This window comes from uncultured Thalassospira sp. (assembly GCF_963976115.1).
GTDB lineage: Bacteria > Pseudomonadota > Alphaproteobacteria > Rhodospirillales > Thalassospiraceae > Thalassospira.
Genome location: NZ_CAXBJJ010000004.1, coordinates 288358 through 346028, shown reverse-complemented (window position 1 = coordinate 346028; position 57671 = coordinate 288358). Strand labels below are relative to the sequence as shown.

The 57671-nt window shown below is 54.5% G+C and carries 54 protein-coding genes (2 of these 54 only partly in view); 26 read left to right on the top strand and 28 right to left on the bottom strand.

Going from position 1 to position 57671, the window contains the following annotated elements; genetic code table 11:
• Together AAC086_RS06805 and AAC086_RS06800 are read right to left on the bottom strand one after the other, a co-directional pair.
• Nucleotides 1-11, bottom strand: the start of a protein-coding gene (locus AAC086_RS06805) for a DUF3100 domain-containing protein (protein WP_339776868.1). It extends 820 nt beyond the left edge of the window; only the first 11 of its 831 coding nucleotides appear in the window; the start codon lies at nt 9-11; its stop codon lies beyond the left edge, outside the window.
• Nucleotides 12-248: 237 nt separating this feature from the next.
• Nucleotides 249-1178 (bottom strand): LysR family transcriptional regulator, encoded by a 930-nt coding sequence (locus tag AAC086_RS06800; protein WP_339776866.1) that lies wholly within the window; start codon nt 1176-1178, stop codon nt 249-251.
• 249 nt (nt 1179-1427) lie between these two features.
• Between AAC086_RS06800 and AAC086_RS06795 the strand changes: the two genes are divergently transcribed.
• Nucleotides 1428-2327, top strand: a complete 900-nt coding sequence (locus AAC086_RS06795; protein WP_339776864.1) for an NAD(P)-dependent oxidoreductase — start codon at nt 1428-1430, stop codon at nt 2325-2327.
• Nucleotides 2324-3859, top strand: a complete 1536-nt coding sequence (locus AAC086_RS06790) for an aldehyde dehydrogenase family protein (RefSeq protein WP_339776861.1) — start codon at nt 2324-2326, stop codon at nt 3857-3859. Before AAC086_RS06795 ends, AAC086_RS06790 begins: the two co-directional genes overlap by 4 nt.
• Before the next feature lie 75 nt (nt 3860-3934).
• Here the strand turns inward: AAC086_RS06790 and AAC086_RS06785 are convergent, their stop codons facing one another.
• Nucleotides 3935-5572, bottom strand: a complete 1638-nt coding sequence (locus AAC086_RS06785; protein ID WP_339776858.1) for an electron transfer flavoprotein-ubiquinone oxidoreductase — start codon at nt 5570-5572, stop codon at nt 3935-3937.
• 234 nt (nt 5573-5806) lie between these two features.
• Here AAC086_RS06785 and AAC086_RS06780 point away from each other — a divergent pair, with 234 nt between their 5' ends.
• From AAC086_RS06780 to AAC086_RS06770, 3 genes are all read left to right on the top strand, one after another.
• A complete protein-coding gene (locus AAC086_RS06780) occupies nt 5807-6754 on the top strand; it encodes a uracil-DNA glycosylase (protein WP_339776856.1) in 948 nt (315 codons plus the stop codon).
• Between the two features lie 350 nt (nt 6755-7104).
• Entirely contained in the window at nt 7105-8952 is a 1848-nt protein-coding gene (locus AAC086_RS06775; RefSeq protein ID WP_339776854.1) for a lytic transglycosylase domain-containing protein, read from the top strand.
• A gap of 210 nt (nt 8953-9162) precedes the next feature.
• Entirely contained in the window at nt 9163-9627 is a 465-nt protein-coding gene (locus AAC086_RS06770; RefSeq protein ID WP_339776853.1) for a hypothetical protein, read from the top strand.
• A gap of 44 nt (nt 9628-9671) precedes the next feature.
• On the opposite strand, the gene AAC086_RS06765 is transcribed toward AAC086_RS06770, so the two are convergent.
• The 11 genes from AAC086_RS06765 to AAC086_RS06715 all read right to left on the bottom strand — a co-directional run bounded on the left by AAC086_RS06765 (nt 9672) and on the right by AAC086_RS06715 (nt 18568).
• The gene (locus tag AAC086_RS06765) at nt 9672-10712 is read right to left on the bottom strand and encodes a tetratricopeptide repeat protein (RefSeq protein ID WP_339776852.1); all 1041 of its coding nucleotides are present in this window, start codon (nt 10710-10712) and stop codon (nt 9672-9674) included.
• A gap of 60 nt (nt 10713-10772) precedes the next feature.
• Entirely contained in the window at nt 10773-11276 is a 504-nt protein-coding gene (locus tag AAC086_RS06760) for a cytochrome c-type biogenesis protein (protein ID WP_339776849.1), read from the bottom strand.
• The gene (locus AAC086_RS06755; protein WP_339776846.1) at nt 11273-11872 is read right to left on the bottom strand and encodes a DsbE family thiol:disulfide interchange protein; all 600 of its coding nucleotides are present in this window, start codon (nt 11870-11872) and stop codon (nt 11273-11275) included. Before AAC086_RS06755 ends, AAC086_RS06760 begins: the two co-directional genes overlap by 4 nt.
• On the bottom strand, nt 11869-12408 hold the full coding sequence (locus AAC086_RS06750; protein WP_339776844.1) for a DsbE family thiol:disulfide interchange protein: 540 nt from the start codon (nt 12406-12408) through the stop codon (nt 11869-11871). Before AAC086_RS06750 ends, AAC086_RS06755 begins: the two co-directional genes overlap by 4 nt.
• Entirely contained in the window at nt 12405-14504 is a 2100-nt protein-coding gene (locus tag AAC086_RS06745) for a cytochrome c-type biogenesis CcmF C-terminal domain-containing protein (protein ID WP_339776843.1), read from the bottom strand. The genes AAC086_RS06750 and AAC086_RS06745 overlap by 4 nt, the downstream gene beginning before the upstream one ends.
• Nucleotides 14505-14652: 148 nt before the next feature.
• On the bottom strand, nt 14653-15141 hold the full coding sequence (ccmE, locus tag AAC086_RS06740) for a cytochrome c maturation protein CcmE (RefSeq protein WP_339776841.1): 489 nt from the start codon (nt 15139-15141) through the stop codon (nt 14653-14655).
• Between the two features lie 15 nt (nt 15142-15156).
• A complete protein-coding gene (ccmD, locus tag AAC086_RS06735; RefSeq protein WP_339776839.1) occupies nt 15157-15354 on the bottom strand; it encodes a heme exporter protein CcmD in 198 nt (65 codons plus the stop codon).
• On the bottom strand, nt 15351-16127 hold the full coding sequence (locus tag AAC086_RS06730; protein ID WP_339776836.1) for a heme ABC transporter permease: 777 nt from the start codon (nt 16125-16127) through the stop codon (nt 15351-15353). The genes ccmD and AAC086_RS06730 overlap by 4 nt, the downstream gene beginning before the upstream one ends.
• A 117-nt stretch (nt 16128-16244) precedes the next feature.
• Nucleotides 16245-16910, bottom strand: coding sequence for a heme exporter protein CcmB (ccmB, locus tag AAC086_RS06725; protein WP_339776835.1), 666 nt, complete (start codon nt 16908-16910; stop codon nt 16245-16247).
• Nucleotides 16907-17650, bottom strand: coding sequence for a heme ABC exporter ATP-binding protein CcmA (gene ccmA / locus AAC086_RS06720; RefSeq protein WP_339776832.1), 744 nt, complete (start codon nt 17648-17650; stop codon nt 16907-16909). Before ccmA ends, ccmB begins: the two co-directional genes overlap by 4 nt.
• Nucleotides 17651-17797: 147 nt before the next feature.
• Nucleotides 17798-18568, bottom strand: coding sequence for a DUF1223 domain-containing protein (locus tag AAC086_RS06715; protein ID WP_339776830.1), 771 nt, complete (start codon nt 18566-18568; stop codon nt 17798-17800).
• Between the two features lie 268 nt (nt 18569-18836).
• On the opposite strand from AAC086_RS06715, the gene AAC086_RS06710 reads away from it, so the two are divergent.
• On the top strand, nt 18837-20171 hold the full coding sequence (locus tag AAC086_RS06710) for a sodium-dependent transporter (protein ID WP_339776828.1): 1335 nt from the start codon (nt 18837-18839) through the stop codon (nt 20169-20171).
• 83 nt (nt 20172-20254) lie between these two features.
• Here AAC086_RS06710 and AAC086_RS06705 read toward each other — a convergent pair whose 3' ends face one another.
• The 4 genes from AAC086_RS06705 to AAC086_RS06690 all read right to left on the bottom strand — a co-directional run bounded on the left by AAC086_RS06705 (nt 20255) and on the right by AAC086_RS06690 (nt 27791).
• Complete coding sequence (locus AAC086_RS06705) at nt 20255-22885, bottom strand: EAL domain-containing protein (protein WP_339776826.1); 2631 nt, start codon at nt 22883-22885, stop codon at nt 20255-20257.
• Nucleotides 22886-23081: 196 nt separating this feature from the next.
• Complete coding sequence (gene acnA, locus AAC086_RS06700; protein WP_339776823.1) at nt 23082-25772, bottom strand: aconitate hydratase AcnA; 2691 nt, start codon at nt 25770-25772, stop codon at nt 23082-23084.
• 307 nt (nt 25773-26079) lie between these two features.
• Nucleotides 26080-27132: a macro domain-containing protein gene (locus tag AAC086_RS06695; protein WP_339776820.1), complete on the bottom strand. Its 1053-nt coding sequence runs from the start codon at nt 27130-27132 to the stop codon at nt 26080-26082.
• Between the two features lie 17 nt (nt 27133-27149).
• On the bottom strand, nt 27150-27791 hold the full coding sequence (locus AAC086_RS06690; protein ID WP_339776817.1) for a DUF4433 domain-containing protein: 642 nt from the start codon (nt 27789-27791) through the stop codon (nt 27150-27152).
• 634 nt (nt 27792-28425) lie between these two features.
• Between AAC086_RS06690 and AAC086_RS06685 the strand changes: the two genes are divergently transcribed.
• From AAC086_RS06685 to AAC086_RS06645, 9 genes are all read left to right on the top strand, one after another.
• Nucleotides 28426-29238, top strand: coding sequence for an ABC transporter ATP-binding protein (locus AAC086_RS06685; protein WP_339776814.1), 813 nt, complete (start codon nt 28426-28428; stop codon nt 29236-29238).
• A 2-nt stretch (nt 29239-29240) separates the two neighbouring features.
• The gene (locus tag AAC086_RS06680) at nt 29241-31193 is read left to right on the top strand and encodes a long-chain fatty acid--CoA ligase (protein ID WP_339776811.1); all 1953 of its coding nucleotides are present in this window, start codon (nt 29241-29243) and stop codon (nt 31191-31193) included.
• Between the two features lie 62 nt (nt 31194-31255).
• The gene (locus AAC086_RS06675) at nt 31256-32149 is read left to right on the top strand and encodes a branched-chain amino acid ABC transporter permease (protein ID WP_339776809.1); all 894 of its coding nucleotides are present in this window, start codon (nt 31256-31258) and stop codon (nt 32147-32149) included.
• A gap of 18 nt (nt 32150-32167) precedes the next feature.
• Nucleotides 32168-33241 (top strand): branched-chain amino acid ABC transporter permease, encoded by a 1074-nt coding sequence (locus tag AAC086_RS06670; RefSeq protein WP_339776806.1) that lies wholly within the window; start codon nt 32168-32170, stop codon nt 33239-33241.
• Nucleotides 33242-33348: 107 nt separating this feature from the next.
• Nucleotides 33349-34590: an ABC transporter substrate-binding protein gene (locus AAC086_RS06665; RefSeq protein WP_339776922.1), complete on the top strand. Its 1242-nt coding sequence runs from the start codon at nt 33349-33351 to the stop codon at nt 34588-34590.
• 168 nt (nt 34591-34758) lie between these two features.
• Nucleotides 34759-35580 (top strand): ABC transporter ATP-binding protein, encoded by an 822-nt coding sequence (locus AAC086_RS06660; protein ID WP_339776805.1) that lies wholly within the window; start codon nt 34759-34761, stop codon nt 35578-35580.
• A 90-nt stretch (nt 35581-35670) separates the two neighbouring features.
• On the top strand, nt 35671-36909 hold the full coding sequence (locus tag AAC086_RS06655; protein ID WP_339776802.1) for an AMP-binding protein: 1239 nt from the start codon (nt 35671-35673) through the stop codon (nt 36907-36909).
• Between the two features lie 323 nt (nt 36910-37232).
• Complete coding sequence (locus tag AAC086_RS06650; RefSeq protein WP_339776800.1) at nt 37233-38408, top strand: aminotransferase class I/II-fold pyridoxal phosphate-dependent enzyme; 1176 nt, start codon at nt 37233-37235, stop codon at nt 38406-38408.
• Between the two features lie 108 nt (nt 38409-38516).
• Nucleotides 38517-39722 carry an MFS transporter gene (locus AAC086_RS06645; RefSeq protein ID WP_339776798.1) on the top strand — a complete coding sequence of 402 codons (1206 nt, stop codon included), beginning with the start codon at nt 38517-38519 and terminating at the stop codon, nt 39720-39722.
• On the opposite strand, the gene AAC086_RS06640 is transcribed toward AAC086_RS06645, so the two are convergent.
• Nucleotides 39719-39940, bottom strand: coding sequence for a hypothetical protein (locus AAC086_RS06640; RefSeq protein ID WP_339776797.1), 222 nt, complete (start codon nt 39938-39940; stop codon nt 39719-39721). The two genes, AAC086_RS06645 and AAC086_RS06640, sit on opposite strands and share 4 nt — an antisense overlap.
• On the opposite strand from AAC086_RS06640, the gene AAC086_RS06635 reads away from it, so the two are divergent.
• From AAC086_RS06635 to AAC086_RS06600, 8 genes are all read left to right on the top strand, one after another.
• Nucleotides 39939-42806 (top strand): monovalent cation/H+ antiporter subunit A, encoded by a 2868-nt coding sequence (locus tag AAC086_RS06635; protein ID WP_339776795.1) that lies wholly within the window; start codon nt 39939-39941, stop codon nt 42804-42806. The genes AAC086_RS06640 and AAC086_RS06635 overlap by 2 nt on opposite strands.
• Nucleotides 42807-42810: 4 nt before the next feature.
• Nucleotides 42811-43164, top strand: coding sequence for a Na+/H+ antiporter subunit C (locus AAC086_RS06630; protein WP_339776793.1), 354 nt, complete (start codon nt 42811-42813; stop codon nt 43162-43164).
• On the top strand, nt 43164-44720 hold the full coding sequence (locus tag AAC086_RS06625) for a monovalent cation/H+ antiporter subunit D (protein ID WP_339776792.1): 1557 nt from the start codon (nt 43164-43166) through the stop codon (nt 44718-44720). The genes AAC086_RS06630 and AAC086_RS06625 overlap by 1 nt, the downstream gene beginning before the upstream one ends.
• 18 nt (nt 44721-44738) lie before the next feature.
• A complete protein-coding gene (locus AAC086_RS06620; RefSeq protein ID WP_339776790.1) occupies nt 44739-45233 on the top strand; it encodes a Na+/H+ antiporter subunit E in 495 nt (164 codons plus the stop codon).
• Entirely contained in the window at nt 45230-45499 is a 270-nt protein-coding gene (locus AAC086_RS06615; RefSeq protein ID WP_339776788.1) for a K+/H+ antiporter subunit F, read from the top strand. The genes AAC086_RS06620 and AAC086_RS06615 overlap by 4 nt, the downstream gene beginning before the upstream one ends.
• An 11-nt stretch (nt 45500-45510) precedes the next feature.
• Nucleotides 45511-45930 carry a Na+/H+ antiporter subunit G gene (locus AAC086_RS06610; protein ID WP_339776785.1) on the top strand — a complete coding sequence of 140 codons (420 nt, stop codon included), beginning with the start codon at nt 45511-45513 and terminating at the stop codon, nt 45928-45930.
• 185 nt (nt 45931-46115) lie between these two features.
• Complete coding sequence (locus tag AAC086_RS06605; RefSeq protein ID WP_339776783.1) at nt 46116-46508, top strand: VOC family protein; 393 nt, start codon at nt 46116-46118, stop codon at nt 46506-46508.
• 157 nt (nt 46509-46665) lie between these two features.
• Nucleotides 46666-47286, top strand: a complete 621-nt coding sequence (locus tag AAC086_RS06600; RefSeq protein WP_339776781.1) for a ribonuclease HII — start codon at nt 46666-46668, stop codon at nt 47284-47286.
• A gap of 16 nt (nt 47287-47302) precedes the next feature.
• On the opposite strand, the gene AAC086_RS06595 is transcribed toward AAC086_RS06600, so the two are convergent.
• Complete coding sequence (locus tag AAC086_RS06595) at nt 47303-48244, bottom strand: LysR family transcriptional regulator (RefSeq protein ID WP_339776779.1); 942 nt, start codon at nt 48242-48244, stop codon at nt 47303-47305.
• A 127-nt stretch (nt 48245-48371) separates the two neighbouring features.
• Here AAC086_RS06595 and AAC086_RS06590 point away from each other — a divergent pair, with 127 nt between their 5' ends.
• Nucleotides 48372-49790, top strand: coding sequence for an aldehyde dehydrogenase family protein (locus AAC086_RS06590; RefSeq protein WP_339776776.1), 1419 nt, complete (start codon nt 48372-48374; stop codon nt 49788-49790).
• Nucleotides 49791-49884: 94 nt separating this feature from the next.
• Here AAC086_RS06590 and AAC086_RS06585 read toward each other — a convergent pair whose 3' ends face one another.
• Complete coding sequence (locus AAC086_RS06585; RefSeq protein ID WP_339776773.1) at nt 49885-50673, bottom strand: acyl-ACP thioesterase domain-containing protein; 789 nt, start codon at nt 50671-50673, stop codon at nt 49885-49887.
• A gap of 244 nt (nt 50674-50917) precedes the next feature.
• On the bottom strand, nt 50918-51601 hold the full coding sequence (locus AAC086_RS06580) for a hydrolase (protein ID WP_339776771.1): 684 nt from the start codon (nt 51599-51601) through the stop codon (nt 50918-50920).
• 85 nt (nt 51602-51686) lie between these two features.
• On the opposite strand from AAC086_RS06580, the gene AAC086_RS06575 reads away from it, so the two are divergent.
• Nucleotides 51687-52352: a TetR/AcrR family transcriptional regulator C-terminal domain-containing protein gene (locus AAC086_RS06575; protein WP_339776768.1), complete on the top strand. Its 666-nt coding sequence runs from the start codon at nt 51687-51689 to the stop codon at nt 52350-52352.
• Between the two features lie 129 nt (nt 52353-52481).
• Here the strand turns inward: AAC086_RS06575 and arfB are convergent, their stop codons facing one another.
• The gene (arfB, locus tag AAC086_RS06570) at nt 52482-52898 is read right to left on the bottom strand and encodes an alternative ribosome rescue aminoacyl-tRNA hydrolase ArfB (protein ID WP_339776766.1); all 417 of its coding nucleotides are present in this window, start codon (nt 52896-52898) and stop codon (nt 52482-52484) included.
• A 144-nt stretch (nt 52899-53042) separates the two neighbouring features.
• Between arfB and AAC086_RS06565 the strand changes: the two genes are divergently transcribed.
• Nucleotides 53043-53435, top strand: a complete 393-nt coding sequence (locus tag AAC086_RS06565) for a YbaN family protein (RefSeq protein WP_339776763.1) — start codon at nt 53043-53045, stop codon at nt 53433-53435.
• 64 nt (nt 53436-53499) lie between these two features.
• On the opposite strand, the gene AAC086_RS06560 is transcribed toward AAC086_RS06565, so the two are convergent.
• The 5 genes from AAC086_RS06560 to AAC086_RS06540 form a co-directional block, all read right to left on the bottom strand.
• Nucleotides 53500-53880, bottom strand: coding sequence for a MerR family DNA-binding transcriptional regulator (locus tag AAC086_RS06560; RefSeq protein WP_339776760.1), 381 nt, complete (start codon nt 53878-53880; stop codon nt 53500-53502).
• A 56-nt stretch (nt 53881-53936) separates the two neighbouring features.
• Nucleotides 53937-55619, bottom strand: coding sequence for an ATP-binding protein (locus AAC086_RS06555; protein ID WP_339776758.1), 1683 nt, complete (start codon nt 55617-55619; stop codon nt 53937-53939).
• Nucleotides 55620-55669: 50 nt separating this feature from the next.
• Nucleotides 55670-56302 carry a chemotaxis protein CheC gene (locus AAC086_RS06550; protein WP_339776756.1) on the bottom strand — a complete coding sequence of 211 codons (633 nt, stop codon included), beginning with the start codon at nt 56300-56302 and terminating at the stop codon, nt 55670-55672.
• Nucleotides 56295-56672, bottom strand: coding sequence for a response regulator (locus AAC086_RS06545; protein WP_339776754.1), 378 nt, complete (start codon nt 56670-56672; stop codon nt 56295-56297). The genes AAC086_RS06550 and AAC086_RS06545 overlap by 8 nt, the downstream gene beginning before the upstream one ends.
• A gap of 95 nt (nt 56673-56767) precedes the next feature.
• On the bottom strand, nt 56768-57671 hold the final stretch of the coding sequence (locus AAC086_RS06540) for an EAL domain-containing protein (RefSeq protein WP_339776751.1). 1397 nt of this gene lie beyond the right edge of the window; the window shows 904 of its 2301 coding nt (coding positions 1398-2301); the start codon falls outside the window, past its right edge; its stop codon occupies nt 56768-56770.

Sequence of the window (57671 nt, the reverse complement as noted above, 5' to 3'; positions counted from 1 at the left end):
AGCGCGTTCATTTCCCGGTCTCCTTGACGTGGTATGTTTGATGCAAAATCAATCGGCGTTTTAAGGGGCCGTATATTTTGCATTATCCCTTGTTAGGGCCCTGATCGCAGATCCCCGGGCAGCGGCAGATTTCATATTTTTGCCATTTTCTGCACCGGAGATTTTGACCGAGAATGAAAACTCGACCGGGGCGGGGCAAGTGCCATTTTGGGATGGCTTTGTTGCCAAAACGGCAACACCTTTCGGGATTATGACTGTTCGTCGGGATAGCTCGCTGCACCAAATGCCTCCATCCGGTCGCAGATCATATGGGTAACCGCCCGCACTGCTGCGGTTTTTGGCCGTCCCTTGCGCACCAGAAGGTGCGATGGCACCCGCGCCAGACAGGGGTTGGTCAGGGGCACGGCCACCACTTCGCCCCTGCGTAATTGTCGCGATACGGCAAAGGCGGGAAGAAAGGTTATGCCACCCCCCGACAGCACAAAATGAATGGCAACATTGATCGAATCGACTGTCATAAAGGCATCGCGCGCCAGGCGGTTGCCCTGATCGACATTGGCCAGCAGTTTGGCAACCCCGAAATGCGGGTTGAGCAGGGCAAGCGGCTGGTTCAGGGTATCGGCCAGCACACAGCTTTGTTTTTGGGCCAGTTCAAAGCCCGGCGGCACAAGCGCGCATAACGGGGCGTGGTCTTCGGCCAAAAGTTCCAGGTCGGGGTTGCGCGGCGGGTTGAACACAAGCCCCATGTCATAATCATCGCGCAGGATGCCGTGGGTCATTTTTTCGGTCCCGGCGACATCGATTTCCAGGCGAATATCGGGAAATTCGTCGCGCAGGGGGCGCACAACGTGATTGACCAGATCAACGACAAACCCTTCGCCGGTGGCAATGCGCACGGTGCCGGTAATTGCGCCGCGCGCGGCGGCCAGATCCACGGCAAAGGCCTCGTCCATTTCAAAGCGCCGCCGGGCATGGGCGGCAACCATATGGCCCGATTCCGTAAAAATGATGCCGCGTTTGGTGCGTTCCATCAGCAGCGTTTCAAGATGGGTCTCAAGGGATGCCACCTGGCGGCTGATGGCCGATGGGGCAATGCGCAGGTTTTCGGCTGCGGAACGGATCGATCCGGCTTCGAATACGGCCAGAAAATAGCGTAGCGGTTTATCGTCGATCTTCATGGCGGGGGCCTGACTGAACGGGTTGCGGTGGCGAGGAACGAGGGGCCGGGCTGATCCCGTAATCAGACCATATCTGTTGCTGTTTCGGCAACAATATGTTCCGGCAATTGATCTTGAGTTCGCATGACAACCACCGGAAAGTTTGCGGGCAAAATCAAAAAATCACATCGGACCCGGTCGGGCCGTGACGGCAAGGCGTGTGCCTTTACCGAACGAACCCTGCCATCCAGGAGCAAAGAGGCAAATATCGTGAGCAATTCAGAAACAGGCCCCATCGGGGTTGTTGGTCTTGGCAATATGGGGCTGGGCATGGCCCGCACCCTGTTGCGGGACGGTTTTTCCGTGGTCGGGTTTGATGTGGCGGCGGAGAGCCAGGCCAGGGCAGCCGCCGCGGGGGTGACGATTGTGGCTGGTCTGAACGACCTGTTTGCCGCCTGCCAGACCATTATTCTGTCCTTGCCCACCGCAAATCATGTGCGCACGGTATTGACCGGTGATGGCGGCCTTGGTGCGTGCGACCTTGACCCGCGCCTGGTGATCGACACCACGACATCCGAGCCCGATGTGACCCGCGAAATTGACGCGGTATTGCGCCTGCAGGGGCATATCCTGATCGATGCGCCGGTCAGTGGTGGCCCGGCGGGGGCCAATAGCGGCACCCTGACCATGATGGTGGGCGGGGGCGAGGCCGATGTGGCACGCGCCATGCCGGTTTTGAATTCGCTGGGGGGCAGGATTACCCATGTCGGCCCGGTCGGGGCGGGCCATGCGGTCAAGATCGTTAATAACCTGTTGGTGGCAAGCCATCTTTTGACCATGCGCGAGGCGATGCGCCTTGGCAATGCCGCCGGGGTCAGCACCGAAAACCTGATTGCGGCGCTGAATGCCGGGTCGGGACGCAGCGCAATCAGCGAGGTGAATTATCCAAAATGGGTGATGAATGGCGCCTTTGACAGCGGCTTTACAATGGGGCTGATGCGCAAGGATGTGCGCCTGGCCATGACCCTGGCACAGCAAAAGGACGTGACGCTGCCGGTATCGGAACTGGCCGGAAAAATTTGGGCAGCCAGCGCCGGGCTTCTTGCCGATGATGCCGATTTTAACCGGATTACCGAATGTGACCCCACCCGGGAAGGAGAAAAAGCATGAGCCAGGAAACCAAATTGATGCCGCGTGACTATGCCAGGGCAATGCGCGCGTTTTTCGCGGCCGATGAGATTGGCAGCTGGGTGAATGGGGCGATGATGCCCGGTCATGGCGATGCGTTCGAGCTGATTGACCCTGCTACCGGCAAGGCGTTTTTAAGCATTCGCGATGCCGGGGCCGAGGTGGTGGATGCGGCGATGACGGCGGCTGTTGCCGGGCAGAAGGTCTGGTGGGGGATGACGGCGGCGGAACGTGGCCGCATCCTGTGGCGGATCGGCCAGCAGGTGCGCGACCATCTTGATGATTTGGCATTGCTCGAAACCATGACGGCGGGCAAGCCGATCCGCGATACCAGGGTCGAGGTGCTTAAAGTTGCCGAGATGTTTGAATATTACGCTGGTTGGGCCGATAAGCTGCATGGCGATGTGATCCCGGTGCCCACCAGCCATTTGAACTATACCCGCCATGAACCCTATGGTGTGGTGACCCAGATTACGCCCTGGAACGCCCCAATCTTTACGGCGGGCTGGCAACTGGCCCCGGCCCTTTGTACCGGTAATGCGGCGGTTTTAAAGCCGTCTGAAATGACGCCGCTAACGTCGCTGGCATTGGGGGTTTTGTCCAAAAAGGCCGGGCTGCCCGATGGCGTGATAACGGTTCTGACCGGCCTTGGCACCACAACCGGGGTTGCGGCCACCACGCATGTGGCAACGCGCAAGGTGGTGTTTGTCGGCTCCCCGCGCACCGGGGCGATTATCGCCGGTCAGGCCGCACAGAACATTGTGCCCTGTGTGCTGGAACTGGGCGGAAAATCGGCCAATATCGTGTTTGGCGATGCCGATTTGAAACGGGCCGTGCTGGGCGCGCAGGCGGCAATTTTTAGCGGGGCAGGGCAAAGCTGTGTCGCGGGATCGCGTCTTTTGGTGCAGCGACATGTGATGGAGCAATTCCTGGATATGCTGGTGGATGGCGCCAACCGCATTCCGGTCGGTGATCCGATGGATAGCGCCACCCAGATCGGCCCGATCAATAATGAGGCCCAATATCAGACCGTGTGCCGCCTGGTGGCGGATGGCAAAAATGAAGGGGCGCAATTGCTGGCCGGGGGCGCGCGCCCGGAAGGGGCCGCTTGCGAAACCGGGTATTTTCTGCGGCCGACCATTTTGAGCAATGTGCGCAATGATATGAAAATTGCCCGTGAGGAAATTTTTGGCCCGGTGGTTGCCGTGATCCCGTTTGAGGATGAGGCCGAGGCGGTGGCAATCGCCAATGACAGCAAGTTTGGCCTGGCCGGGGCGGTATGGACACAGTCGGTTGATCGTGCCCACCGGGTTGCCGCCAATGTACGGGCGGGCACATTCTGGATTAACAGTTACAAGACGATCAATGTCATGTCCCCCTTTGGCGGATTTGGCGCAAGCGGCTATGGCCGTTCCAGCGGCAAGGAAGGTTTGATGGAATATATGCAACCCAAAAGCATCTGGACTGAAACGGCGGCCAATCCGCCTGCCGCATTTGGATATGCGCCCGAATAGGAAGGCTGCTGATCCAGCGACCTTGCCCGAAAAAGAAGGGCCGCGTGGCATGACGCGGCCCTTTTTGACAGGTGCTTACATATTGGGGTAATTCGGCCCGCCGCCGCCCTGTGGCACCACCCAGACAATGTTTTGTGTCGGGTCTTTGATGTCGCAGGTTTTACAATGCACACAGTTTTGCGCGTTGATTTGCAGGCGCTGGCCGCCATTTTCCGCATCGGCCACAAATTCATACACACCTGCCGGGCAATAGCGGGCTTCCGGCCCGGCATATTTGGCCAGGTTTACATCCACCGGCACACTGGCATCTTTCAGGGTCAGATGCACCGGCTGGTCTTCTTCGTGGTTGGTGTTGGATAAAAACACCGAAGAAAGCCTGTCAAAGCTGATTTTGCCATCGGGTTTGGGATAGGTGATTTCGGGCATGTCGGCTGCCGGTTTCAGGCAGGAATGATCGGCATGGTTTTTAAAGGTCCAGGGCGCTTTGCCCCCGAAAATATAGGTGTCCACCGCGCTATAGGCCATGCCGCCCCAAAAGCCCCATTTGGCAAAGCTGGGTCGAATGTTGCGCACCTTGTAAAGTTCCGGGTAGATCCAGCTGTTTTCAACGGCCTTCGGATAGGCATCAAGCACCGGGGCGGGCGTTTCGCTGATCAGTTGGTCAAAGGCGGCTTTTGCGGCCAGCATGCCGGTTTTCATTGCCGTATGCGACCCTTTGATTTTCGGCACATTCATAAAGCCGGCCGAACAGCCAATGATGCAGCCTCCGGGAAACACCAGATCGGGCAGGGATTGAAACCCGCCTTCGTTAAGCGCACGTGCACCATACGAAATGCGGCGGCCGTTTTCAAAAATCTTGCGAATTTGCGGGTGCGTCTTGAACCGCTGAAATTCTTCAAACGGGCTCAGATGGGGGTTTTCGTAATCCAGACCGATCACGAACCCGACAGAGACCTGATTGTTATCAAGATGATACAGGAATGACCCGCCATAGGTTTTTGAATCCAGCGGCCAGCCCACCGTATGCTGGATTTTGCCTTCTTCATGGACCGCCGGGTCAACTTCCCACAATTCCTTGATGCCAATACCATAGGTTTGCGGGTCGGATTTTTCGCGTAAATTGAACTTTTTGATCAGCTGTTCAGAAAGGGACCCCCGGCAACCTTCGGCGAAGAAGGTGTATTTGGCGTGCAGTTCCATGCCCGGTTCGTAATTGGGGCCCTGGCTGCCATCGCGTAAAATGCCCATATCGCCTGTGGCAATGCCGCGCACAGAACCGGCATCGTCAAACAGCACTTCGGCGGCGGCAAAGCCGGGGTAAACTTCAATCCCCAGGGCTTCGGCCTGTTCACCCAGCCAGCGGCACACATTGCCGAGGCTGACAATATAGTTGCCCTTATTGTGCATTTGCGGCGGGGTTGGCAGCTGTTTGGCGCCGGTTTCGCTCAGGATCATGAACTGGTCTTTGGTGGCGGGCACATTTAACGGCGCGCCGCGTTCCTGCCAGTCGGGGAAAAGTTCGTTAAGGGCGCGGGGTTCAATCACCGCACCAGACAGGGTATGCGCCCCAACCTCAGAGCCTTTTTCCACCACGCAAACCGTGATTTCCTTTTCCTGCTCCCGGGCGAGTTGCATCAGGCGGATGGCAGCGGCAAGGCCAGATACGCCTGCACCAACGACCACCACGTCAAATTCCATGGATTCCCGTTCCATCTCGTCTCTCTCCTTTGTCGCAACGCTGGCTTTAATGCCTTTTTTGCTGCGGCCTTTTCGTCATGATCGGGGTCTCGCCCAAGCCCCGTGCTTCGTCCTGCGGTTAATCGGTAATGCTATACCGATTTAATGCCGGTTTGTATATGGCACAAGTAGCCTAAAATCGTTAAAGTCGTTCCGAGTGAAGCGGTTTGTTGTGCAAACCGCACTGCAACATACGCCTTATTTGTGTAGATGAGCAAACCCATAACAAATTTTGATGTAAATAGCCTGGATGCCCTGCAAGCCCTGATCTGGCAATATGAAATGGGCGCGGACGAGGCTATTGCCGACGAGCCACTGGACCGTTTTCGGGCCTCCGAGAGCCTGTCACGGCAGGGAACAATGCCAGGGGCAATGCCCCCAGGGGCGCCGCGAGGGACGATGTCGGCAACGGGGCCGCTAACAGCGCCGGGCGGGCGCGGGACCTATGGCGGGGCGGCTGCGGGGCGTTCATCGGGGCCTGCGGGTGTCGGTGCGGGGGCTGGCGCGGCGATGCCGCCTGCCGCGATCGGCGGATTTGTTCTATCTGATACGCCTTCGGAAGCCCGTATTTCTGCGCAAAAGGCGGCATCGGATGCCGGAACGCTGGAAGAATTGCACGCAGCATTGCGGGCATTTGAGGGATGTGCGCTTAAAAAATCGGCCAGCAATACCGTTTTTGGCAGTGGCAACCCGGCGGCAGATATTGTGCTGGTGGGCGAGGCCCCCGACGCCGACGAGGATCGGCAGGGCGCCCCTTTTACCGGGGCGGCGGGAAAGCTGCTTGATGCGATGTTGCGCTCTATCGGTCTGTCGCGCGAAACGGTTTATCTGACCAATATTTTGCCCTGGCGGCCGCCGGGAAACCGCCAACCCACCGCCGATGAATTGATGGTCTGCGAACCTTTTGTGCGCCGTCACATTGAAATGATTGGCCCCCGGATTGTGGTGTGCCTGGGCGGCAGTGCGGCCAAGACGTTGATGGAACAGGATAAAGGTATTACCCGGTTGCGCGGCACCTGGCACGAAATTGCGTTTTCCGACTCGGTCCAGTCAGACGTAACAGCCATGTTTCATCCGTCTTATTTGCTTAAAACGCCCGAACAAAAAAGGGTCGCCTGGCAGGATTTGCGCGGCATTGTCAAAAAATTGCGCAGCTAGGCGCATCGGGGGATGTGGCGGTTTGGGCATGTCGTTTGTGTGCTCCAACAGGTGCCCAAACGATTCTTTTATCGTGCTGCTATGCAGTTTTGCGGCCTTTCCAGGAACTGTTTTTGTAAAATAACCAGAATTTCTGCCGCTTTTTTTTGGGGCAGGTCTGATATGCGTTTGGCGATGATGGGCGGGCAAGGTGCTGAATACAGGATAAAAATGCTTCGTTGGAGGGCATTTTACTGGTATATATCTCCGCTTAAAGACGGGGAAACCGCTTACACAGGTTGCGACGACAAACTGCTTCGGGTTAGAAAAACCGCGTTTACACCGGGGTCTGTTTGGGGAAAAGACAGGTTTTGATCGAAGCACGTACAATGTTTATCTCGCGTTTAACCACGCGAATCAGGCGCACTATTACTGTTTTTGCCCTTGCCACCGTGTGTGTGACAGGGCCAAAAGTGGTTCATGCGGCACAGGAACAGGCAGCACTCAGCACCCCTGGCCTTGATGACGCAACTGATTCCGATGCGGTTAAAATTCCCAGTGTCCTTTCACACCGGGATGCAGAGCTTTATCGCCAGATTTTCAAGGTGCAAAAGGATGGTCGCTGGAAAGATGCGGACAACCTGATTTCACGCCTGTCTGATGATGTGCTGATGGGCCATGTGATGGCCCAGCGTTATCTGCATCCGACAGCATATCGTTCGCGGTTTTCCGAACTGCGTGACTGGCTGGCGAAATATGCCGATCTTCCCGAAGCAGACCGTATTTATGATTTGGCGATGTCGCGTCGCGGCGCGGCCGCAAAGCCCAAGCGCCCGGTCGGGTCATACCTGAAGGGGGCCGGATATGATTACGAAGACATCCGCCCTTATTATCACAAATCAACCAAAAATCTGTCGGCTGCCCAGCGCAGCCGGGTGTCGGTTTTAAAGCGCCGCATTCATTCGCGTATCCGCTCTGGCTGGCCCACCGGGGCGCTGGAAGTTCTTGATAGCGCCGAAGCACAGCACCTGTTTGATGCCTATGAGCAGGACCAGGCGCGCGCCTCGATTGCGGCGGGATATTATTATTTCGGCAAGCCTGATCTGGCGTTGAAACATGCCGCCAGGGCCGCAAAACGCTCGGGTAAATATTTGCCCGAAGCCCTGTGGGTGGCGGGTTTGACCGCGTGGCGCCTAAACAGGTTTGACGAAGCCCACCAGCAGTTTGACGATGTTTCGACCAACCAGTATGCCTCAAGCTGGACCCGGTCTGCCGGGGCGTTTTGGGCCGCCCGGATTGATCTGGCCGAAGGCAAGTTTGACCGTGCCGATAAACTGTTGAACCGTGCCGCCGAATATCCGCGCTCGTTTTATGGTTTGCTGGCATTGCGCGCCCTTGGCCGCGATGATGTTTTTGACTGGGACAGCCTGAGCCTGACCCAGGACCGTGCCAACAAGTTGCGGCTTGACCCGCATGGGCGCCGGTCGCTGGCATTGCTGCAAATTGGTCGGCGTCATGATGCCGAACGTGAAATGCGCAAAGCTGCCATTTCCAGCGACCCCAGCCTGCGCCGTGCGGTGTTGTCTCTGGCCGATACCGAATCCTTTGCCGCCCTGACCATGCGTCTGGGCAATTATATTGCCCAGAAAACGGGTGAAGTGATTGTAAATGCGCTGTATCCGGTACCCTCATGGGTGCCCGAGGGTGGTTATAACGTGGATCGCGCCCTGATTTATGCGTTGATGCGTCAGGAATCGGGTTTTAATGCCGAGGCGCGCAGCCATGTTGGCGCGCGCGGTTTGATGCAATTGATGCCCGCCACCGCCAGCTATATTGGCAATACCCGCTATCGCGGGACAAAGCGCGAAGAACTGTACGAACCGGAAGTCAATATCGGGCTGGGCCAGAAATATGTTGGTCATTTGCTTGATCAGAACGGCGTGGATAACGGATTTTTGCAGCTGATGGCAGCTTATAATGGCGGCATTGGTAATTTGGGCCGGTGGCAAAAGGCGCTGAAAGACAACGAAGATCCGTTGTATTTTATTGAAAGTATTCCGTCGCGCGAAACCCGCCTGTTTATCGAACGGGTGATGGCAAATTTGTGGATGTACCGGTCCCGTCTGGGGCAGGATCGCCCGTCGCTGGACCGTTTGGCTGCGGGCAAGTGGCCTGTTTATCAGTCCCAGGATGCCGATGGCCTTGCTGCGTCGCGCTAAAGCGTTTTGAGCCGTCGTTTTCAGGGGCAGATTTGAAGCACAGCTGATGTTACAGCGACGCTTTTTTCGCCAAAAAGGGATGTCCCTTGAAACCGTCATTGGCAACAAGATTGCCGATGACGGTTTTGGTGTATCAGGGCCAAAGACCGATACAGGGCCAAAAGCCAGGTTGAACCGGGCAAAATTTAACGGGTATCAGGGTTCGATAACGTGAAAGAACCAAAACCGCATCAAGTGCCGCAAAAGCCACAAGCAAAACCAGAGTCAGAACCCGCCGCACAGTCTTCGTCAGGTGGCACGTTTCTGGATCGCATTGTCATGCCCGCCATGAGCGGGGAAGAAGCCCTGCGGCGGTTTGGCAGTACCTTGCGCCAGGATCAAATCCGTTCGGCACAACCGACGACCGCATCTGGCAAGGGCAACAGCGCTTCTGACGCTCAGGATGCAGGTGCTGTGCAAAACACCCCCAATACACCCCCCGGTGACGATGAACCATCCGCACGGGCACAACCGTTGCCCCCATATGAAGGGGGGTGGGATGACCGCGATGATCTGCTTGCATTGGCGGAATTGCCGGTTCTGTGGCGGATCGTGGCTGTTGTGGTGACGGGGGCCTTGGTGGTCGGCATTGTTTTGACGTCGTTGTTTATTGTGGGCTGGCTTAACGGCCTTTAAAGCATGCTCTCGCCGGTGCGCCCTTTGATCGCCCGATCAGCCGATCAATTGTCGGGCTTGGTGGCACTGTTTTTGCTGTTTTCACTGGCTTCAATCCTGGCTTCCAGCGATGAAATTTCAGCGGCTGTAGACGCACTGAGTGGTGCATCGGCGGGCAGGTCATTGATCAGGTCGCGCAGCACATGCAGCGATTGCGTGAGGTGGCCCTGCTGTTCAAGCATCACCCCGTAATAATAGCGGCTAAGCCGGTGATTGGGCATTTGACCAAGGGCATGAAGCACCAGATTGCGCGATATTTCGTCGATCTGGCCGCCTTTGGCCGTGATGCGGGTATCGGCATATTCAATCGCCAGTAACGGGTTTTGCCCCGACAGGGCATAGGCCCGGCGATAGGCGGCAACCGCACGGTCAATATCGCCCAGCCGCAAGGAGCCGCGCGCCAGCACCAGCCAGCCTTGCAGATTACGCGGATTGGCTTCCAGCGATATGACGATCTGCCCCAGCAACCGGCGGATCTGCTTGTCGGTTTGGGCGTCGGGGTCGTCGGGGTCGGCCGCGGCCGCTGCGGCAGCGGCGATATTGCGTTCGCTGGCCCGCTCGGCATAGGGGCGGGCAGGCATTTCGGGGTTGCCCTGCCACATATAAATGCCAATGGCCACCATGACCGGAACGGCAGCAAACATAATCGCCAAAATCATGTTTTTGGTTTTTTGGGTGTTTATGCCGTTTTGTGGCAGGCCGGAATTGGCACTATCGGCATTATTGGCGCTGATGACAGGTTGTTGCGCGGCGCTGGCAACCGGCGGGTTTAACACCGCATCGTTTCGCGCCTGTGCGGTGCGATATGCGATATAGTCATCATCATCGAGATCGTCGTCATCATCGTCATCATCAACGACATCGCCGATCTGGTATTTGGGTTTGGCGGTGGCCGTTGTTTGTGCCATGTGGGCCGCCGCAGATGCCGGTGCGCCGCTGTTGGCGGGGACAGACCCGGCATCGCCGGTTTTGCCACGCCAAAAGGCCGTGAAAAACACGGTTGCGAATGACAGTAAGGAAAGTCCTGCAATGCCCCACCAGATCATGGTGCATTCCGCAAGGGGGCGGCGGGAGCACGGCTGTCTTTCATGCCGGTCATGGGTGGCCTAATCTCCCGAATGACTTAGAATTTCGTCAAGGCGTTTGCGTTCCTGATCGCTCAGGTTTGCTGGTGCGGTGCGGCCATCGCGCTTTTTGCGGCGATAAAACCCAACCACGGCAAGGGCTGCCAGAATAAGCAAAATAAACGGGCTGGCCCACAGGATGTAGGTGTCGGGTTTAAAGGGCGGGTTTAGCAACACATAATCGCCATAGCGCGCGACAATGTACTCAATTACTTGCTGGTTGTTGTCACCAGCCAGTAGGCGTTCGCGTACCAGAACCCGCAAATCATGGGCCAGGTCGGCATCCGAATCATCAATCGACTGGTTCTGGCAAACAAGGCAGCGCAATTCTTCGCTGATCGTGCGCGCCCGTTGTTCCAATACCGGGTCGGACAGCATTTCGTCGGGATTCACCGCAAAAGCCGGACGGGCGTAAAAGGACAGGGTCACCACAACAGCCAGCATTGCCAGCCAGATTGACCTGTTTGGGCGAAAGGGGTGCGTCATCCTTTTTTCAACTCCCTGATTTTAGGCAGAATTACGTTTTCCAGTGTTTTGGCATCGATAGGGCCCACCTGTTTATAGGCAATTTTGCCTTCGCCATCGATGATGAAGGTTACGGGAACACCGTAAATTCCAAAGGATTTACCTACCATTCCGTCAGTATCCATACCGACCGAAGTATAGGGATCGCCAAGTTCGCTAAGCCAGTTTAATGCTTCTTGAGGTGTTCTTTCCTTATAGGCAATTCCGTAGATGGGAACTCCTCCATCGGCAGAGAGGCGCTTAAATGTCTCAATGTCAAAGCGACAGGGGGGACTCCAAGATGCATAAATGCTTACGACCGAAATATCTCCAGCTGTTAGGTCCGTATTAGAAAGCCCTTTGTCTCGGCCAGGAAGAGGCGATAACGCAAAAGCGGGTACGGGTTTTCCAATAGGATTTTTCTCGATAGTATCGTTGGGGTCTGGTTTTGCTTCTTCCCCGTTGAGCAGGTCATTGAAACTAAATGCGTAGGTCGGACGGGCGTAAAAGGACAGGGTCACCACAACAGCCAGCATTGCCAGCCAGATTGACCTGTTTGGGCGAAAGGGGGGCGTCATCCTTTTTTCAACTCCCTGATTTTCGGCAGAAGCACGTTTTCCAGTGTTTTGGCATCGATAGGACCTACCTGTTTATAGGCAATTTTGCCTTCGCCATCGATGATGAAGGTTTCGGGAACACCATAAACCCCGAAATCAATCCCGGTTCGGCCAGAAATATCCATGCCGACGGCTTTATAGGGATCGCCAAGTTCGTCAAGCCAGTTTACGCCATCCTGCGGGTCTTTTTCCTTGTAGTTCAGGCCATAAACCGGAACGTCTGCTTCGGCAGCCAGGCGCTTGATCAGGGGGTGTTCAGCCCGGCAGGGTACGCACCAGGACGCAAAAACATTAACCACAGAAACATGTCCCCGGGTCAGGTCGGCGCGTGAAATACCCTTCTCGCGGCCCGGAAGGGGCGGCAGGGAAAATTCGGGTGCCGGTTTGCCAATCAGGGCGGAGGGAATCACGGATTGATCCTTGCCGATATTGGTTAGAAATATTCCGGCCAGGGCCGCAAAAAGCACCAGCGGGATGACAGCGATCCAGAACCTCATGGGGCGGATACTCCGTTCTTCTTAAAAAGCAGGATCATGCGGGTAAGCATGTTTATGACCCCGCCAAGCAGGATAAGCAGCATGCCCGCCCACACCCATGGCATCATGGGTAAAAAGCGAACATCAACAATGCGACCGCTATCTTCGGCACGGTCGCCAATCGACACGTGCAAATCGCCATCGCGGCCATGCCATATTGCCGATTCCGTGGTTTCAACCCCGCGGATCGGGTAATAGCGGACCTCGGGGTAAAGTTCGCTGACCGGCTGTGAATTGCGATAGATAATGAATTTAGCCTTGCGGGTCGCAAAATTTTCGCCCGGCAACAAGGAAACGCCTTCATATTGCAAATTATAGGGACCGATTTCGATGCTTTGCCCGGTGCGCGCCGACAGCACGGTTTGTTCTTCCCACAGGCTGCTGGCCGACCCCCCGGCGATAAGCAACGCCATGCCAATATGGGCCAGAGACATGCCAATATAACGCGGGCCCAGCATTTTGACATTGCGGTGTTTGCTTTCACCGTGATCGCGGTGCCGCCACAGTTTTTCCCACAAATCACCCAAGGCGGCAGTTACCACCCACGCGGCCAGACCAATGCCCAGCAAGGGCAGAGCCGGCGCGTCAATATGGCGCATCCAGACAAACAGGGTCACGATGATCGACAAGATCAGGGCCAGTTTCATGCGCCGCCCCACCGCTGCCGCCCCGTCCACGCGCCAGCGCAGGGTGGGCGATAACCCCATCAATAACAGCAGGGCCAGGGTGACGGGCATCAGGGCCTGAACGAAAAACGGCGGACCGACGGTAATGATGGTGCCGCCCAGCCAGCGTAAAAACAGCGGATAAACCGTGCCCACCATGACAATGGCGGCTGCCACCGCCAAAAGTACGCTATTGATGAACATGCCGCTTTCGCGCGACACCAGGGTGAAATCGGCGTTTTCGCGCAAATGCCCGGCGGCGCGCGAAAACATATAATAGGCCCCGGCAAATAACAGGCAAAAACCAATCAGAAGAACTGCATTATCGCCACTGGCCCGCAAGGATGCCGGAAGCGGCCCCAGCAGGTCGGATCGGGCCAGATATGTGCCAAACCAGCCCGCGCCAAACGCCGACAGGGCCAAAAGCGCGGTCCAGGGTTTTAAGGCTTCGGTTTTTTCCAGCACCGCCAGGCAATGCAAAAACGCCGTTGCCAGCAACCACGGCAGCAGTACGGCATTTTCCGATGCATCCCAATACCACCAGTTGCCCCAGCTTTGTTCGGCATAGGCGCGATAGGCGCTGATCATCATGGCGGCACCCAGCAGGGTCCATGACAATAACGCCCATGGGCGCTGCATTTCGGCCCACGACCGGTTCAGGCGCGCGCGCGGCAGGGCCGCAACAGTGGCGGCAAAAATGACGGAAAGCCCCGCCAACCCGGCATGCAGGATTGGCGAATAGAAAATATCCAGAATATCTTGCGATTGCGGATCAAACCCTTGCCCGTCCAGCGGCGGGTCGGTCATGCGGGTAAACGGGTCGCCATCGAACAGGACACTGGCCGCTAAAAACGCAATAATCACCCCCATGACCGCTATGACGGTGTGGGGATTTTCGGATTTTTTAAAGACGGCGTTTTGCAGCAAAAACAGAATGGTGGCAAGCGAGGTCAGCGTGATCCACAGCAGGGTCGCGCCGCGATCCGGGCTGATGGCGGCGGCAATGCGGTATAAAACCGGTGTTGATGAATGGCTGTATTGCGTGACCAGCTGCAGGGTGAAATCGCTGATGATAAAACTGTAAATCAGGCTTCCCTGCGCCCCAATCGCCAGCAGGCAAATCATCAAGGGCAACGGCCAGATCGGTGCGGTTGGGGTCGATACAGCATTGTCGGCTGGAAACGGATTTAAAAGTGCAAACGAGAGGCCGCGCCAAAATCCGCTTTTTTCAACCGTAACAGTGCCAGACCCGGCGATGTGCAAAGAAGCAGCGTTTGCAGCCACCCCGGAGGGGCGGCGAAACAGTGCCCCTGGCGGAGAAAACAAAACAGCCTGGCAGCATCCCAGCATCAGGAGAAGAATAAGGGCGAAATGTCCGATTTCTGCGATCATGCCGTGCGGTGCTTTATCCTGTCATGCGAAAAACAGGGTTCCCCCTGCCATCTTGCGATGGTCGGTGATGCTAAACGAAATTGGGTCAAAAACGAAACCGCCCCAACAAGAAATATCCCTGATATTCCTAATGGTTCAAAAATATGGCTTAATTACGCATATTTTTGGCATTTTGCTTTTCGATTTCCTCCCAGTGACCGCTTTTTTTCAGCGCATCCGCCACTTCGCGGGGCATGTAGTTTTCATCGTGTTTGGCAAGAACTTCCTGGGCGACGAACTGGCCTTTCGGGTTCATGTGGCCTTCGGCAACAACGCCTTGCCCTTCGCGAAACAGGTCGGGCAGGATGCCGGTATAGGAAACCTGCACATCATGCTGCATGTCGGTCACGGTAAAGGTGACCGTGCTGCCATTTTCCAGTTTTTGCAGCGATCCTTCCTCGACCAGTCCGCCAATGCGCAGGCGGCGGTCCGGGTCCATCGGCGATTGCTCGGCAAGTTCGGTCGGGCTGAAGAAAAACACAACGGAATCGCGAAAGGCCGTCAGGCCAAGGGCCGTCGCAGCGCTGACAGCCAGCAGGGCCGCGCCAATCAGATACAGGCGTTGACGTTTGCGCGATTTGGCACGGGACAGGGACACTTTGGTGATCTCCGCTTAGGACTGGCGAGCGGGCGCTTTTTTGCGCCGGGGCCGTCGGGATTTCAACAGGGTTTCAAGATGGGCAAGGTCGACACGGCTTTTTTTCAGGCCGCGCAGGCTGACCATCAGCAAAACCAGCAGGGCAATGGCGGTTAAGCCATAGCTGGACCAGACATAACCGGCATAGCCGCCCATTTCAAAAAAATCGGTCATTTCCCTGCTCCTGCCTGTTCGGGATTATAGGCTGGCGGGGCTGTGTTATGGGCGTCTTCGCCAATGCCGCCAAGTTGCAGGGCGCGTATGCGACGTTCGTTAAGTTCAAGACGAATGCGCAAAATCAGCACAATGACATAATAGCCGGTAAACCCGATGGCGATCAGGAGAAGCGGCCATAACATGCTGGGGTCGATGCTCGGCCCGCCCATGCGCGCAACCGATGCCGGTTGATGCAGGGTGTTCCACCAGTCGACCGAAAATTTGACAATCGGCACATTAATCACGCCCACCAGCGCCAGTGCCGACCCGGCTTTGGACCCGCGTTCGGGGTCGTCAAAGGCATTTACCAGCGCCATATAGCCCAGATACAGAAACAGCAAAATCAGCATCGAGGTCAGGCGCGCATCCCATACCCACCACGTCCCCCACATCGGTTCGCCCCAAAGCGACCCCGTAATCAGGCAAAGGGCGGTAAAGGTGGCCCCGATCGGGGCGGTGGCCCGTGCGGCAATATCGGCCAGCGGATGTTTCCAGATCAGGCTCATGGCGCCACAAATGGCCATGCTGACATAACAAAACAGGCCCATCCATGCGGCGGGCACATGAATATACATGATGCGCACGGTATCGCCCTGCTGATAATCGGCAGGGGATGCCACCAGCGCCAGATACAACCCCACAGCAAGGGTCAGCACCGTTATGCCGATGGCCCAGGGCATGACGGCACTGGCCAGTCTTAGAAACACACTTGGTTTGGCGAAACGATGCATTTTTCCTTGTCCATTCGCATCCCGGGAAATGTTATCCGGGCCGGTTTTGTCGGTCTTTCAATGTCCTTGTCCGCCCCTTTGCAGGCATTGCCAACAGGGGCGGGCATCTTTGGGCGTTTATTCCACCGCCAATCGCAGGGCACGGGCCGCAGCCAGCGGGGCGAGGGCGAGTGTCAGAAGCAGGATCGCCCCCATAATTTGTATATGTTCGCCAGCGGGCAAGCCCAAAAGGGCGGCCTCCACGGCCCCGGCGCCAAAAATAAGCACCGGAATATAAAGTGGCAACACCAGCAGCGAGACCAGAACCCCGCCCCGTCGCGCACCCAGAATAAGGGCGGCGCCAATGGCCCCGATCAGGCTAAGGGCCGGTGTGCCGACCAGCATTGCCAGCATCAAGGTGCCAAAACCGGCACTGTTCATATTAAGCATCACCGCCATTAAGGGGGCAGCAATGATCAGCGGCAGGCCTGTTGTCAGCCAGTGCGCCAATACCTTGCCCAGAACAACCAGTTCCAGCGGCACAGGCGACAGCGACAGAAGTTCAAGCGTGCCATCTTCAAAATCGGTCTGGAAAACCCGTTCCAGTGACAACATCGCCGCTAAAAGGGCCGAAACCCAGATCACGCCAGAGGCAATGCGCGCCAGAATATTGGCTTCCGGTCCCACCCCGAAAGGAAACAATGTGGTGGTGACGATGAAGAAAGCTACCACCATGATCGAGTCTGCTCCTTGACGAAGCGCAAGGCGCAGGTCGCGGGTCAATATGGCGATCAGTATTTTCATGCGATCCCCGTAAAATTCGAGCTCGGGGCGTGCTCTGTTGCGGTGCTGCCGGTATCGTCGGCATCATTATCTTCTTCTGCCAGCCAGTCAAACATCGGCATGGCAAATTCATCGAGATCGACACTGCGCGGCTTGGCAATATCAAGATCAATATGGGTCGAATAGACCACAATGCCGCCGTTTGCACGAAAGGCATCAATGATCCGGGCGAGATCGGCACAGGATTCGCGGTCCAGCCCGACGGTCGGTTCATCAAGCAGCCAAAGGTCGCTTTCGCCAATCAGAATGCGGGCAAGGGCGGTGCGGCGTTTTTGCCCGCTAGATAAAAAACGACCGCTGGTTTTTGCCAGATGCAATATACCAAGCGCATTTAAGGCATAATCAATGGCGCCATCGCTGTTATCGACATCACGCAGGCTTGCCCATAGACGCAGATTGTCGCGAACTGTGAGAACGGGTTTGACGGCATCTTGATGGCCAAGATATTGCAAGCGAGCCCGATGGGCAGGTAAATCATGGTGGATATTTTGGTTTTGCCAGCAAATGGCCCCGCTGAGCGGTTCGGATAAACCGGCCATCAGGCGCAGCAGGCTGGACTTTCCCGCACCATTGCGCCCGCGCAGCATCAGGGCATCGCCCGGACGCGCATCAAACGCCAGATCGGCGAAAACCAGTCTTTCGCCGCGACGGCAGGTTAGATCAGAACCGGTAAAAACAATCATCCAGGCCACACAAACCATTCATATGTCATGCACTTCTATACCGTGAAGTATCATGGGAATCATGCTTTATCCGACATTTGACCAGATGACTTTGTTTCAGGTCAATCTGTGACGCGGCAGGTGTCTTTTTGCACATTATTTTAATAAAAACATGCCCCCCGGTATTCAATAAAAACGCGCCATTCCCGCGCTTAGAATGGGGCCGCCTTTTTCTTCCTGTAACAGAACGGCGATGCCGCCATTGCAGTTATATTCCAGCCGCACGGGTATTTCGCGCGGGGTGCCATCCCACGTGCCCAGATCATCAAGTTCGCGCACGATATTGACATGGGCGAGGCTAAGACCGGCATTTTCGCCTGTTTCGACCTCGGTGCTGGCATGACGGTCAAATCCGACCAGCCAGATTTTTAAAGGTTTTGTCGGGGCGTTACCGGGTGTGGCGGCCAGTTGAACAATACCGCCCGGCTTTTGCCCGGCTGTGGCGTCGGTCTTTATGGTCACCCAGGATGCCAGGGGTGATGGTTTTTTCAGGGCGGCCTTCAGGATGGCGTCCTTGTGGGTGGCGCGCACCGACCCGGCGCCGTTGATGATGATTTGCGGGGTATAGACATAGCTTTTATGCTGGAAGGCGGCGTATTTTCGCTGGCGTTCGGTATAAGCCGGTTCGGAAAAACGGTCTTTCCAGCCCAGATAATTCCAGTAATCCACATGGAATGACAGCAAAAGCAGATTGTGTGTTTCCTGGGCAATATCGCGCAGAACCGCATCAGCTGGCGGGCACGAACTACATCCTTCGGATGTAAAAAGTTCGACAACCGCCTGCGGGGTCTGGCTGGTGGTTTGCGGCGCAGCGGCGTGGGCCGGACCGGGAACAGCAAGCGCGAGCGAAACTGCCAGTGCGAAGCCCCACACAAATTTGAGTGAATTTGTTTTCATCCCCCTATCATTGCCGATTGCTTCTTCACCTGCCAATCACAAGCGGTTGAAGCAACCATTGATCATAAAAACACATGGTTTTTGCGTAATTGGCTGCGGTACTTTTACGTATTTTCTGCTAAAGGGTGATATTGGCCTTGCGTTATCCGAGGGGAAAATGGCAGGGACCAGGGCCTCTGCCCATCCTTTAAATTCAAAATAAAAGCTGGTCCATCAATCCGTTATCGGGAAAGAAACGAGATCGGCAACACAAGAGGTTTTACAGGAAATGATAAAACGTGAGCATTGGGGGTCACGCCTCGGCTTTATTCTGGCAGCTGCCGGGTCTGCTGTCGGTCTGGGTAATATCTGGAAATTTCCCTATATGGCGGGGGTCAACGGGGGCGGTGCGTTTCTGCTGATTTATCTGGCACTGGTCTTTACGATTGGTCTGTCGGTGATGCTGGCCGAAATGGTGATTGGCCGCATGGCCGAAAAGAACGCCATCGGGGCGTTTAAAAAGCTGAAAGGCGGCGCATGGCCGCTGGTTGGTTTGTGCGGTGTTGGTGCCGCCTTTATGATCCTGTCCTTTTACAGCGTCGTTGCCGGCTGGACGATCGCCTATATGGTCAAAGCGGTTACCGGCGCCCTTTCCAGCAGCGACCCTGCTGTTTTGGGGGCGGATTTTGCAGGTTTTATTGGCAGTAACATTTCACCGCTGGTGTATCACGCCCTGTTTATGGCGCTGACGGTATTTGTGGTGCTGTCGGGCATTGGCAGTGGCATTGAACGGGCATCCAAAATTTTAATGCCCGCCTTGTTCATTTTGTTGCTGATCCTGATTGCGCGGGCCGTGACGTTGCCTGGTGCCGGGGCCGGTTTGTCCTTTTTGCTGGAGCCGGACTTTTCGAAGGTGACGTGGAATACGGTCTCGGATGCGCTGTCGCAGGCGTTTTTCTCGCTCTCGCTGGGGATGGGGGCCATGATTACCTATGGGTCTTATCTGTCGAAAAAGGAAAACATTGCGGGTGCCGCAGGCTGGGTTACGCTTCTTGATACCGCTGTTGCGGTTCTGGCCGGTTTGCTGGTGCTGCCTGCTGTGTTTGCCTTTGGCTTTGACCCGGCAGCAGGCCCGGGCCTGACATTCATCACCTTGCCGGCTGTTTTTGCCCAAATGCCGTTTGGTGAATTTTTTGCCTTCCTGTTCTTCTTGTTGCTGGCGATTGCCGCATTGACATCTTCGGTGTCGATTCTCGAAGTTGTGGTGGCCTATTTCGTTGATGACCGGGCGGTCAACCGCAAGGTGGCATCCATTGTTGTTGGTGCAATCATCTTCGTTTTGGGGATTCCGTCATCGCTGTCGATGGGGCTGATGGCCGATACCAGGTTTTTCGGTATGACCTTCTTTGACCTGATGGACTTCATTTCATCGAAATTGCTGCTGCCGATTGGCGGGCTGTTTATTTCGCTGTTTGTGGGCTGGGTTGTCTGGGGGGCCGCCAAGGCTGACATTGCGACCCATAACGGTGTTGTTCCGGTATGGATCAATGCCTGGGGTGTTGTTGTAAAGTTCATCGCGCCGTTGGCAATTGCCTTTATCCTGATTCAGGGTTTGATCGGCTAATACCAGCGCGTTCTGTTTGACAGATCGGGGGCGGAAACGATGATTCGTTTCCGCCCTTTTGTGTTTTCAAGATTGCTTTGCGGTTACAGAGCGGAACCGGCAAACAGGGGGGCAAAGGTTTTTTCAATCTCGGCGGCCCGGACCGGGCGGCCCCGCAGAAATCCTTGCAGGAAATTGCAGCCATTTTCGCGCAGGAACTGTTCTTGCTGCAGGGTTTCAACACCTTCGGCAATGCAGGTTTTACCCAGATTATGCGCCATATTAATAATGGTGCGCACCAGTTCGCTGCCGCCAATACCCTTGCCAATATCGTTGACAAAGCTGCGGTCAATTTTCAGCACATCAAACGGCACATGGCGCAGATAGCTCAGGCTGGAAAAGCCGGTGCCAAAATCATCCAGGGCAATTTTAACCCCAAGATCGCTGATCCGCTGCAATTTGCGGCAGGTATCTTCGATATCCTGCATGAACAGGCTTTCGGTGATTTCAATTTCCAGCCGGTCGCCCGCCAGGCCGGTTTCATTTAAGGCGGCCGACACCTGATCGCCAAATTCAATCGGGTTGCTAAATTGCTGCAAGGAGGCGTTCACCGCCATGGTGATGTTATGCAGGCCCTGTTGTCGCCATTTCACCATTTGGGTACAGGCCGTGCGTAACACCCACAGGCCGATTTCATCGATCATGCCGATTTCTTCGGCCAGCGGTATGAATTTATCGGGGGCCAGTTCGCCGTGCTTTGGATGGCGCCAGCGGATCAGGGCTTCAAACCCCGAAAGCGCGCCATTATTGGCAAAGAATTGCGGCTGATAGGCCAGATAAAGTTCGCGCCGTTCCAATGCGTGGCGCAAATCGGTTTCAAGGGCCAGGGTTTCGCTGCTGGCCGTGTTCATCGACCGGTTATAGTGATTGAACCGGTTGCGACCATGGTTTTTGGCGCGCAACATGGCAATTTCGGCATTGCGCAACAGCATGGTGGTGTCGCTGCCATCGCGCGGATACAGGGTGATGCCCATGCTGGCGGTAATAAACAGTTCGCCGCCCGATGCAGAGAAATGGGGGTGATCAAACACCTCCATCAAATCCTGGGCCATGGTCTCCAGGGTGTCGCTATTGTTTTTTTGCGGTAACAGAATGGCGAAATCATCGGCTCCCATCCGTGCCAGCATGGCATCGGCGGGCAAGGCCCTGTTCAGGCGTCCGGCAAAATCGACCAGCACATCATCGCCCGTTGCATGGCCCAGCGTATTATTGATGCGTTGAAAGTTATCGATATCGACCAGCAAAACAGCGACGCTATCGTTGTTTCCGCGACAGTCGTTCAGGGTGCGACCCAGAACATCAAGAAACCGGCGCCGATTGGGAAAACCGGTCAGTTCGTCAAAATGTGACAGGCGACGGATATCGTCTCTGGTCTGCTTGCGATCGGTAATGTCGGAAAAAATACCGGCATATTGCAGAACGTTCCCTTGTTCGTCGCGAATGGCAATGATCGACAGCCATTCGGGATAGATCTCGCCCGATTTGCGCCGGTTCCATATTTCCCCCTGCCAGCGGCCCGCCCGGGTAATGCTTTGCCACATATCTTGATAAAAGGCGCGGTCATGACGGCCCGATTGCAAAAGATTGGGGCTTTTGCCGATGGCTTCGGCGGCACTATAGCCGGTGACACGGGTAAAGGACGGGTTTACGTCTTCGATCTTGCCCTGGTCATCGACAATGATGATGCCGTCGGGCGAGCTTTCAATGATCTTGCGGGTCAGGTGCAATGACTTTTGCGCCCGTGCAAGTGCTGTGTCACGGTCTTCCATCGCATCGTGCATATGTTGCAGGTAATCCTGCTCGATCGAGGCAAGAAGATCGTTGAACGACAAAATCCCCAGGACGTTCTGATGAGAATCGGTGACAACAAGGTGGCGGATCTGATGATCGATCATGATCTGCCGGGCATCTTGCAGGCTGGTATGGTCGCTAACCCGGCGAACCGGGCGGCTGGCAATTTCCCAGGCCGAGCCCGACGCACTGCGATGAACCAAATAGCCAACAATATCGCGTTCGGTGACAATGCCGACTGTTGAGATCACAGAACCAGCATCTTCATGGGCAGGACGCATTTCCGACCGGGCGGCATCGAGCGGCACTAGTGTGCTTTCAGGTGATGTTTTGGCAACAGGTTGAAAAACAATGGCGCTGTCGCATTCACCTTCCTTCATTGCCGCCTGCAACTGGCTGATCGGTGTTTCGCCGGGAACGCTGACCGTGTTGCGGCGAACGATCGATGACACATCGCGTTCGCGCAAGGGGTGGATGGCACTTGGCACACGGATCAGGTCGCTTTGGCTGACAATGCCAACCAGACATTCCTGGTCATCAATAATGATCAGATGGCGTAATTTATCGCGTCGCATCCGAAATGTTGCCGCCTCGACCGAGGCATGGGCCAACATCGTGCGCACAGGCGACGACATCCAGTCAGAAATCGGACGGAGAAAGGCTGTCGGGTCATCGGCGCTGATGGTCAGACAGTCATGTTCTGTCCAGACACCGACGGGTTTGTTGTCCTGTGTAATCACGATTGAACTGCGCAGATGGCGATGCATCAGGGCAATGGCGTCACCAAGGGGCAGGTCAGGGTTGCAGGTCAGAACCTGGCCATGTGTCAAAGTTCCAACACGCACTGATAACAGCGGAGCGGGTATTTTGGCGTAACTCGTCATTATCTATTGCTATAATTGTTTAGAAACAACGGATTTTCTCCTGTGTCGGGGGCCTGCATCGTATTCTTTAGCACCTAAGCAATTATGACGACAGGCGTAAGGAGATAAATCAATTCAAAACTAAAAAAAACACCTCGCCAGCGGAACTGGCGAGGTGAATTCGAACTTTGCCGATTAACCCCGAAGGGTCTTGAAATCAGGCTGCATTCTTGATCATGTTGCGCAGAACGAACTGCAAGATACCACCATTCTGGAAATACAGAACTTCGTTTTCGGTATCGATGCGGCAGACAACAGTTGTTTCCTCGGTCGAACCATCCTTGCGGGTGATGCGAACCGTAACGTCCTGCTGCGGGGTAATGCCATCGGCAACGCCCACAATATCAAAGGTTTCCGTACCGTCCAGTTTCAGGGACTTGCGGCCTTCACCGTTTTTGAACTGCAACGGCAGAACGCCCATGCAGACCAGGTTGGTGCGGTGAATACGTTCAAAGCTTTCGGCGATAACAGCCTTGACACCCAAAAGGTTGGTGCCTTTGGCGGCCCAGTCGCGCGACGAGCCCGTGCCGTATTCCTGACCGGCAACGATCACCAGCGGCGTGCCTTCTTCCTGGTAGCGCATGGCAACATCATAAACCCAGCCCTGTTCGCCAGACGGGTAATGAACCGAAACACCGCCTTCGGTGCCAGGTGCCATTTCGTTGCGGATACGGATGTTGGCAAAGGTGCCACGCATCATGACTTCATGGTTGCCACGGCGTGCACCATAGGAGTTGAAGTCACGAACGGCAACGCCGTTTTCCTTCAGGTATTCGCCTGCCGGGCTTTCTTCCTTGATCGAGCCGGCCGGTGAAATGTGGTCGGTCGTCACCGAATCACCCAGGATCAGCAGCGGACGTGCGCCATGAACATCCGAGAAATCACCCGGTTCAGCAGCCATATTAACAAAATAGGGCGGGTTCTGAACATAGGTTGATTTGTTGTTCCACTGATAGGTTTGCCCTTCTGTGACCTGGATTTCCTGCCACGGTTTTGAACCGGCAAAGATGTTATCGTAACGGTCTTTGTACATCTTGGCCGAGATCGAGGTCGCGATGGTGTCAGCGATTTCCTTGTTGGTCGGCCAGATGTCTTTGAGATAGACATCATTGCCGTCTTTGTCCTGGCCCAGCGGGTCGTTATTCAGATCGACCTTCAGGTTACCAGCAAGGGCATAGGCAACAACCAGCGGCGGCGAGGCAAGATAGTTTGCCTTCACATGCGGGCTGATGCGGCCTTCAAAGTTACGGTTACCCGACAGAACGGCCGTAACCAGCATGTCCTGATCTTCGATGGCACCTGCAATCGGGGCGGCCAACGGACCAGAGTTACCAATGCAGGTGGTGCAGCCAAAACCGGCAACGTTAAAGCCGAGCTTGTCGAGGTAATCCTGCAGGCCGGCCTTTTCAAGATAGTCGGCAACCACAAGCGACCCCGGTGCAAGCGAGGTTTTAACCCACGGCTTGCTGTGCAGGCCAAGATCAACAGCCTTTTTCGCCAGCAAACCCGCCGCAATCAGCACGCTCGGGTTCGAGGTGTTGGTGCAAGAGGTGATGGCGGCGATAACAACGTTACCGTCTTTCATGGCGAAATCTTCGCCTTTGACGTCGACACTGCGCTCGGCATCAACACCTGGTGCCATATCGGCAAAGGTTTTGGTGAAGCTCGAAACGGCATCTTTGAGCAAAACGCGATCCTGCGGGCGTTTCGGCCCGGACAGTGCCGGTTCAACTGTGGAAATGTCGAGTTCCAGAGTATCGGTGTAAGCGGCGTCGTGGTCGGCATAGCCCCACATGCCCTGTTCTTTGGCATATGCTTCGACAAGGGCGATCTGTTCTTCGGAACGACCGGTTGAACGCATATAGTTCAGGGTTTCCTCATCGATCGGGAAGAAGCCACAGGTTGCACCATATTCCGGCGCCATATTGCCGATGGTTGCGCGGTCCGGCAGGGTCATGTGGGCAAGGGCATCGCCATAAAATTCGACGAATTTGCCAACCACGCCTTTTTCACGCAGCATCTGAACCACACGCAGAACCAGGTCGGTTGCGGTGATGCCTTCTTTCATCGAGCCGGTCAGCTTGAAGCCAACGACTTCCGGGATCAGCATCGAAATCGGCTGGCCCAGCATCGCAGCTTCGGCTTCCAGACCACCAACACCCCAGCCCAGAACGGCAAGGCCGTTAACCATGGTGGTGTGGGAATCGGTACCGACCAGGGTATCGGGATAAGCCACGGTTTTGCCGTTGTCGTCTTTGCCGGTCCAGACGACCTTGGCAAGATATTCAACGTTTACCTGGTGGCAAATGCCAGCTCCCGGCGGGACGATGCGGAAATTGTTGAAAGCATTCTGGCCCCAACGCAGAAATTCGTAACGTTCGCCGTTACGTTCAAACTCGACTTCCATGTTTTTGTCGAGAGAGTCATCGGTGCCGAAAAAGTCAATCATGACCGAGTGGTCAATGACGAGATCAACCGGTGAAAGCGGGTTCACCTTCTGGGCATCGCCCCCCATATTGACCACAGCATCGCGCATGGCAGCAAGGTCAACAACGGCAGGAACGCCGGTGAAGTCCTGCATCAGCACACGGGCCGGGCGATAGTTGATTTCGTGGGTGCTTTTACGAGATTTCAGCCACTCAACGACGGCTTTGACGTCGTCAGCCTTAACGGTGAAATCGTCTTCGTAACGCAAAAGGTTTTCGAGAACGACCTTTAGCGTGAAAGGCAGTTTGGAAACGTCGCCGATTTTTTCGGATGCAGCTTTAAGGCTGAAATAATCGAAGGATTCATCCCCGACCTTCAAAGTGCGGCGCGTTTGCAGGTTGTCTTTGCCACAAATGGACATCAGACCCTCCTCAAGGTGGTTAAAGGGCTTGTCGTGACAAGACACCCCGACCGTCGGAGCGCCGAGCGGTGGGCTATCTGTTAACCGTGACGCGGGTCACGATACACATAAGAAGTGCGAGGGCGTTACACCACAAATTCGGGCGAAAGTCCAGACCCCGAAAAGGGTCTTTCGTCAAATCATCCTGATAACAAAGGTTTGTGCGCTCCGATAGCAGCGTGTTTTCATTATTGGTTCTGGAAATACTGTGTTTTTCATTCCATATCTGTCTCTATATACGGCGAGTCTTGAATTTTGCTCTGACCACTTAAGTGGGTATTCTTCCGTTTAACCAGCCCTTTTTATGAAGAACATGGTGAGCCAACTCGATCTGACGAGTGGTGAATTTGCGTTTCATGTCATTCCATTGATAAATTCTAGAGATCACATCATCTAATGTCCGCGAATTTTCTTGTTGGATGACCCAATGGACAGTGGATAGGAGCTCCAATCCGTAGGGGGTTTCAAAGCCGTCAACTAAATTGGCAACTTTATCGAAACGTTCCTGGGTTTCTTCTTTGTCTGCCAAGAACTCAATAGCGTCTTTCGATGCGCCAGGAACCAGTTCAATTGCTTTACTTGGGTCGTCTCCTCCGTCGGCATAACCTGAGATTAAATGCCCTTCAATTGTGCGGAGAACGTGACGCAGATTTACAGCATAAGGCCCATACGCTGCTTTGTTATAATTAAGTTTTAGTGGCTCTCCAGATGCTTGAAGGAAATACATAAGTTTATGTATTTCGATGAGTGTTACATATGGATCAAGCATGCCACTCAGATACTTATGAACGAGTCCTACCAGAGCTGCGCGTCCTGGTGTCATCTTCGGAACATCTATATTTCGGGCCATATCATTAGATGAGGGCGCACCGTTCGGCTCAAATACTAAAATGTTAACACCTTGAATTTCGGAAAGGCTGGATTCAATCAACGATTTAACATCATCCCATTTCAATCCGCCCAGCCCACTGCCAAGTGGCGGTATCGCGATAGAGCGTATTTTTAATCGTTGGATGTCTTCCTTCAGTGCATTCAGGCCAGATTGAATGTCTTCAATCCGACTTTTCCCTTTCCAATGGCGCTTCGTTGGGAAGTTGATGATATATCGTGGATAAGTCAATTGCCCGGTTTCAAAAATAAACATCTGACCGGGTTGAACTTCTTCTCGCTTACATGCCGTCGCGTACGCTTTAAAATTATCTGGATAAGCGTTTTTGAATTGTAACGCGATTCCACGGCCCATCACTCCGACACAGTTGACGGTGTTCACAATCGCTTCAGCGCTCTCTGAAAAAAGGTTTCCGCTTTTGTATTCGATCATCAGAGTTTTACCTGTTTTTAATAGTACCACTGAGGAAGCGTGAGCACGTCAGGTCTGTGGCGAGCACCATCAAGTGCTTCTACAACACGATCCACTACCAAAGTGTTTCTGACCCCAATTCTGCGAACCAAGTGCCACGGAAAGCATCGTTCGATCAAGAACTCTGCTTGTTTGCTATCTTTACACTGAGACCAGGTATTGGTGCCTATTGCGTTCCAGTCTAATTCTCCCAGATTATTCAGGTCGCAACGGTCCTCAAAAAAGTAGGAACCCGCATTCGACAGGGTGAATGCCCAGCGCCGATTTTGCTCATTGGCCCAATGAACAACTTCGAAGAGGTCTGCTTCAAGGTGGATTATTGGCTCTTGGCCGCCTTGATATTTCAACTCAGGATGGTTCGCCATATGAAGCAAATACAGCATAATTGAGCGAGGGCAGAAATAAAATGGAACGCATTGCCCGACGTATAAGTCAGAATGACTGCTTAACCTTAGCTCGTTAAGGCGTCGCTCTTTGATCTTGCCCATCCCAATGGTAGTACCGAGACCTTGGCGCTGAACAATATCTCCATCGCTCAGAAGATAGCCGTCAGCGACAATTGATAGCAATCTGTCTACATGTACTATGTGATAAATTTTCGGTCTTGCGGGAACTGCCATATTTGAAGGGTCAGTTTGTTATTTCGAGATCAAACGTAAATGAATAGCTTTTTGTGCTTTGGGGCAAGATAAATCCTGCGCAAGAAATAGTGTTAATTTTGCACGTTTGAGGCCTTTAACGGACCGTAAAGTTTGTGACTGTGGTAAGTTAATAAGGCTATGTTCATATGGTCGGCTCATTACGGTTTGTTTAGTGCTTAGAGCGAATCGGCACGAATTTGACGAAACGATATTTCAAAAATCCCCTTTGAAACGATGAAATGTTAAGTTGAGAGACGTTTTTCTCAATGCCGCAATGCGATAATTTTGCAATGATCGCTTTGGCGCGTTTGCAGCATTACTCTTACGGAATGTTGGTGCGAATAACGGCGTTCTGCATGACCGGTTCGATTGTGCGGTGCGATAAGTGATTTTGCTGCAAAGCGAAGCGCTTGCAACGCGTTGACGCTATTGTGTGAATTTGGTACTCAAATACGTATTAATTGCGTTGCGGCCTTTTCGGTATCGACCGGCAGGGTAAAAATAACAGACGCAAATCAGGGAAACGCTGAAATTTGGACGGTTCATTTTGCCATGCTCGATACGGGCACCACAGCAGATGAAAGCGGCCCAGGTCAGGGAGGATACCAGGACGATGACGTCATCGGACCCAATTTTAAGCATCAACGATGTGTCGCTGGTTTTTGGCGGCGTACGGGCGTTGAGTGACGTTAATTTTTCGGTGCAGAAAGGCGAGTTGTTTTCGATTATCGGTCCGAACGGGGCGGGTAAAACGTCGATGTTGAACTGCATTTCCGGGCGGTATCACCCCACCAGTGGCTCTGTCCATTTCAAGGGCCAGGACGTGACGGGGTTGAAACCCAATGCCCGGGCTGAAATGGGGGTTGGACGGACCTTTCAAAACCTGGCGCTGTTTGGGCATATGTCGGTGCTGGATAACATTATGGTCGGGCGTCATCACCTGTTGAAAAACAATTTTTTCACCGGGTCGCTTTACTGGTTTTCCGGGGCACAGAAAGAAGAACTCGAACACCGGAAATTCTGTGAAGACGTTATCGATTTTCTGGAGATTTCCCATATTCGCAAGGCAACCGCCGGAACCCTTTCCTATGGGTTGCGCAAACGGGTGGAGCTGGCGCGCGCGGTGGCACTGCGTCCGGACCTGATTTTGCTCGACGAGCCGATGGCCGGGATGAATTTGGAAGAAAAGGAAGACATGGCCCGCTTCATCATTGATCTGAATGAAGAATGGGGCATGACCGTTGTGATGATCGAGCATGACATGGGGGTGGTGATGGATATTTCCAGCCGCGTCATGGTGCTTGATTTCGGGCGGAAAATTGCATCGGGTCTGCCCGCTGAAGTGATGGCCAATGCCCATGTCAAGAAAGCCTATCTCGGCGAAGAAGGCGACGAAGATGATAGTGTTTCCGGGAAGGTCGCATAACAATGAAGACATACACGACGCCTGAATATGCCGACATTGCCAAGCTTGATACCTTTCCCAAGCTGCTGGCCTATAATGCCAAAAACTGGCCGACCGAGACCGCCCTGCGCGAAAAGGAATTTGGCGTTTGGCAGGAATTTGGCTGGAAAGACTATAACGACCGCGTCAAATGGATGAGCCTTGGCCTGCGTGAATTGGGTATTGGGGCGGGCGATGTGGTTGGCATCATTGGCGAAAATCGCCCGGAATGGGTATGGGCCGAAATTTCCGCCCATGCGTTGCGCGCCCGGTCGTTAGGGCTGTATCAAGACAGTCTGCATGACGAAGTGGCGTTTCTGATTACCTTTGGCGAAGCCCGCGTGATTGTCGCCGAAGATGAAGAACAATGTGACAAGTTACTGGAACTGGGCGATCAGATTCCGACCGTGGACCGGATCATTTATTGTGACCCGCGCGGGATGCGCAAATATGATGATCCGCGCCTGATGGCGGTTGAAGACCTGTATGAATTGGGTCGCAAGGCCGATGCCGCCGATGCCACGGCTTATGACCGCATGGTGGGGGATACGCGCGGCGATGAATGTGCCATTTTCTGCACCACATCGGGCACCACGTCGAAGCCGAAAATTGCCATGCTGAATGCCGGCGATTTTCTCGATCATTGTGCCGCCTATTTGCGGGCTGACCCTAAGCTGCCGGGTGATAATTACGTGTCGGTGCTGCCGCTGCCCTGGATCATGGAGCAGGTCTATGTGGTCGGCCAGTCGCTGGTCAGCCGCCAGATCGTGAATTTTGTCGAAGAGCAGGAAACCATGATGGCCGATCTGCGCGAGATCGGACCGAATTTCGTGCTGCTGGCTCCGCGGGTGTGGGAAACAATTGCCGCCGATGTGCGGGCACGGATGATGGATTCAACGCCGTTCAAACAGAAAATGTATGACTGGGGCATGAAGCTGGCCCGGGGGGCCATGGATGCCGGTGGCCATTCCAAAGCAGCCGATATTTTGCTGATGAATGCGTTAAAAGACCGGCTGGGATTTAGCAATTTGCGCTCTGCCGCCACCGGCGGGGCGGCAATGGGGCCGGAAACCTTCAAGTTTTTCCATGCCATGGGGGTGCCGTTGCGCCAGCTTTATGGTCAGACGGAACTATGTGGGGCCTATACCATTCATCAGCCAGGCGATATTGATTTTGATACCGTTGGAATTGCGTTTGATAATTCCGAAATCAGGGTCATCAATAGCGATGAAAACGGGGTGGGCGAAATTGTTGCGCGCACCTCGGGCATGTTCACCAGCTATTATAAAAACCCGTCGGCTTATGACGAAGACGTTGTCGATGGCTGGATGCATACCGGGGATGCCGGTTATTTCAAGGATAGCAACAAACATCTGGTCGTGATTGACCGAATGAAGGATTTGGCCGAAACATCAAACGGGGTGCGCTATTCGCCCCAGTTTATTGAAAACAAACTGAAATTTTCACCCTTCATTGCCGAGGCGGTGATTTTGGGCAAGGGCCTGCCGTTTTTATCGGCCATGATTTGCATCCGGTTTTCGATCATGGCGAAATGGGCCGAACAGCGCGGTATTTCCTTTACCAACTATACCAACTTGTCGGCGCAATCGCAGGTTTACGACATGATCGCCGAGGAAGTGCGCCAGGTAAACGCAACCTTGCCCGAAGCCCAGCGCATTCGCCGTTTCCTGTTGCTTTATAAGGAACTCGACGCCGATGACGGCGAATTGACCCGCACGCGCAAGGTGCGGCGTGGCGTTGTTGCCGAAAAATATGCCGACATTATCGATGCGGTTTATTCGGGCACGCCCAAGGTTGACATCGACACCATGATTACCTTTCAGGACGGATCAAAAACGCGGATTCAAACCAGCGTGCAGGTCGTCGATCTGGAAGGGCGGGGGCGCGAAAACAGCACCTCGAAAGCCGCCGAATAAAAGACGCGGCCAAAAACCAAAACCGGGGGTGGCAACATCCTCGCCATGACAGGGATGGCACCATGAATTTTGAACTTTTGTTCCAGCTATTGCTAAACGGGCTGATCGTCGGCACGCTTTATGGTGTGGTCGCCATGTGTTTCGTGCTGATTTATAAATCAACGCAAGTGGTCAACTTTGCCCAGGGCGAATTTTTGCTGATCGGCGCATGGGTTTGTTATGCGTTTCTGGTCGAATTTCAAATGCCGTTCTGGCTGGGCTTCATCTTTACCTTGCTGTTCATGCTGGCATTTGGCGTGATTTTGCAGCTGATGGTCCTGCGCCCCATGATTGGCGAGCCGATCATTTCCGTGATCATGGTGACCATTGGTCTGTCGATTTTCTTTCAGGCCGCCACCAAATGGATTTTTGGTGCCACCACGGCAACCTACCCGCAAGTCTTTGAAACCCGTGCCATTTCGATTGGCGGGATGCAAATTGAAACTGCCTATATCATGAGTTTCTGTATCTCGCTGGTGATCATGGCGGCATTTTACTGGTTTTTCAAATATTCCAAACTGGGCCTTGCCATGCGCGCCACCGCGTTTGACCAGCAAGTGGCGCAAAGCCTGGGTATTTCGGTGAAAACCGTGTTTGCCATGTCCTGGGCCATTTCAGCGATGGTCTCTGGGGTGGCGGGGATCGTCATTGGCATGGTGAACGGCGTATCATCGGGCCTGTCTGTGATTGGAATCAAGGTGTTTCCGGCGGTTATTCTGGGCGGACTTGATTCGATTATCGGTGCCATTGTCGGCGGGGTGATTATTGGCCTGCTTGAAAACGGGGCCGAATTTGTCGACGGGCAATATCTGCACTGGGGCAATCTTTTTTCCATCGCACCGTTTTATGTGCTGATCGTTATTTTGTGCATCAAGCCTTATGGCCTGTTTGGCACCAAAGACATCGAACGTATCTGATCAGGGGGACGAACCATTATGGCCGGCTTTTCAATGCGTCCCTGCGGCGATTTTCGCACCACTTATCGCCAGGATACCCGCATTTTCGATACCACTTTCGTGCGTTACGCCGCCGTGTTTGGCGTGGTGGCAACGGCATTGATGCCCTTTGTGCTTGATGGCTATTATGTTAATCTGTTCATTCAGATTTCCTATTTTGCCATTGCAGCCCTGGGCCTGAATATTCTGGTCGGCTTTACCGGACAAATTTCGCTGGGACATGCGGCGTTTTTCGGCTTTGGCGCTTTTGCTTCGGCGTGGATCAACAATCACACCGGTATTCCGGTTTTGCTGTCCATTCCGCTGGCGGGCTTGTTAACCGCAGCGGTGGGGTTGTTGTTTGGCTTACCAGCGGCGCGTATCAAAGGGCTGTATCTGGCAATTGCTACACTGGCCGCCCAGTTTATTCTGGAAGACTTTTTTGCCCGTGCCGACTGGTTTACCGGTGGGTCTTCGGGGGCGGCGGCCAACCCGGTCAATGTGTTTGGCTATGAAGTGGTCGATGATTTCAGCTTCTTTTATGTCTGCCTGTTTTTTCTGGTCATCATGTATGTGCTGGGCAGCAATCTGATGCGGTCTCGCGACGGGCGGGCCTTTGTTGCCGTGCGCGATCATTATTTGTCGGCTGAAATCATGGGCATTAACTTAACCAAATACCGCCTGCTCAGCTTTGCTGTTTCATCGTTTTATGCCGGGATTGGCGGGGCGTTGTATGGCCATTATCTGGGCTTTGTTTCGGCCGAGGGTTTCACCATTTTGCTCTCGATCCAGTTTCTGGGCATGATCATTATTGGCGGCCTGGGATCGGTCAAGGGGGCCTTGATGGGAACTGTTTTCATGGTGCTGTTGCCCGAAGTGATGGAAACCGGGGTCAGTGCCCTAAGCATTTTTGACTGGGCCAACAGCACCGCTGTGACCGATGGCCTGGCCTATATCAAGGAGATGGCGATCGGTCTGGCCATTATCCTGTTCCTGATTTTTGAACCCGACGGGTTAGCACACCGTTGGCAACAGATCAGGGCGTACTGGAAGCTTTACCCCTTCTCGTACTGATCAAACCCCCCACCTGCCGCGCGACAATAATATTGGCAGGACCATAAAAATACGGGGGAGACCGGGAGGCTTTTATGTTCAATGAAACGTCCAAGGGAGACGTCGAGATGAAGAAACTGATTGCTGCTACCGCGATGATCGCAACCGGCTTGTCGGTTGGCGCGGCAAAGGCTGAAGACAGCGTGTTTGTCGGCCATTTGATGGATATTACCGGTGCCACCGGTTTTATCGGCAAGTTTTATGCCGACGGGGTGCGCGATGCGCTGTCTTATATTAAAGAAAATGGCGGGATTGAAGGCACCCCGCTGGAATTTGAATCGGTCGATTACGCCTATAAGGTGCCCCAGGCAATTGCCAATTATAAAAAATGGCGCTCGCGCAACAACATGGTTGCGATGCAGGGCTGGGGAACGGGCGATACCGAAGCCCTGATTTCGTTTGTTGCCAAGGACGAAGTACCGGTTTATTCGGCATCCTATTCCGGCCATCTGACCGACCCGACGGGCAAAAACCCCAAAACCGCCAAACCCGCCCCGTATAACTTCTTTTACGGTGCATCCTATTCCGACGCCTGCCGGGCGATGGTGCAATGGGCGGCAAAAGACTGGAAAGATAAAGGCGGCGAGGGCAAACCGGTATTTAGCCATATTGGCGATAACCACCCTTACCCGAATGCCCCGAAAGAAGCCTGTGCCGAATATGCGACCGAACTGGGTTTTGAGGTGACCAGCCCGGTTGTGGTGTCGATGAAGCCGGGCGATTTCAAGGCGCAATGCCTGACCATGAAGGAAGCCGGAACCGATTACGGGTATCTGGGCAACCTTGGCCCGTCGGTTGTGTCGCTGGTGAAGTCCTGCGGGACGGTCGGCGTTGATCCGACCTGGCTTGCCAATATCTGGGCGGGGGATTACGAAACCCTGAAAACCATTGGCGATGTCGATAATTACATCTTCCCGGTGATGACCAGCTTTTGGACCGACGAAGGGGTTCCGGGCATGGATCTTGTGCGCGAGATTTCCAAGGAATCTGACAAATCGGGCAAGGAATTTCGCACCCATCATTATATTCGCGGCATTTGCTCGGTCTATTACATGAAAGAAGCCATGGAATGGGCCAAGGAAAATGGCGGCATTACTGGTGCGAATATTAAACAAGGCATGTATGCCCGCACCGACTGGGTGCCCAAAGGTCTGGAAGGCGTTTGTATGCCCGCCACCTGGACGGCCGAAGATCATCGTGGCATCAACACCGTCAATATCTATAGCGGTGAAGCCCATGACGGCAGTGTCAAGGTGACCAAACTTGAAACCGTGACCCTGCCGCGCCGTGACGACTGGCTTGGTTATTAAGATCAGCCTCCTTTCGCTTTGAAAGGATGTCTCCCGCCTGGTGCCGGAACCCGCTGTTTTCCCCAAAACGGTTTCGGCACCATGGTGGCAGGGACAAGGTTAAGCCTGGCCTTATGATTTGTTTTTCGATGTGTTTTGTTTTTATCGCTGCCATTGCGAAGGTGATTTATGTCCGAACCTGCCCGCAAGACCGAAACCGCGCCGCCGCTTTTGTCGGTTAATAACATCGAAGTCGTTTATGACGAGGTGATCCTTGTTTTGCGGGGCGTGTCGCTTGATGTGCCGCAGGGCAGTATTGTGACCTTGCTTGGCCCTAATGGTGCCGGTAAATCCACCACGCTGAAAGCCATTTCGGGGTTGTTGAAAACCGAGGACGGTGAAGTTACGCGCGGTGAAATTACCTTTGATGGCAAGCCGATTTCCAACAAGTACCCCGAAGATATTGTGCGATCCGGTATTTTTCAGGTGATGGAAGGTCGGCGCATTATCGAGGATATGACCTGCCTTGAGAACCTGCGTCTGGGGGCCTATACCCGCAAGGACAAAGGCGTTAAAGACGATATTGAAATGGTGTTCGATTATTTCCCGCGTTTGCGTGAACGCAACGGGCTGGCCGGGTATTTGTCGGGCGGGGAACAGCAAATGCTGGCGATTGGCCGGTCTTTGATGGCGCGCCCGAAAATGATTTTGCTTGATGAACCGTCGATGGGTCTGTCGCCCTTGCTGGTGAAGGAAGTTTTTGGCATCATCGAGAAAATCAATCGCGATCAGGGCATTACGATGCTGATCGTTGAACAGAATGCCAACTTTGCCTTAAAAGTAGCCGATTACGGGTACATCATGGAAAGTGGCAAGGTGGTGCTCGATGGCACGCGCGATGAACTTTTGAACAACGAGGACGTTAAGGAATTTTACCTTGGCGGCGGGTCGGAAGACCGCAAGAGTTTTAAAAACATCAAATCCTATAAACGGCGCAAACGCTGGCTTTAAGAGGCATCTTGTCGGCGGCGCGGTGCCCACGGGTTTGCTTGCGAATACCAGGCCATCTTTTATGCGAAATTCTATCAAACGGGACCGGTCATGACATTACAGACCTATTTTGACGACAAGGAAACCCAGGCCCCCGATGCCCGCGAAGGCCGTTTGCTGGCATCCTTGCCGGGTTTGATTGCCCATGCCCGCGACAAAACCACCGGGTTTGGCGCCATTTTGCAGGGGGTCGCCAGTGGCAGTGTGACCAACCGGCAGGAACTGGCGAAGTTACCCGTCACGCGCAAATCGGACCTGATTGCGATGCAGGCGGAAAAACGGCCCTTTGCCGGTTTAAACGCAACCCCGCTTGGCGCACTGGGCCGCATTTTTCAAAGTCCGGGGCCGATTTACGACCCCGAAGGCAAGGGCGATGACTGGTGGCGTATGGGCCGTGCCTTTTTTGCCGCCGGGTTTCGCCCCGGTGACGTTATTCATAACTGCATGTCGTATCATTTAACGCCGGGTGGTTTCATTTTTGACAGCGGGGCGCGGGCGTGCGGCTGTGCGGTGGTGCCCGCTGGTGTCGGCCAAACCGAAATTCAGGTTAAGGCGATTGCCGATATTCGCCCGACGGGCTATGCCGGAACGCCATCGTTTTTGAAAATCCTGCTTGAAAAAGCCGATGAAACCGGGGCCGATGTTTCATCGATCAGCCGCGCGCTGGTATCGGGCGAGGCTTTGCCCGAAAAACTGCGCGCCTGGTTTGGCGAACGCGGCATTGCCATGTTGCAATGTTATGCCAGTGCCGATCTGGGCCTGATTGCCTATGAAAGTGACGCCTGCGACGGCATGATTGTGGCCGAAGACATTATTGTTGAAATTGTGCGCCCCGGTACGGGCACCCCCGTTGCCGACGGCGACGTGGGCGAGGTTCTGGTCACCAGCCTGAACTTGGATTATCCGCTGATACGGTTTGCCACTGGCGACCTTTCGGCAATTTTGCCCGGACAAAGCCCGTGTGGCCGCACCAATCAGCGCATCAAGGGCTGGATGGGCCGTGCCGATCAGACCACCAAGGTTAAAGGCATGTTTGTTCACCCGCAGCAAGTGGCCGAAGTGGTGCGCCGCCACCCCGAAATTGCCAAGGCGCGGCTGGTTGTTTCGCGGGTCAACGATAACGATGTGATGACGCTGGCCTGTGAAACCGATGCCGCCGACTTTAACGCCGATGCGGTGGGCGGCACCCTTCAAGACGTGTGCAAATTGCGGGGGGTGGTTGAACCGGCAACCTTGGGCAGCCTGCCCAATGACGGTAAGGTGATCGACGATCAACGCGACTATAATTGAAATATAACTGCTTTATGTGAACAAGTTCGGTAACGGCATTTTGTGGTGACCGGACTTTCATTCCCGCTCGGGAATAAACTGGCTGTGCGATTTACCTCGCGCAGCCTTTTTTTCGCAGTGTCAAATTGGGCATAACGGCCTTGCGCCGTGTGAGAAAATGCGATTTGTTAAGAAAATACAGCATGTAATATCTTGTTATATGGTGCCACAGGCAAGCCCATGGCGACCTTGTGGGAATACCTGCCATCGCCTTTCGCCACCACACCGTCATACAATCATATCACGCCACCTCACACGATTTCCCGAGCCAAGGAGCGCCCCGCATGAAAGACAAAACCGTTTGTGTCTGCCCGCCCGATGTTTCGCATGAAGGTTTTGCCAGCCTGGCAACGCCGGTTTACCGCGCATCAACCATTGCCTTTCCCAATGCGGCGGCTTTTGCCAACCGGGCGGATCGCGGGCCGAACGGCTATGTTTACGGGCTGCATGGCACACCGACCAGCCGCACGCTTGAGGCGGCGATTTCTGCCCTTGAAGGGGCGGCGCATACCATGCTGCAACCCTCGGGTCAGGCGGCGATTTCGCTGGTTTTTTTAGCGGTGCTAAAGCCGGGCGATACGGTTTTGATCCCTGATTGCGCCTATCCGCCGGTCAGTTCGCTGTGTAATGGTTATTTGGCAGAACGCGGTATTGCGCACCGGGTATATGACCCGCTGATTGGTGCCGACATTGCCGGTTTGATCGATGACAGTGTCAAAATGGTGTGGGTTGAAAGCCCCGGTTCGGCGACAATGGAAGTGCAGGATTTACCCGCCATTGCCACGGCTGCCCACGAGCGGGGTGTGCTGGTGGGCATCGATAACACCTGGGCCAGCCCGCTGCATTTCAAACCGCTGGCCTATGGGGCGGACATTGTGGTGGAAGCCCTGACCAAATATTTTGGCGGCCATTCCGATTTGCTGATGGGGTCGGTCTCGGTGAATGACGATGCGCTTTATGACCGGTTGAAATCGACCATGAGCATGCTGGGCATTGGCGTGTCGCCCGATGATTGTTCGCTGGTGTTACGTGGTATGGAAACCATGGCGGTGCGCCTGAAACATGGCAGCGACCTTGCGCTGGATTTTGCAAAGCGGATGGCCGAAATCATTGATCCGCGCCTGGTATTGCACCCGGCCTTGCCGACCCATCCGCAACACGAGATGTGGAAACGCGATTTTGCCGGGGCCAGTGCGTTGTTTAGCATCATGATCCCGTCGGAAATGGCGGGCGCGCTTGATGGCCTGATTGATCAGGCGAAAACCTTTTCCATCGGTGCATCGTGGGGCGGCACGCACAGCCTGATGGTGCCGATGGCAATTGGCCCAATGCGCCAGTTTGATGGCAATGCACCGAGCGGCCTTGTCCTGCGCCTGTCGATCGGCATGGAAGACCCGGATGATTTGTGGGCCGATCTCGCCCCGATCATGGATGCCATTGCGCAGCATCAACCGGCCTGATCCAACCTGAACCCGCACCGCCAGCACCACCGCCCTGCCAATGGTTCGCCATAGGCAGGGCGGGCGATATGTGTATGATTATAAAATCATTTTAAAAAGGGGAGCAGGGTGCGGGGCACAAAAACCATTGAAGTCAGTCTGATCACGCTTTGCCAGCTTTTGGCATTGTCATTGTGGTTTTCGGCGACGGCGGTATTGCCGCAATTACGTAGCGAGTTTCATTTAGGCGCGCTGCAATCGTCGTTGTTTACCAGTTCGGTGGTGACGGGGTTTATTGTGGGCACCCTGATCAGCGCGTTTTTAGGGCTGGCCGACCGGCTGGACCCGCGCCGCTTTTTTGCCCTGTGTGCGCTGGTGGCGGGTATTGCCAATATTCTGATTTTAAAAGTGCCGGTGGACGGGGTGGTGGTTATTTTGCTGCGCCTGCTAACCGGCATGTGCATGGCCGGGATTTATCCGATTGGCATGAAAATGGTGGCGACCTGGGCGCGGGGGGATACCGGGTTTCTGGTGGGGCTGCTGGTTGGTGCGCTGACATTGGGGTCGGCATTGCCGCATTTGTTTTCGGTCGCCTTGCCGCTGGACTGGCGCTGGGTGATTGTGGCGGCAAGCTGTTCGGCGTGGCTGGCCGCGTTTGGCGTGATGTTTGTCAAGCTGGGCGGCATACCGGGCCGATCCCCCCGGTTTGATCCGCGTATGGTGGGGCATATCATTGCCAATAAACCGCTGCGCTATGCCGGTTATGGCTATTTCGGTCATATGTGGGAATTATATGCTATGTGGGGGTGGACGGGGCTGTTTTTGTTTCGCACCTATCAGGAGCGCGGCATTGCCGATGCACAGGACTGGGCGGCGTTAACGACCTTTGCCATTGTGGGCATCGGGGCGCTGGGCAGTTTGCTGGGCGGGATTTTGGCTGATCGCTGGGGGCGGACGACCATTGCCATGGGTGCCTTGAGCATGAGCGGGATCTGTGCTCTTTTGACCGGCGCATTGGCCGGGGCACCGATGGCGGTTTTGGTGATTGTCTGTTTGATTTGGGGGATTTCGGTTGTGGCGGATTCCGCGCAGTTTTCATCTAGCGTGATCGAACTTGCCGAACCTGCCCATATCGGAACGGCCCTGACATTGCAAAATGCGGTGGGGTTTTTAATCGCCCTGGTGTCGATCCATCTGGTGCCTGTGGTGGTTGATGCGTTTGGCTGGTGGGCCGCTTTTGCCATGCTGGCCATCGGACCTGTGATGGGGGTTATAGCCATGGCGCGGTTACGTGGTATGCCAGAGGCGGTTAAACTGGCACAAGGACGACGTTAACCATTATTTTGCATGGGAAAAATGCAAAAAAATATTGCCAGAAAACCAAAATCGGCGCTTTTTCGTGGGTGATCAGGATCACTTGACCCGATGCGCAATAAAAATGCCCGGGCGGGGTTTTCTTGACCATAAACAGGACAAACATTAGGTTCTGCCAGAATTTTCTTGCTGCGCGCGCGGGGGCGTTGCGTCATCTTCCAAAAATAAGGGTCTTTCATGAGTCTTACCCTCATTGTTTTGCTTCCCTTTCTTGGCGCGCTGCTGCCTGCCATTTTGATCAGGGCCGGACGAAATACCTGCACAGTGGCGACCGGTTCGGTCACGCTGCTGGCACTGATTCTTTTGGCATCGCTGGCACCTGCGGTGATGGCCGGAGAGGTTATTCATGTCCGTTATGAATGGCTGCCAGCCTTGGGCCTGAATGTGAATTTCTTCCTCGACGGGTTGGGGTTGCTGTTTGCAACGCTGATTTTGGGGATCGGGTTTTTAATCATTATCTATGCCCGCTTCTATCTGTCGAAGAATGATCCGATGGGCCGGTTTTATGTGTTCCTGCTGTTGTTTCAGGGCGCGATGGTCGGCATCGTCACATCCGATAACATTTTGCTGTTGCTGATTTTCTGGGAATTAACGTCGTTAAGCTCGTTCCTGCTGATCGGCTATTGGAAACATCTGCCCGAAGGTCGTCAGGGCGCGCGTATGGCGCTGACCGTGACCGGGGCCGGTGGCCTTTCGATGATTGCCGGGATGCTGATTTTGGGCAATATCGTTGGGTCCTATGACATCAGCGTGATTTTGCAGCATGGCGACATGATCAAATCATCGCCGCTTTATGCGCTGGCAACGGTTCTGATCTTGCTGGGCTGCCTGACCAAATCGGCACAGTTTCCGTTTCATTTCTGGTTGCCCCACGCCATGGCGGCCCCCACCCCGGTTTCGGCCTATCTGCATTCGGCAACCATGGTGAAGGCGGGCCTGTTTTTGATGGCGCGTTTGTGGCCGGTGCTGTCGGGCACGAATGAATGGTTTTATATCGTTGCCACATCGGGCCTGATCACGATGGTGATGGGGGCATGGATTGCAATGTTCAAGGATGATCTGAAAGGGCTTTTGGCCTATTCAACCGTCAGTCACCTTGGCCTTGTCACCATGCTGTTTGGTTTTGGTACCCCGCTTGCGGCGGTGGCCGGTGTGTTTCACATTATCAACCATGCCACCTTCAAGGCGGCCCTGTTTATGATAGCGGGCATTATCGACCATGAAGCGGGCACCCGCAGCATTCGCCGCCTTGGCGGTCTTGCATCCTTAATGCCGATTGCTGCAACCATTGGCGTGATTGCCGCAGCCTCGATGGGGGGAACCCCGCCCTTTAACGGGTTCCTGTCCAAGGAAATGATGCTGGATCAATCGTTGCATATGGCGTGGTTGGGGCAGGACTGGGTGTTCCCGGTTCTGGTAACAGTCGGGGCGCTGTTTTCCGTGGCCTATTCGTTTCGTTTTATTGTGCATGTGTTTTTCGGCCCCAAACAGCCTGAATATCCGCATCACCCGCATGACCCGGGGATTGGCCTGTGGGGGCCGCCCGCATTTTTAACCGTGCTGGTGGTGTTGATTGGTCTGTTCCCGGCGGCAATGGCGGGGCCGCTGGTGGAAGTCACATCGCGGGCCGTTATTGGCGGGGCCTTGCCGGAATTTCATTTGACCCTGTGGCATGGCTTTAATACGCCGCTGATGCTGAGTGCGATTGCCATCATTGGCGGGTTGCTGGTGCTGTGGCGTCATCCGGGCTTGATGAATGCCACCAAAAACCTGTCGCGGCCCGAAGCCAAGGCGATGTTTGACTGCTTTATTCAAAAACTGGTCGCACTGGCGCGCTTTGTCACCGACCTGTTTCACAGCGGATCGTTGCAGTTTTATCTGGCGATGATGGTTGTGGCGGCAATTGCCATTGGTTTTGCCGGTTTTTATACCCATGACGGCTATGTTGCCGGAACGCGCGACTTGTTGCCGGTCAGTGTGCCGGTGGTGATTGGCTGGGCGTTGTTGATGCTGACCTGTGCGGCATCCGTGATCCTGCATTACAACCGTTTGCTGGTGTTGCTGTTTGTCGGTGTGATCGGCCTGATTGTGTCGCTGGGCTTTATTTACCTTTCCGCACCTGATTTGGCCTTGACCCAGATTTCGGTTGAAGTTGTGACCGTGATTTTGATGTTGCTGGCGTTGAATATCCTGCCCAGGGAAACCCCGCGTGAAAGCACGTCGGGGCGCCGTTTTCGCGATATTCTGATTGCGGTGGTGGCCGGTTTGGGTATGGGCGGTGCCGTGTGGGCGGTCATGACCCGCGATGGTGTGACTATTGCCGATTATTACCTGCAAAATTCGTTGCTTAAAGGCGGCGGGCATAACGTTGTGAACGTTATTCTGGTCGACTTCCGTGGCTATGATACGTTTGGTGAAATCACGGTGCTAGGCATTGCAGCCCTGACGATTTTTGCCCTGGTTGAAAGTGTTGCCACCGGCAAGGCTGCGGCAAGACTGGCAAGCTGGGTCAAGGATCATCGTGAATCGGCTGAACGCCACCCGTTGATGATGGTGATTGCCACCCGTGTGATGCTGCCATTGTCGTTGATGGTGGGGGTTTATATCTTCCTGCGCGGGCATAACGAACCGGGCGGTGGTTTTATTGCCGGGCTGGTCGTGTCGATTGCCCTGATCATGCAATATATGGCGTCGGGCTTTGGCTGGACCCAGAACCGGATGCGGGCCAATTACCATGCCATGATCGCCATGGGGGTGATTGCCGCAGCAATTACCGGCATGGGGGCATGGGTCGCGGGCTATCCGTTCCTGACCAGTACCTTTGGTCATTTCCATATTCCGTTTATTGGCGACATCGAACTGGCCAGTGCCATGGGCTTTGACCTGGGTGTGTTCCTGACGGTGGTTGGGGCGGTGATGCTGGCACTGGCGAAACTCTCGCAGGTGGAACGCATGGCCGAACATAGCGATATTAATATCGAACCGATGGATCACGATCCTTCATCGGGGCGTCCCCTGACGTCGCCACAGCGAAACGAGGTCTGATATTATGGAGTTTCTGGTTGCAAGCAGTATCGGCCTTTTGACGGCATGTGGTGTTTACATGCTGTTGCGCGGAAGGACTTTTCCCGTCGTGATCGGATTATCGTTATTGTCCTATGCGGTGAACGTGTTTTTGTTCGCCATGGGGCGGTTGCAGGTTGATTTACCGCCGATCATTCGCGACACCGCCACAGGCTATACCGACCCTATCCCGCAGGCGCTGGTTTTAACGGCAATTGTGATTTCGTTTGGCATGACAGCCCTGATCGTGGTGCTGGCCCTGCGAACCTATCTTGAGATCGGCAATGACCATGTTGATGGACTTTCCGGTGGCCCCTCTGATTCCGGAGAAACGAAATAATGGGTAACTGGATGATCGTTCCCGTCTTGCTGCCTGCGATTATGGCGGCATTGACTGTTCTGGCGGTCCGCCATGATCTGGTTTTGCAGCGGGTGTTTTCGGCAGCAACCGTGCTGGCTTTGCTGGCCGTGTCGGTGGCTTTGGTGTTTCATGCCGCCCATACCGGCCCGGAAATGTATTCGCTGGGCAATTGGCCAACACCGTTTGGCATTGTGCTGGTTTTAGACCGTCTGTCGGCGATGATGGTGTTGCTGACATCCATTCTGGCTGCCATCGTGTGGTTTTATTCTTCGCGCGAATGGGATAAACGCGGCAAGCATTTTCATGCCCTGTTCCAGTTTCAGCTGATGGGCATTAATGGTGCGTTTCTGACCGGCGACTTCTTTAACCTGTTTGTGTTTTTTGAAGTTCTGCTGATCGCATCCTATGGCCTGATGTTGCATGGCGCGGGCGAAAACCGGTTGAAAGCCGGGCTGCAATATATTGTTGTCAACCTGACCGGTTCCAGCCTGTTCCTGATTGGCGTTGGCCTGATTTACGCGGTGACCGGCACGCTCAACATGGCCGATCTGGCCCTGAAAGTGCCGTTGGTCCCCGATAGCGACCTGGCCTTGCTCAAGGCGGGCGCATTGATCCTGTTTTTGGTATTTTGCATCAAGGCCGCCATGGTGCCGATGCATTTTTGGCTGCCTGGCACCTATGCCAATGCACCGGCCCCGGTTGCCGCCTTGTTTGCGATTATGACCAAGGTTGGCGCCTATTCGATTTTGCGGCTTTATTCGTTGGCATTTGGCGGGTCGGCGGGCGATTTATCGTGGTTGGTGGCCCCCTATTTGCTGCCTGCTGCGATTGTGACGCTGGTGGTTGGCATGGTCGGCGTGCTTGCGGCAAAGCAGCTTAACCGCATGGTGGCCTTTGCCGTGGTGGGATCGATGGGGACCATGATGATTTCGGTTTCCCTGTTTACCCCTGATTCCGTGGCTGCGGGTCTGTATTACATGCTGCATTCCACCTTTGCCGGTGCGGCGATGTTTCTGGTCGCCGATCTGATTATTTCGCGTCGTGGTCAGTATGGTGGTGCGCTCAATGCCGCCCCCGATATTCGCCAAAGCGGCTTGATCGCGGTGATGTTTTTTATGGCCGCGATTGCCATGGCAAGTATGCCGCCTTTGTCCGGTTTTCTGGGAAAACTGCAAATCCTGTCAGCCGCGCGTGAGTCGCAATATGCGGTGTGGATCTGGACGGTTATCCTTGGCACATCGTTTCTTAATATCGTTGGTTTTGGTCGGGCAGGCAGTGTGCTGTTCTGGAAAAGTTCAGCGATTGAAGGTGAAATTCAAACGGCATCGGACCAGGCATTTCCCAAACAGACCCTTGTCGCAGCGGGCATGATGCTGTCGATGCTGGTGGCATTGACCGTGTTTGCCGGGCCGATTACGGGGTATTTGCACGACACCAGCGTCGAACTGTTTGATACCACCGACTATATCCGTGCGGTAATGGGGGCGAATACCCCCGTTGCCGAAATGACCACCGTTGCGCCGTTTGCGCAATAAGCAGCAGAAAGGACAGTGATGATGTTGAAACGTTATCTTCCCCACCCGCTGCTCAGCGTGGCCCTGATTGTGATCTGGGTGATGTTGGCCAACCAGATTTCGGTCGGTACGGTGGTGTTTGCCGTTATTCTGGCCGTGATCATTCCGCTGATCAGCCAGAGCTTTTGGCCAGGGCGCCCCAAGGTTGGCAATTTGTGGGCGATTTTCGAATATGGCCTGATCGTGCTGTGGGATATTCTGGTTGCCAATGTGGTGGTGGCGGGCCTGGTTTTGTTTCGCAAGGCCGACAGCCTGGAACCCGCCAGTGTCACCGTGCCGCTGGATTTAACCTCGCCCGAGGCGATTACCGCGCTGGCCGGAACGATTACCATGACGCCAGGCACGGTGACGATCGATCTGTCGCGCGATGCGCGGTCGCTTTTGGTGCATTGCCTGCATGCGCCAGACCCGCAAGCTGTGGTTGACGATATCAAATCGCGCTACGAACGCCGCTTGAAGGAGATTTTCGAATGATTGAATATGCCCTGAATTTTGCGTTTGTCTGCGCCGGTTTGTCGTTGCTGATCAATTTGTGGCGTTTGTCATTCGGGCCGACCATTGCCGACCGGATTTTGGCGGTCGACACCATGGCGATTAACGGCATTGCCCTGTTGGTGCTTTATGGCATTGGCCGGGCCACATCGATGTATTTTGAAGCCGCCTTGCTGTTTGCGATGGTTGGTTTTGTGTCGACCGTGGCCTATTGCAAGTTCGTCCTGCGCGGCGACATCATCGAATAGGAATGGATGTGATGGAATTTATTGCTGAACTTGTCATTTCTGTTCTGATTGTGATTGGCGGGCTGTTTACCCTGGTCGGGTCGTTCGGGCTGGTGAAATTGCCCCATTTGCTGATGCGGCTTCATGCGCCAACCAAGGCCACCACAGTGGGGGTTGGGGCGATCCTGATTGCATCGATGCTGTTTTTCTGGATCGAACGGGGTACCTTCACCATTCATGAATTGCTGATCACGATCTTTTTGTTTCTAACAGCACCGATTACCGCCAATCTGATCGGCAAGGCTTATTTGTTGCGCCATGTCGACCCGCACGACGAATTGCCCCATACCGGCGAAATCGAAGGCTGGGCGACATTTGACTCGCGCAATCCCGAAGAACACCCCAAAGACCCCGGCAAATTGCCGCAGGACGAAGCCCGCAAATCAGACTGAGCGATACCAGATATTTGCGCGCACGATGGGTATGATCAACACCGGTTCCGGCAGCGGGGCCGGTGTTTTTGTTGATTATACGGGGGAACGGGTTGATATGCGATTTGGGGTTTGCCAGAATTTGAACCGTTTCCGACCCTGAAAATGGTAAAATGCACCATCAGCAAAAAAAGGGGGAGCTTTCAGTGTCTATTATCAGCCACATCACTTTGGGGACGAATGATAAGGATCGCTCGGCACAATTTTATGATGCCGTCTTGGGCGCGATTGGTTTTTCGAGGTTGCCCAAACCCGCCGGGAAACCTTTGGCCTATGAACGCGATGGCATGATGCCGACAATTTACATTTACACCCCGGAAGATGGCCGCCCGGCGACATGGGGCAATGGAACACATGTTGCCTTTGTTGCAGATACGCAGGCTCAGGTTCGTCTGTTTCACGAACTGGCGCTGAAGTTTGGCGGCAAGACGGAAGGCGAGCCGGGGCCACGGCCCCATTATGGTCCGGATTATTATGCGGCCTATGTTCGCGATCCGGATGGCAACAAATTGCAGGCAGTTTGCTATGCGTCAGGTTGATCGATAGGGAACCGGGGCTTTTTATCCGGACCTGGGATTTAAACGGGATGTAATGAACCCGTTTTGATGCGGTATTTAAAATGATACGACAATGCAGATGAGGCGTGCGAGCAGTGATCAGGTTGGCGCGGACAGGCAAGGCAGGTAGTTACGGGACATGCCCGATTTTACGATAGAAGACCAGTATAAGGGCATTGTAGCGGGTATAGACGAGGTGGGGCGAGGCCCGCTGGCCGGGCCGGTGGTTGCGGCTGCGGTCGTGTTACCGCGTTCTGACGTGACGTTAGACGTGCTTTATGACCAGTTAAATGATTCGAAAAAGCTGTCGGCCAAAAAACGCGAGATGCTGGCGGCAATGATCTTTGAGTGCGCCAGTGTTGGCATCGGGGCGGCATCGGTACGCGAGATTGACCAGATCAACATTTTGCAGGCGACCTATGTCGCCATGCGCCGGGCGGTGGCACATTTGCCAAACTGCCCCGATCAGGCGCTGGTAGACGGCAATCGGGACCCCGGCCTTTTGTGCCCTGTGCAAACCGTGGTCAAGGGCGATAGCAAATCGCTGTCGATTGCGGCGGCATCGATTGTTGCCAAAGTGGTGCGCGACCGCGCCATGGCGCGCCTTGCGGTGCGTTATCCGCATTTTGGCTGGGAAGGCAATGCGGGCTATGGGGTGAAAAAGCATATGGCGGGGCTGAATTTGGCCGGGCCGACGGTGCATCATCGCCGCAGTTTCAAACCGGTTGCGCTGTTGTTTGCCGCCCTTGAGCAGGGATGATCAGGGATAGGTTTCGTCATTTTGATGACGCAGAGGCTGAGGCAGGCGGGGTTTCATGCAGGCGGCGGGTTTCAAATTCGCGCAGCAAGGCGACAAAGGCCCGCAAGCCTGCCGATACATGTTTACGGCTGGGATAATAAAATGTCAGCCGGGAAAATGTTGGTGCCCAGTCGGTTAGCACCCTTATCAGGGTGCCGTTGGCAAGGTCGTCGCGCACGGCCCACAGGGGCAAATTGGCAATGCCGATACCGGCGCGGCAGGCATCAAGCAGCAAATTGACCTCGTCGAGAATTAAATTGCCCGGCACGTCGATGCTGCTGGCGGTGCCGTTATGGTCAAATTCCCAGCGATAGATGGCACCACTGGCAAGGCGTGATTTGATGCAGTGATGATGGAGCAGGTCGTCCGGGGTTCGCGGCAGCGCATGATCGGCAAAATAGGACGGGGCCGATACCACAGCAAATTCCAGCGGCGGGCCTGCGGGCACGGCGATCATATCGCGCGGGACATCATCGGCATGGCGCAGGCCGCCATCAAATCCGTCATTAACGATGTCAATAAATTTGCCTTCGGTGACGATATCGACCGTCATGTCGGGATAGCGTTTTAAATATTCGAGGATAATCGGGTTAAAAACCTGCCGGGCGGCACCGGCATAGGCATTGATGCGCAATGTGCCTGCTGGTGTGTTGCGGTGGCTGTTGATATTTTCAACCGCATGATGAATGCGTGAAACGGCCGGGGATATCTGTTCGACAAACTGGGCACCGGCTTCGGTCAGTGAAACACTGCGCGTGGTGCGGTTAAACAGGCGCACATCCAGTCTTTGTTCCAGCCCGGCGATGGCGTTGCTCAGTGCGGAGGGGGACATTCCCAGTTCATGCGCGGCCGCCCGGAAGTTTGCCCGGCGCGCAACGGCCAGCACGGCTTCAAGTTCGGTCAGCCCGGATTTATGCATTGTTTCGGTTTCCGTGATATTTTATTGAGGTTTGTCCCGCTTATCTAAACATAACCTGTCGACTATCTTTGTCATAGTGCGAAACGCCAATCATCAATCGCCGATGGTTTTTATACAGGATAGTGACATGCATCTGATCGATAAAATTTATATCAATGGCCGCTTTGTAACCCCGCAAGGGCACGACATGTTTGACTTGCACAACCCGGCATCGGGCGAGGTAATCGGGCAGGTGCGGCTGGGCAATGAAAGCGATGCCGACGCCGCCATTGCCGCCGCCAAAGCGGCGTTTCCGGCATTTTCACAAACATCGAAAAAGCAACGTCAGGAAATGTTGCGTCAGCTTCATGATGTTGTTGTTGATTGCGAGGAAGAATTACTTGCCGCTGTGGTAGAGGAATATGGCGGGCCGGTGGGCGTGATGAGCCAGTGGATGGCGATGGCAGCAAATAATTTTACCGCCATGGCCGAAGCCCTGGAAGATTACCAGTTTGTCCGACCGGTGAAATCGGCCACGGTGGTCATGACCCCGATCGGGGTCGTGGGGGCGATTATTCCGTGGAACAGCAATTCGGGCTTTATCACCAACAAGCTGGCAACGGCGATTGCGGCGGGCTGTACCACAGTGATCAAACCCAGCGAAATGAGTGCGCTTCAAACCGATATTTTAGCCCGTGCCCTGCACAAGGCCGGTTTGCCTGACGGGGTGTTAAACATTGTTAACGGGCGCGGCGATGTGGTGGGGGAGCATATGAGCCGCCATCGTGACATCGCCAAAATTTCGTTCACCGGGTCTACCGTCGTGGGCAAACGTATTTTGCGCAACAGTGCCGAGAGCATGAAACGCGTGACACTGGAACTGGGGGGGAAATCGCCCACGGTTATTCTCGATGATGCCAATCTTGCCGAGACGATGCCAATCGCGATTGCGGCAGGTTTTATGAATAGCGGCCAAGCCTGTATTGCCGGAACACGTATTTTGGTACCCGCCCACATGATGAAGCAGGCCGAAGCCGCCGCTATTGACGCGATAAACACTGTGGTGGTGGACCAGCCGGGCAACCCGAAAAGCCAGCTTGGCCCGTTGGTCAGCCAAACCCAGTATGACCGGGTTCAGGGCTATATCGCCAAGGGAATCGCGGAAGGTGCGACCCTTTTGACCGGTGGCTTGGGGCATCCTGCCGGGTTGGGGGGCTATTTTGTGCGGCCAACCCTGTTTGGCGATGTGACCAATGATATGACCATTGCGCGCGAGGAAATTTTTGGCCCGGTTTTGTGCCTGATTGCCTATGACAGTGACGAAGATGCCATCGCCATTGCCAACGATACCGATTACGGTCTGCAGGCCTGTGTGTTTTCGGGAAATGACGCACGGGCACGCACGGTTGCAGATCGTATTGATGCCGGGCGGGTGTTGATTAACGGGTTGTTTCATGAACCCCAGGCGCCGTTTGGCGGGTTTAAGCAGTCCGGTCTGGGGCGCGAATTTGGTGTGTTTGGTTTGGAAACGCATCTGGAGGCAAAGGCAATCCATGCGCGCCCATGATTAGGGTCAAGCGTGCATTTGGGGTTCCGCAGATTTGGTTAAAACCGGTGCTGTGCAAATACTGAAAATTTGCGGCTGCATGTCAGGGGCGATATTATGGCTGGTGCGTAAATTGCGCCCGGACCAGATCGGTATCGCCGGTTTTACCGTCCGACAGATCGCGGCGTGAAATTGTGGCATAGCCATCGGCCTGGCGGATTTCAACCTTGTCTCGCAAGCGGCATTCGGCGCGAAACTGAATGTCGAGGCTGGCGGGTTGAAAATCGGCAGTGCGATTGGGGCCACTGGCGGCCAAAACCCATTGCATCAGGCGTACATTATTGACGTGACCATAGACATCAAGGTCCGATGCCCGGGCGGTAATGTGGTCTGCCACCGTCATATTGGCCGGGGGTGGGGGCGTGCGCGGGGCAAGATCGATTAATTTCGGGCCGGGCGGGTCGGGCAGGCGGGCGATAAGCCAGTCGGGCCAGTGCACGGCACGGCGGGCCTGCAAATCAAACAGGGACCAGAAATTTTGCGCGACAGCGCAGACGGTGCCGCTGTCGTCGATCAGGCGAAAATCGCGGCTGGCCATGCGATGGGCAAAACCCGACGGCCATGTTTCAAGGGTAATGGTTTCGCCGTTGGCCGGATAATGCCGCACGATAATGGCCATGCGCGCCAATACCCACGCGACACCCCGATCTACGGTATCGTCATAGGCCAGGGCCAGTCGTTTGGCCCCCCAACCTGCCGCATCCTGCATATAGTCGGCCAGGGCTGGCAGGGTCGCCAAACCGTTTTGGCCGATTTCAGAATAGCGCACACGATATTGCCCGCGCCAGCCACAATTATCGGGCAGGGGGGCGGTGGCAATTTTGGTCCAGTCAGGATCGAACATGGGTCTTTCCTGTTTTATGAAGCATGCAAGCAGGATGGGAACCGTAACATTATGCTGACGATAGGCCGGTAAAACAGATGGTGCAATTGTCGTTTGTCACAGATGTTGAACGTTTTTCCCAAAGCTGATTAGGGATGAGGTTCTTTAACCGGAACCACAAGGCTGCGGGTTCCGGTGTTGGTATATTTTCAGGACGGTGAAACTGGGTAAGTGTTGATATCGTCCGGTCTGGAATTTTTACCCCTTACCAATTATCCAGGGGGCGTGGATTGGTGAGGTCGCCATAAAAAAGCGAGGGTAATGCCTTTGCCAGATAGGTGAATTCTGAATGGCAATGCCTCATAAGGCCGAGCCCTATTTCGTCGGCAATATGGTGTCCGCTTGTTGATGTATCCAAACCGAGAATGAACCGGCTTCGGAGGATGAGACCGTCCGAAGTGTCTCTCGCTACATGCATCATGCGGCCACTGATCGGGGCTCCCTGATTATCGAGAACGACGTTATCTCCGAAACCGATGGCCGCGAAGATCGCGGCAGAGACGTGCCCCTCGTTCACTGCCGTGCCGAGCAGTTTTTCGCCAAAATATTGGTAGGGATCAAGAAATTTGATGGTTGCCGAGACTGGCGGGATATCTCCCAGAGCTTCTGCTGCGCGTACCGTTGCCCCGATGTAGCGCTGTCCCTTTACCCAATTTTGATCCCAGCCAAAATGGCGCTTGTGGTCAAGTGGATGCCACCATAGCAGGTGCTCCTCGGTTTCGAAATACTTGAACCACCAGTCCAGCATTGTTCCCTTGCAGCCAGCCATGAAGGTTCTGCAAGCGACAATAATCGCGCCGGACGCTGTGCGCTCGATCCCCATTTCCAGGCGAAGGGGGGCGGGGGCGATGAGATCGTGGGGAATTGCCGAGTTGATTTCAGTTTTCATTATGTCACCTATTTAAGAAACGGTTATCGTTTCTTTATTAAGGCTGTTATACCCGAACCTGTTTCCGGTCAAGGAGTGAATAAGAGTGGAAAAGCGCCAGCGCGGGCGTCCGGCACAGGACAGAACCGCTCTAAAGGAGAGAGTACTAACGGTTGCTACCGAGATTCTTATCGAGGGAGACTTCTCCAGGTTCAGTATTGATGCGGTGGCGAAATCGGGTGGCATTGCGAAGAAGACGATCTACAGTTTCGTCGCGAACCGGGACGAACTCGTTGGTGAGATTGTTTCGTCTTGGACATCGCGTCTGTCAGAAGAGGGATACGAAACGCTTTGGCCTGCGACGTCCGAACAGTGGAATTTGCCCCTCAAAGCACTTTTGTTTCGCATTTACCGAACTGCCTTGTCGAAAGAGGCAATTTCACTGTTTCGCATGATCACGTCCGATCGTGATACACGTGCGCAATTGGCCGCGACCTATAACCGCAACGGCGTAGAGAAGGCCGTCTTGACGCTGTCAAAACTTCTGATGTCGTATGTATCTGTTGAAATGGCAGCGAAACCGGATGTTGAAGCTATTTCGCGTGCGATGCTGGCATGGTTGGTCGGAGAGCCTCTGCGACGGGCAGCCCTTGGTCTTGAAATGCCATATGATCTTTCTGACGCTGAAGTTAAAAAGCGCGTTGCCGCGTGTGTTGCTTTGTACGAGCCGGTTTTGGTTTCGTCTTTAAGGCTGGATTTAGCGCGTATTTGATATCTGCCGGGTGCCCAAGGGGGGAGCGGCAGGGTCTGCAATATCGTGTGCTATTTTGAAAGGGAAGCCGGTTAACGTAAACAAGCTGAACATTAGGCACCTGGACTGCAAGCTTGAGAGATGCTTTTGTTAGTCGATAGGGCTTTTTCGCATTTTTTTGGTATCTCCGCGTTTCTTTTTGGTGTCGATGCGGCGGCGTTTCGAGGCCAGGGTCGGGCGGGTTTTGACGCGGAATTTCGGGCGTTCGGCGGCCTTGCGCAACATGGCGACAAGGCGTTCGATGGCATCTTGTTTGTTGCGTTCCTGGGTTCGGAAACGCTGGGCTTCAATGATCAGTTCGTTGTGGGTGGTCACCCGGCTGCCGCCAATTTCCTTTAGCCGGTCGCGCACGCGCATTGGCAGTTCGTGCAGATCATCAATCCGCAGTCGCATCTGAACTGCACTGGCAACCTTGTTGACATTCTGCCCGCCCGGACCCGATGACCGGATAAACTGAAACTCCAGATGGCGTTCGTCAAAATACAGGCCGCTACCAATATCAATCATTGTTCTCGTTCCGGCGGTGATTGGCTTTTTTTGTTGAAAATAATTATCGATTGCAAATGGGCAATTGAAGTTTCCCTATTGGCTGACTACATTGTATGAAATTGCATTCGTCAATGCTGCGACGCGCCTGATGGGAATAAAAACGTGCATCCTGGTCATATCTATCTTGTTTTCGGTTGGTTGGCAGTGGGTCTTGGCGTGATCGGCATCTTTTTGCCTTTGTTGCCGACGACCCCGTTCATTTTGCTGGCCGCGTGGCTGTTTGGCAAAGGGTCACCGCGCGCCCATGCCTGGCTTTATAATCATCCGCATCTGGGGCCGTCGTTGCGGCATTGGAATGAACATGGCGTGATCAGCCGTCGGGCCAAGATGATGGCGGCAAGTGCATTTGTCCTGATGATTGGGGCCTCGATCCTTTTTGTAAAAACGCCCTGGGTGATCATGGTGCAGGTGATGGTGGCCATCCCTGTGTGCCTGTTTATTTTTTCCCGTCCGTCGCAGGTTGTTGCCAAACAGCCTGAAAGTCCGCAACCATGACAGATCCCGGTTTTTATCGCGCTTAAACGACTTTTGACGTTTTTGGCCACAAGATGACAGGCGATTATGCTTCCTTGCGGCCCAGTTCATCGCGGCAGGTGTTTTCAAGCAGGTCCAGTTCATCAAGTGTGGCATCAATATCGTCGCGCTGTTTGACCAGCGTATCGCGGCGTTCCTCGATCTTGTTGATCAGGATCGTAAGCTGGGTGATTTCGCTGCGGTCTGTTTCATAAAGGTCCAACAGGTCGCGAATTTCCTTAAGCGCAAAACCCAGGCGTTTGCCGCGCATGATCAGGCGCAATCGTACCCGGTCGCGCTGGCCATAGATGCGGGTTTGCCCCACACGCTGTGGTGCAATCAATCCCTGGTCTTCGTAAAAACGAATGGTCCGGGTTGTCACATCAAATTCGCGGGCAAGTTCGGTAATAGAAAAACTGTCTGTCATGTAATTCTTTAAAGTTTACGCTTACGTAAACGAAAGCTACATGGTTTTTCCCATAATCACAATACACTGTGGTCTTTTGGCAGATCGACATGGAAGGTGCTGCCTTCATTTGGTGCGCTTTCAACATGGATATTGCCGCCGTGGCGTTCGACAATTTTTTTACTAAGCGCCAGACCAATGCCGGTACCGGCATATTCGCCATATCCGTGCAGGCGTTTAAAAATTTCAAAGATGCTGGCGTGATATTGCGGGTCGATGCCGATGCCATTGTCCGACACCGAAATGCGCCAGAAATTGTCAAATTCACGGGCGGATATACGCACTTCGGCATGTTCGGGATCGCTGTATTTTAACCCGTTTGACACCAGGTTTTGAAACAGTTGCAACAGTTGGCTGGGGTCGCCGATAACTTCGGGCAGGTCGGGCGCGCGCATGATGTTGCCCGCCGGGGCGGCGTCGGCCCTTTGCAGGTTGGCTTCGATCGCATCAAATAACCCCGCCAGCGATACGGGCTGAAAGGGCTTGCCGTGTCGTCCCACCCGCGACAGGGTCAGCAGGTCGTCGATCATGCGTTGCATACGCCGGGTGCCATCGACGGCATAGTGGATAAATTCATCGGCGGTATCGTCAAGTTTGCCCTTGTAACGCCGTGCCAAAAGCTGGGTATAGCTTGAGACCATGCGCAAAGGTTCCTGCAAGTCGTGCGAGGCGGCATAGGCAAACTGTTCAAGCTCGGCATTGGAGTTTTCAAGCTCCTGCATGGTATTTTGAATTTCAAGTTCATGGCGTTTGCGCTGTGAAATATCGCGCAGCGTGATGATGTAATGATAACGGCCATAGGCGGTGAAATGGCTGATCGCCACTTCGAGGGGAATGTTATAACCGCTGGCCGGGCAGGCAAGGATTTCGATAACACCGGTGCCAAGATCGGTCAGCAGGCGGTCGCTTGGCGGTTTGGGGGGCGGGTTGCTGCCGCTGTCGGGTAACAAAAACCGGATGATGTTTTTAATTTCCGGGTCGCCCTGCGGGCCACACAGTTCTTGTGCGCGCGCATTAAGGGGTTCGAGGGTGCCGTCTTCGGAGGCCACCAGAATGGCATCGATGGTGTTTTGTAAAATCGCCCTTGTGCGGTCTTCGCTGCGGCGGGTTTTTGTGACCAGTTCGGCCAGTTCAGCAGCCTGACGACGCAAAAGCAGGTCGCGCTGAACCGACAGGGTGACATCGCGCACTGTAATGGAACATAGCAGCGTGTTGCTGGTCGTGCGGACCGGCTGAATGCGGATGGATTGCTGCATTTGCGGGAATTTTTCGGTAAATTGCGGCAACGGACGCAATGGTAAAACCGCTTTGTTCAATGACGGCGAGATCATTGCCGGCATGCCCAGCGTCAGACAGTCCCGAATGCCATTTTGTAACCGCGTGGGAATGGCATGGCCAAAAACATCATCCAGGGTTTGCCCGATCACATTTGCGGCCTTGTGCCCCGATGCCTTTTCCATCCATTTGTTCCAGAACATGATGGTTTTGTCCTGGGCGATGGTGATGACGCCAATATCAGCGGTATCAAGCAGGGTCAGATACAGCTCCGCCCCCCAGTTTGCATGTGAAGGAACCGGGTCGGCTGTTTTGCCAGAGGCTTCCATTGTTTTATTTTTTGTCCGTGCTGAGCCCGCAGGAAAACCGGCCCCGGTGGCAGGGGCATTGGTGTCTTCGGGTGGGGTCTTGTCACCATGTTGCATGGTTTGGTGCTCCTTGCGGCCGGATGTGCCGGTGGCGCGGGGGCGTTTAATCAGCTTAAGGTATGTGCCAGATAACGCTGGACCATTTGTTTAAGGGTCTGGATCGAGTCAAGATCCATGACAAACAGAACATATCCGTCGATATCATCTTCACGCAGCATGAACTGAACATGAAGGATCAACAAGAAGGGCGCTGTTGTTTCGGCATCTTGCCTGCTGACCGGGTAAATGTCGGGCATCAGGTCCCGGCTTTGGCATTTGCGAAAGACGGGCATTGAACAGTTGATGGGGTGCCCCAGGACGTTCGAAATGCTGCCCAGGCAGGCATTGAGGATGATGTTGCCAACCTCCATCAGTGCTTCCTGTTCCAGGTCGCTGAGACTGTCGAGCGGGACATCAACCTTAAGCAACCGGCGCACCAGTTCGAGGCTGCGTTTTTCAGGAAACACCAGCAGGGCGTCGCCGTTAAACGGGCCATTGAAACTTTGGGTGACGGCCGAAACCACTTCGGTTGGGGCGGCGATCAGGTTGGCGTCTGAAAAGCGTTGGACAAAGCTGATGGAAGGAACGGTTAATTCCACCGACTGATCGACCATTTCAGAAAGTGAGGCCGCCGCGCGCCCGACACCGATATTGATCAGTTCGGTGATGGTATCGCGTTCAAGGTCGGATAAATCAATCATGTGATGATTCTTTGGCTGAAAAATAGGCGGTGATTTTTTCCTGTGTTGGCGGCTTGGCGATAAAGTCCATGCCCAGTGCTTCGGTTTTATTCTGGATATCTTGCTGAATATTTGCCGTCAGCAACGCAACGGTCGATTGCGGGTGTTGCTGGCGAATATCTGCGCCAAGTTCCAGCCCGTTTTTGCCCGGCATGTTAAAATCGATGATAAAATAGTCAAAGGACCGGGCATCGGCCCTGGTTTGGGCATCGATAGCGTCAACAGCTTCGTCAACTGTCCAGTCGGGAAAGCTGCTTTCGATAAAAGCCTTGACCAGCAGCCGGGCAAACTTGCTGTCATCAACCAGAAGGACGGAACGGGGATGCGACATAAAATCCTCAAATTGGTTCAGCATAATGCTGGTTGGTCAGAAGCTTTGTCAGACTGCTGCCAGTGAAAACGGTTTTGCGATTATAGGGCAGATCGTCATGCCTGTTCCAGTTGTTCCATCAATAACACGATTTCGGCAGGCGGGCGCGGCTCTGAAATCAGGAAACCCTGGATCTCGTCACAATCATGGGCCCGCAGGAATTCAAGCTGTTCTTTGGTTTCAACGCCTTCGGCAATCACGCGCAAGCCAAGATTGCGGCCCATGAGAATAATGGTGTTGGTGATGGCGGCATCGTCGGGGTCGGTTGTGATATCGCGGATAAATGACCGGTCGATCTTGATCGAATTGATCGGCAGGCGTTTGAGATAGGTTAGCGAAGAATACCCGGTGCCAAAATCGTCAATCGCGATCTGAACGCCCAAACGGCGGATTTCACTCAGGATGGCAACCGCCCTGTTCATGCCTTGCATCATCACGGTTTCGGTAATTTCCAGCTCCAGCCGCGATGCGGGAACGCCGGTTTCCTGAAGGATATTTGCAATCGTGTCGGTGATACGTCCTTCGATGAGCTGGCGGGGCGACAAATTGACTGCAATCACCACAGGCGGGAGTCCTTGGGCATCCCATTTAATAATTTGCGCGCAAACCTCGCGCAGAACCCATTCGCCGATCTTGCCGATCAGGCCGGTTTCCTCGGCAATGGGAATGAACTGCATCGGCGAAACAAATCCGCGTCCGGGCCGGTTCCAGCGCAGCAATGCTTCCATCCCGGACAGACGCCCGGTCGCAAGATGAATTTTGGGCTGATAATAGACTTCGAACTGTTCACGTTTTATGGCATCGCGCAGATCGTTTTCCATCGAAAGCCGGGCAACAGCACTTTCATTCATCATTTTGGTGAAGAAGTGATAGGTGCCGCCGCCGCGCGCCTTGGCGCTATACATGGCGGCATCGGCATTGCGCATCAGGGTGGCAAAGTCGTTGCCATCGGCCGGGCTT

What these genes read in the sequence shown, in the direction of transcription:
- AAC086_RS06800 (WP_339776866.1), bottom strand. Translation starts at nt 1,178, where the DNA reads ATGAAGATCGACGATAAACCGCTACGCTATTTTCTGGCCGTATTCGAA.
- AAC086_RS06790 (WP_339776861.1), top strand. Translation starts at nt 2,324, where the DNA reads ATGAGCCAGGAAACCAAATTGATGCCGCGTGACTATGCCAGGGCAATG.
- AAC086_RS06785 (WP_339776858.1), bottom strand. Translation starts at nt 5,572, where the DNA reads ATGGAACGGGAATCCATGGAATTTGACGTGGTGGTCGTTGGTGCAGGC.
- AAC086_RS06780 (WP_339776856.1), top strand. Translation starts at nt 5,807, where the DNA reads ATGAGCAAACCCATAACAAATTTTGATGTAAATAGCCTGGATGCCCTG.
- AAC086_RS06765 (WP_339776852.1), bottom strand. Translation starts at nt 10,712, where the DNA reads ATGATCTGGTGGGGCATTGCAGGACTTTCCTTACTGTCATTCGCAACC.
- AAC086_RS06760 (WP_339776849.1), bottom strand. Translation starts at nt 11,276, where the DNA reads ATGACGCACCCCTTTCGCCCAAACAGGTCAATCTGGCTGGCAATGCTG.
- AAC086_RS06755 (WP_339776846.1), bottom strand. Translation starts at nt 11,872, where the DNA reads ATGACGCCCCCCTTTCGCCCAAACAGGTCAATCTGGCTGGCAATGCTG.
- AAC086_RS06750 (WP_339776844.1), bottom strand. Translation starts at nt 12,408, where the DNA reads ATGAGGTTCTGGATCGCTGTCATCCCGCTGGTGCTTTTTGCGGCCCTG.
- AAC086_RS06745 (WP_339776843.1), bottom strand. Translation starts at nt 14,504, where the DNA reads ATGATCGCAGAAATCGGACATTTCGCCCTTATTCTTCTCCTGATGCTG.
- ccmD (WP_339776839.1), bottom strand. Translation starts at nt 15,354, where the DNA reads ATGACCGATTTTTTTGAAATGGGCGGCTATGCCGGTTATGTCTGGTCC.
- AAC086_RS06730 (WP_339776836.1), bottom strand. Translation starts at nt 16,127, where the DNA reads ATGCATCGTTTCGCCAAACCAAGTGTGTTTCTAAGACTGGCCAGTGCC.
- ccmB (WP_339776835.1), bottom strand. Translation starts at nt 16,910, where the DNA reads ATGAAAATACTGATCGCCATATTGACCCGCGACCTGCGCCTTGCGCTT.
- ccmA (WP_339776832.1), bottom strand. Translation starts at nt 17,650, where the DNA reads ATGGTTTGTGTGGCCTGGATGATTGTTTTTACCGGTTCTGATCTAACC.
- AAC086_RS06715 (WP_339776830.1), bottom strand. Translation starts at nt 18,568, where the DNA reads ATGAAAACAAATTCACTCAAATTTGTGTGGGGCTTCGCACTGGCAGTT.
- AAC086_RS06710 (WP_339776828.1), top strand. Translation starts at nt 18,837, where the DNA reads ATGATAAAACGTGAGCATTGGGGGTCACGCCTCGGCTTTATTCTGGCA.
- AAC086_RS06705 (WP_339776826.1), bottom strand. Translation starts at nt 22,885, where the DNA reads ATGACGAGTTACGCCAAAATACCCGCTCCGCTGTTATCAGTGCGTGTT.
- acnA (WP_339776823.1), bottom strand. Translation starts at nt 25,772, where the DNA reads ATGTCCATTTGTGGCAAAGACAACCTGCAAACGCGCCGCACTTTGAAG.
- AAC086_RS06695 (WP_339776820.1), bottom strand. Translation starts at nt 27,132, where the DNA reads ATGATCGAATACAAAAGCGGAAACCTTTTTTCAGAGAGCGCTGAAGCG.
- AAC086_RS06690 (WP_339776817.1), bottom strand. Translation starts at nt 27,791, where the DNA reads ATGGCAGTTCCCGCAAGACCGAAAATTTATCACATAGTACATGTAGAC.
- AAC086_RS06685 (WP_339776814.1), top strand. Translation starts at nt 28,426, where the DNA reads ATGACGTCATCGGACCCAATTTTAAGCATCAACGATGTGTCGCTGGTT.
- AAC086_RS06680 (WP_339776811.1), top strand. Translation starts at nt 29,241, where the DNA reads ATGAAGACATACACGACGCCTGAATATGCCGACATTGCCAAGCTTGAT.
- AAC086_RS06675 (WP_339776809.1), top strand. Translation starts at nt 31,256, where the DNA reads ATGAATTTTGAACTTTTGTTCCAGCTATTGCTAAACGGGCTGATCGTC.
- AAC086_RS06670 (WP_339776806.1), top strand. Translation starts at nt 32,168, where the DNA reads ATGGCCGGCTTTTCAATGCGTCCCTGCGGCGATTTTCGCACCACTTAT.
- AAC086_RS06665 (WP_339776922.1), top strand. Translation starts at nt 33,349, where the DNA reads ATGAAGAAACTGATTGCTGCTACCGCGATGATCGCAACCGGCTTGTCG.
- AAC086_RS06660 (WP_339776805.1), top strand. Translation starts at nt 34,759, where the DNA reads ATGTCCGAACCTGCCCGCAAGACCGAAACCGCGCCGCCGCTTTTGTCG.
- AAC086_RS06655 (WP_339776802.1), top strand. Translation starts at nt 35,671, where the DNA reads ATGACATTACAGACCTATTTTGACGACAAGGAAACCCAGGCCCCCGAT.
- AAC086_RS06650 (WP_339776800.1), top strand. Translation starts at nt 37,233, where the DNA reads ATGAAAGACAAAACCGTTTGTGTCTGCCCGCCCGATGTTTCGCATGAA.
- AAC086_RS06635 (WP_339776795.1), top strand. Translation starts at nt 39,939, where the DNA reads ATGAGTCTTACCCTCATTGTTTTGCTTCCCTTTCTTGGCGCGCTGCTG.
- AAC086_RS06640 (WP_339776797.1), bottom strand. Translation starts at nt 39,940, where the DNA reads ATGAAAGACCCTTATTTTTGGAAGATGACGCAACGCCCCCGCGCGCGC.
- AAC086_RS06630 (WP_339776793.1), top strand. Translation starts at nt 42,811, where the DNA reads ATGGAGTTTCTGGTTGCAAGCAGTATCGGCCTTTTGACGGCATGTGGT.
- AAC086_RS06625 (WP_339776792.1), top strand. Translation starts at nt 43,164, where the DNA reads ATGGGTAACTGGATGATCGTTCCCGTCTTGCTGCCTGCGATTATGGCG.
- AAC086_RS06620 (WP_339776790.1), top strand. Translation starts at nt 44,739, where the DNA reads ATGATGTTGAAACGTTATCTTCCCCACCCGCTGCTCAGCGTGGCCCTG.
- AAC086_RS06615 (WP_339776788.1), top strand. Translation starts at nt 45,230, where the DNA reads ATGATTGAATATGCCCTGAATTTTGCGTTTGTCTGCGCCGGTTTGTCG.
- AAC086_RS06610 (WP_339776785.1), top strand. Translation starts at nt 45,511, where the DNA reads ATGGAATTTATTGCTGAACTTGTCATTTCTGTTCTGATTGTGATTGGC.
- AAC086_RS06600 (WP_339776781.1), top strand. Translation starts at nt 46,666, where the DNA reads ATGCCCGATTTTACGATAGAAGACCAGTATAAGGGCATTGTAGCGGGT.
- AAC086_RS06595 (WP_339776779.1), bottom strand. Translation starts at nt 48,244, where the DNA reads ATGCATAAATCCGGGCTGACCGAACTTGAAGCCGTGCTGGCCGTTGCG.
- AAC086_RS06590 (WP_339776776.1), top strand. Translation starts at nt 48,372, where the DNA reads ATGCATCTGATCGATAAAATTTATATCAATGGCCGCTTTGTAACCCCG.
- AAC086_RS06585 (WP_339776773.1), bottom strand. Translation starts at nt 50,673, where the DNA reads ATGTTCGATCCTGACTGGACCAAAATTGCCACCGCCCCCCTGCCCGAT.
- AAC086_RS06580 (WP_339776771.1), bottom strand. Translation starts at nt 51,601, where the DNA reads ATGAAAACTGAAATCAACTCGGCAATTCCCCACGATCTCATCGCCCCC.
- arfB (WP_339776766.1), bottom strand. Translation starts at nt 52,898, where the DNA reads ATGATTGATATTGGTAGCGGCCTGTATTTTGACGAACGCCATCTGGAG.
- AAC086_RS06560 (WP_339776760.1), bottom strand. Translation starts at nt 53,880, where the DNA reads ATGACAGACAGTTTTTCTATTACCGAACTTGCCCGCGAATTTGATGTG.
- AAC086_RS06555 (WP_339776758.1), bottom strand. Translation starts at nt 55,619, where the DNA reads ATGCAACATGGTGACAAGACCCCACCCGAAGACACCAATGCCCCTGCC.
- AAC086_RS06550 (WP_339776756.1), bottom strand. Translation starts at nt 56,302, where the DNA reads ATGATTGATTTATCCGACCTTGAACGCGATACCATCACCGAACTGATC.
- AAC086_RS06545 (WP_339776754.1), bottom strand. Translation starts at nt 56,672, where the DNA reads ATGTCGCATCCCCGTTCCGTCCTTCTGGTTGATGACAGCAAGTTTGCC.